At 73.8% G+C, this 57309-nt stretch carries 49 protein-coding genes, 1 tRNA gene and 1 pseudogene (1 of these 51 only partly in view); 28 read left to right on the top strand and 23 right to left on the bottom strand.

All coding sequences use genetic code 11. From position 1 onward, the window contains the following. From LE181_RS01225 to LE181_RS01240, 4 genes are all read right to left on the bottom strand, one after another. A partial coding sequence (locus tag LE181_RS01225; RefSeq protein WP_505016583.1) for an RCC1 domain-containing protein occupies nt 1-500 on the bottom strand: 500 nt, incomplete at its 3' end. Between the two features lie 96 nt (nt 501-596). Beyond that, the gene (locus LE181_RS01230; RefSeq protein WP_225659066.1) at nt 597-1199 is read right to left on the bottom strand and encodes a DedA family protein; all 603 of its coding nucleotides are present in this window, start codon (nt 1197-1199) and stop codon (nt 597-599) included. Nucleotides 1200-1237: 38 nt separating this feature from the next. Further along, nucleotides 1238-2002 carry an MBL fold metallo-hydrolase gene (locus tag LE181_RS01235; protein WP_225659067.1) on the bottom strand — a complete coding sequence of 255 codons (765 nt, stop codon included), beginning with the start codon at nt 2000-2002 and terminating at the stop codon, nt 1238-1240. 16 nt (nt 2003-2018) lie between these two features. Continuing rightward, a complete protein-coding gene (locus LE181_RS01240) occupies nt 2019-2543 on the bottom strand; it encodes a GNAT family N-acetyltransferase (RefSeq protein ID WP_225658989.1) in 525 nt (174 codons plus the stop codon). A 175-nt stretch (nt 2544-2718) separates the two neighbouring features. Between LE181_RS01240 and LE181_RS01245 the strand changes: the two genes are divergently transcribed. The 3 genes from LE181_RS01245 to LE181_RS01255 all read left to right on the top strand — a co-directional run bounded on the left by LE181_RS01245 (nt 2719) and on the right by LE181_RS01255 (nt 6640). Beyond that, the gene (locus tag LE181_RS01245; RefSeq protein WP_225658990.1) at nt 2719-2922 is read left to right on the top strand and encodes a hypothetical protein; all 204 of its coding nucleotides are present in this window, start codon (nt 2719-2721) and stop codon (nt 2920-2922) included. Between the two features lie 91 nt (nt 2923-3013). After that, complete coding sequence (locus LE181_RS01250; RefSeq protein WP_225658991.1) at nt 3014-5119, top strand: phage holin family protein; 2106 nt, start codon at nt 3014-3016, stop codon at nt 5117-5119. A gap of 120 nt (nt 5120-5239) precedes the next feature. Further along, entirely contained in the window at nt 5240-6640 is a 1401-nt protein-coding gene (locus LE181_RS01255) for an amino acid permease (RefSeq protein WP_225658992.1), read from the top strand. A gap of 102 nt (nt 6641-6742) precedes the next feature. Here the strand turns inward: LE181_RS01255 and LE181_RS01260 are convergent, their stop codons facing one another. Further along, complete coding sequence (locus LE181_RS01260) at nt 6743-7504, bottom strand: SDR family NAD(P)-dependent oxidoreductase (RefSeq protein ID WP_225658993.1); 762 nt, start codon at nt 7502-7504, stop codon at nt 6743-6745. Nucleotides 7505-7612: 108 nt separating this feature from the next. Beyond that, nucleotides 7613-8194 (bottom strand): TetR/AcrR family transcriptional regulator, encoded by a 582-nt coding sequence (locus LE181_RS01265; RefSeq protein ID WP_225658994.1) that lies wholly within the window; start codon nt 8192-8194, stop codon nt 7613-7615. Between the two features lie 203 nt (nt 8195-8397). Between LE181_RS01265 and LE181_RS01270 the strand changes: the two genes are divergently transcribed. Both LE181_RS01270 and crcB read left to right on the top strand, forming a co-directional pair. Beyond that, nucleotides 8398-8823 (top strand): fluoride efflux transporter FluC, encoded by a 426-nt coding sequence (locus tag LE181_RS01270; protein ID WP_225658995.1) that lies wholly within the window; start codon nt 8398-8400, stop codon nt 8821-8823. After that, a complete protein-coding gene (crcB, locus tag LE181_RS01275) occupies nt 8820-9194 on the top strand; it encodes a fluoride efflux transporter CrcB (RefSeq protein ID WP_225658996.1) in 375 nt (124 codons plus the stop codon). The genes LE181_RS01270 and crcB overlap by 4 nt, the downstream gene beginning before the upstream one ends. A 19-nt stretch (nt 9195-9213) precedes the next feature. Here the strand turns inward: crcB and LE181_RS01280 are convergent, their stop codons facing one another. Continuing rightward, nucleotides 9214-9954, bottom strand: coding sequence for a response regulator transcription factor (locus LE181_RS01280; RefSeq protein ID WP_225658997.1), 741 nt, complete (start codon nt 9952-9954; stop codon nt 9214-9216). 553 nt (nt 9955-10507) lie between these two features. On the opposite strand from LE181_RS01280, the gene LE181_RS01285 reads away from it, so the two are divergent. From LE181_RS01285 to LE181_RS01325, 9 genes and pseudogenes are all read left to right on the top strand, one after another. Further along, the gene (locus LE181_RS01285) at nt 10508-10957 is read left to right on the top strand and encodes an NUDIX hydrolase (protein WP_225658998.1); all 450 of its coding nucleotides are present in this window, start codon (nt 10508-10510) and stop codon (nt 10955-10957) included. Further along, nucleotides 10954-11715, top strand: a complete 762-nt coding sequence (locus LE181_RS01290) for a phosphoribosylaminoimidazolesuccinocarboxamide synthase (protein WP_190110678.1) — start codon at nt 10954-10956, stop codon at nt 11713-11715. The genes LE181_RS01285 and LE181_RS01290 overlap by 4 nt, the downstream gene beginning before the upstream one ends. Beyond that, nucleotides 11702-12418: an SDR family oxidoreductase gene (locus tag LE181_RS01295; protein WP_225658999.1), complete on the top strand. Its 717-nt coding sequence runs from the start codon at nt 11702-11704 to the stop codon at nt 12416-12418. Before LE181_RS01290 ends, LE181_RS01295 begins: the two co-directional genes overlap by 14 nt. 49 nt (nt 12419-12467) lie before the next feature. Continuing rightward, on the top strand, nt 12468-13709 hold the full coding sequence (locus tag LE181_RS01300; RefSeq protein WP_225659000.1) for a Rossmann-fold NAD(P)-binding domain-containing protein: 1242 nt from the start codon (nt 12468-12470) through the stop codon (nt 13707-13709). Next, complete coding sequence (locus LE181_RS01305) at nt 13706-14143, top strand: hypothetical protein (protein ID WP_225659001.1); 438 nt, start codon at nt 13706-13708, stop codon at nt 14141-14143. Before LE181_RS01300 ends, LE181_RS01305 begins: the two co-directional genes overlap by 4 nt. 2 nt (nt 14144-14145) lie before the next feature. After that, nucleotides 14146-15027: pseudogene (locus LE181_RS01310) on the top strand (MFS transporter); the annotation flags it as partial. A gap of 323 nt (nt 15028-15350) precedes the next feature. Continuing rightward, complete coding sequence (locus LE181_RS01315) at nt 15351-16148, top strand: Cof-type HAD-IIB family hydrolase (protein WP_225659002.1); 798 nt, start codon at nt 15351-15353, stop codon at nt 16146-16148. A 20-nt stretch (nt 16149-16168) separates the two neighbouring features. Continuing rightward, nucleotides 16169-17020 (top strand): leucine-rich repeat domain-containing protein, encoded by an 852-nt coding sequence (locus LE181_RS01320; protein ID WP_225659003.1) that lies wholly within the window; start codon nt 16169-16171, stop codon nt 17018-17020. Nucleotides 17021-17172: 152 nt separating this feature from the next. Continuing rightward, the gene (locus LE181_RS01325; RefSeq protein WP_225659004.1) at nt 17173-17544 is read left to right on the top strand and encodes a nuclear transport factor 2 family protein; all 372 of its coding nucleotides are present in this window, start codon (nt 17173-17175) and stop codon (nt 17542-17544) included. On the opposite strand, the gene LE181_RS01330 is transcribed toward LE181_RS01325, so the two are convergent. Together LE181_RS01330 and LE181_RS01335 are read right to left on the bottom strand one after the other, a co-directional pair. After that, a complete protein-coding gene (locus tag LE181_RS01330) occupies nt 17534-18349 on the bottom strand; it encodes a helix-turn-helix domain-containing protein (RefSeq protein WP_225659005.1) in 816 nt (271 codons plus the stop codon). The genes LE181_RS01325 and LE181_RS01330 overlap by 11 nt on opposite strands. Nucleotides 18350-18370: 21 nt before the next feature. Continuing rightward, nucleotides 18371-20146, bottom strand: coding sequence for a hydroxysqualene dehydroxylase (locus tag LE181_RS01335; protein ID WP_225659006.1), 1776 nt, complete (start codon nt 20144-20146; stop codon nt 18371-18373). Nucleotides 20147-20344: 198 nt separating this feature from the next. Between LE181_RS01335 and LE181_RS01340 the strand changes: the two genes are divergently transcribed. After that, nucleotides 20345-20650, top strand: a complete 306-nt coding sequence (locus LE181_RS01340) for a 4a-hydroxytetrahydrobiopterin dehydratase (protein WP_225659007.1) — start codon at nt 20345-20347, stop codon at nt 20648-20650. Nucleotides 20651-20713: 63 nt separating this feature from the next. Here LE181_RS01340 and LE181_RS01345 read toward each other — a convergent pair whose 3' ends face one another. The 3 genes from LE181_RS01345 to LE181_RS01355 form a co-directional block, all read right to left on the bottom strand. Further along, nucleotides 20714-21556 (bottom strand): aldo/keto reductase, encoded by an 843-nt coding sequence (locus LE181_RS01345; protein WP_225659008.1) that lies wholly within the window; start codon nt 21554-21556, stop codon nt 20714-20716. 128 nt (nt 21557-21684) lie between these two features. Then, on the bottom strand, nt 21685-23511 hold the full coding sequence (locus LE181_RS01350) for an AMP-dependent synthetase/ligase (RefSeq protein WP_225659009.1): 1827 nt from the start codon (nt 23509-23511) through the stop codon (nt 21685-21687). A gap of 179 nt (nt 23512-23690) precedes the next feature. Continuing rightward, nucleotides 23691-24626 carry a LysR family transcriptional regulator gene (locus LE181_RS01355; RefSeq protein ID WP_225659069.1) on the bottom strand — a complete coding sequence of 312 codons (936 nt, stop codon included), beginning with the start codon at nt 24624-24626 and terminating at the stop codon, nt 23691-23693. 100 nt (nt 24627-24726) lie between these two features. On the opposite strand from LE181_RS01355, the gene LE181_RS01360 reads away from it, so the two are divergent. Further along, nucleotides 24727-25779, top strand: coding sequence for a bile acid:sodium symporter family protein (locus LE181_RS01360; RefSeq protein WP_225659010.1), 1053 nt, complete (start codon nt 24727-24729; stop codon nt 25777-25779). 67 nt (nt 25780-25846) lie between these two features. On the opposite strand, the gene LE181_RS01365 is transcribed toward LE181_RS01360, so the two are convergent. Beyond that, complete coding sequence (locus LE181_RS01365) at nt 25847-27739, bottom strand: sialidase family protein (RefSeq protein ID WP_225659011.1); 1893 nt, start codon at nt 27737-27739, stop codon at nt 25847-25849. 293 nt (nt 27740-28032) lie between these two features. Then, a complete protein-coding gene (locus LE181_RS01370) occupies nt 28033-28965 on the bottom strand; it encodes a quinone oxidoreductase family protein (protein ID WP_225659012.1) in 933 nt (310 codons plus the stop codon). A 150-nt stretch (nt 28966-29115) separates the two neighbouring features. On the opposite strand from LE181_RS01370, the gene LE181_RS01375 reads away from it, so the two are divergent. Both LE181_RS01375 and LE181_RS01380 read left to right on the top strand, forming a co-directional pair. Beyond that, on the top strand, nt 29116-29586 hold the full coding sequence (locus LE181_RS01375; protein WP_225659013.1) for a MarR family winged helix-turn-helix transcriptional regulator: 471 nt from the start codon (nt 29116-29118) through the stop codon (nt 29584-29586). Between the two features lie 1457 nt (nt 29587-31043). After that, nucleotides 31044-33755, top strand: coding sequence for a GTPase-associated protein 1-related protein (locus tag LE181_RS01380; protein WP_225659014.1), 2712 nt, complete (start codon nt 31044-31046; stop codon nt 33753-33755). Nucleotides 33756-33773: 18 nt separating this feature from the next. Here LE181_RS01380 and fdhD read toward each other — a convergent pair whose 3' ends face one another. Continuing rightward, nucleotides 33774-34607 (bottom strand): formate dehydrogenase accessory sulfurtransferase FdhD, encoded by an 834-nt coding sequence (gene fdhD / locus LE181_RS01385; protein ID WP_225659015.1) that lies wholly within the window; start codon nt 34605-34607, stop codon nt 33774-33776. Nucleotides 34608-34854: 247 nt separating this feature from the next. On the opposite strand from fdhD, the gene LE181_RS01390 reads away from it, so the two are divergent. Then, a complete protein-coding gene (locus tag LE181_RS01390) occupies nt 34855-36441 on the top strand; it encodes an aldehyde dehydrogenase family protein (RefSeq protein WP_225659016.1) in 1587 nt (528 codons plus the stop codon). A gap of 3 nt (nt 36442-36444) precedes the next feature. Here the strand turns inward: LE181_RS01390 and LE181_RS01395 are convergent, their stop codons facing one another. Further along, complete coding sequence (locus tag LE181_RS01395; RefSeq protein ID WP_225659017.1) at nt 36445-37776, bottom strand: DUF2254 domain-containing protein; 1332 nt, start codon at nt 37774-37776, stop codon at nt 36445-36447. Between the two features lie 106 nt (nt 37777-37882). Here LE181_RS01395 and LE181_RS01400 point away from each other — a divergent pair. The 4 genes from LE181_RS01400 to LE181_RS01415 all read left to right on the top strand — a co-directional run bounded on the left by LE181_RS01400 (nt 37883) and on the right by LE181_RS01415 (nt 42300). Then, nucleotides 37883-37970, top strand: a tRNA-Leu gene (locus LE181_RS01400). A 469-nt stretch (nt 37971-38439) separates the two neighbouring features. After that, nucleotides 38440-38862 carry a hypothetical protein gene (locus tag LE181_RS01405; protein ID WP_225659018.1) on the top strand — a complete coding sequence of 141 codons (423 nt, stop codon included), beginning with the start codon at nt 38440-38442 and terminating at the stop codon, nt 38860-38862. Between the two features lie 171 nt (nt 38863-39033). Then, nucleotides 39034-40587 carry an FAD-dependent monooxygenase gene (locus tag LE181_RS01410; protein WP_225659019.1) on the top strand — a complete coding sequence of 518 codons (1554 nt, stop codon included), beginning with the start codon at nt 39034-39036 and terminating at the stop codon, nt 40585-40587. 120 nt (nt 40588-40707) lie between these two features. Further along, nucleotides 40708-42300 carry an FAD-dependent oxidoreductase gene (locus LE181_RS01415; protein WP_225659020.1) on the top strand — a complete coding sequence of 531 codons (1593 nt, stop codon included), beginning with the start codon at nt 40708-40710 and terminating at the stop codon, nt 42298-42300. A 6-nt stretch (nt 42301-42306) separates the two neighbouring features. Here the strand turns inward: LE181_RS01415 and LE181_RS01420 are convergent, their stop codons facing one another. Genes LE181_RS01420 through LE181_RS01440 form a run of 4 tightly spaced genes read right to left on the bottom strand, consistent with a single transcriptional unit; the run spans nt 42307 to nt 49986 of the window. Continuing rightward, entirely contained in the window at nt 42307-43551 is a 1245-nt protein-coding gene (locus LE181_RS01420) for a cytochrome P450 (RefSeq protein WP_263868296.1), read from the bottom strand. Next, complete coding sequence (locus LE181_RS01430; protein WP_225659021.1) at nt 43551-45176, bottom strand: FAD-dependent monooxygenase; 1626 nt, start codon at nt 45174-45176, stop codon at nt 43551-43553. Before LE181_RS01430 ends, LE181_RS01420 begins: the two co-directional genes overlap by 1 nt. Next, nucleotides 45173-48466, bottom strand: a complete 3294-nt coding sequence (locus LE181_RS01435) for a ferritin-like domain-containing protein (protein WP_225659022.1) — start codon at nt 48464-48466, stop codon at nt 45173-45175. The genes LE181_RS01430 and LE181_RS01435 overlap by 4 nt, the downstream gene beginning before the upstream one ends. Next, the gene (locus LE181_RS01440; protein WP_225659023.1) at nt 48466-49986 is read right to left on the bottom strand and encodes a flavin monoamine oxidase family protein; all 1521 of its coding nucleotides are present in this window, start codon (nt 49984-49986) and stop codon (nt 48466-48468) included. The genes LE181_RS01435 and LE181_RS01440 overlap by 1 nt, the downstream gene beginning before the upstream one ends. A 432-nt stretch (nt 49987-50418) precedes the next feature. Here LE181_RS01440 and LE181_RS01445 point away from each other — a divergent pair, with 432 nt between their 5' ends. The 3 genes from LE181_RS01445 to LE181_RS01455 all read left to right on the top strand — a co-directional run bounded on the left by LE181_RS01445 (nt 50419) and on the right by LE181_RS01455 (nt 53602). Beyond that, nucleotides 50419-51477: a DMT family transporter gene (locus LE181_RS01445; protein WP_225659024.1), complete on the top strand. Its 1059-nt coding sequence runs from the start codon at nt 50419-50421 to the stop codon at nt 51475-51477. 104 nt (nt 51478-51581) lie between these two features. Further along, complete coding sequence (locus tag LE181_RS01450) at nt 51582-52082, top strand: inorganic diphosphatase (RefSeq protein WP_225659025.1); 501 nt, start codon at nt 51582-51584, stop codon at nt 52080-52082. A gap of 35 nt (nt 52083-52117) precedes the next feature. Beyond that, on the top strand, nt 52118-53602 hold the full coding sequence (locus LE181_RS01455; protein ID WP_225659026.1) for a hypothetical protein: 1485 nt from the start codon (nt 52118-52120) through the stop codon (nt 53600-53602). Between the two features lie 16 nt (nt 53603-53618). Here the strand turns inward: LE181_RS01455 and ssgD are convergent, their stop codons facing one another. Further along, nucleotides 53619-54032, bottom strand: coding sequence for a spore wall synthesis regulator SsgD (gene ssgD, locus LE181_RS01460; RefSeq protein ID WP_190110714.1), 414 nt, complete (start codon nt 54030-54032; stop codon nt 53619-53621). A 228-nt stretch (nt 54033-54260) separates the two neighbouring features. Further along, on the bottom strand, nt 54261-55451 hold the full coding sequence (locus LE181_RS01465; protein ID WP_225659027.1) for a sensor histidine kinase: 1191 nt from the start codon (nt 55449-55451) through the stop codon (nt 54261-54263). A 141-nt stretch (nt 55452-55592) separates the two neighbouring features. Between LE181_RS01465 and LE181_RS01470 the strand changes: the two genes are divergently transcribed. After that, a complete protein-coding gene (locus LE181_RS01470; protein WP_225659028.1) occupies nt 55593-56720 on the top strand; it encodes a WD40/YVTN/BNR-like repeat-containing protein in 1128 nt (375 codons plus the stop codon). Here LE181_RS01470 and LE181_RS01475 read toward each other — a convergent pair. Continuing rightward, nucleotides 56709-57008 carry a YciI family protein gene (locus LE181_RS01475; protein ID WP_225659029.1) on the bottom strand — a complete coding sequence of 100 codons (300 nt, stop codon included), beginning with the start codon at nt 57006-57008 and terminating at the stop codon, nt 56709-56711. The genes LE181_RS01470 and LE181_RS01475 overlap by 12 nt on opposite strands. 84 nt (nt 57009-57092) lie before the next feature. Here LE181_RS01475 and LE181_RS01480 point away from each other — a divergent pair, with 84 nt between their 5' ends. Beyond that, nucleotides 57093-57309: the beginning of an endonuclease V gene (locus LE181_RS01480; protein ID WP_225659030.1), read on the top strand. The gene runs 476 nt beyond the window's last position; only the first 217 of its 693 coding nucleotides appear in the window; the start codon lies at nt 57093-57095; the stop codon falls past the right edge of the window.

A 57309-nucleotide genomic window follows, 5' to 3' on the forward strand; every position in this document is an offset into this window, starting at 1 on the left:
TCCCCGGCCGCGACGGCCGCCACCGGCTCGTCGCGGGACGCGGCCAGGATGCCCGACACCTGCCCGTCGCCGTCGTGGCCCGCGGCGAGCAGCCCGCCGACGTCCGTGACCGCCAGCGAGTGCACCGAACCGGCGGCCACGGCCGTGACGCGCCGGCCCTCGGCGGCCGCGCGCAGCCCCGACACCTGCTGGTTGTGGTCCTTGCCCGCCGTCAGCAGACGGCCGTCGTGCGCCACGGCCAGGCTGTGGAAGCCGCCGGCCGCCACGGCGGCCACCACCCTCGCGCCCGCGGCCGCGACGATGCCGGAGACCTGCTCGTCCTCGTCCAGTCCGGCCGCGAGCAGCCGCCCCTCGTCGCTCACGGCCAGGCTGTGGTAGCCGCCCGCCGCGATCCCCGCGATCCGTTTGCCCTCCGCCGCCCGCAGGATCCCCCGCACCTGCCCCTGGAGGCTCAGCCCCCCGGCGAGCAGCTGCCCGGCATGGCTCGGTACGACCGCCATGAACCCTCCTCCGGTTGCGGCCCGGTGAGGTACACGCTGGTCGCTTCCGCAGGCCGCGGCACCTGCGGCACGGCCGAACAGGTGAGCCCGGGGCCGTCAGCGCAGCCGCCGCCGCAGCGACGGCACCGCGCCCACGGCCAGCGTCAGGACCACGGCCGCCGCCACGCCCTCCCACGGCCGGGCGAACAGCGAACCGCCCAGCACCCCGATGACCTCGTAGGTGGCCGCCCACGCCAGGCATGCGGGCACGTCCCCGCGCGCGAAGCGGCGGGCCGGCACGCGCGCGAGCAGACAGGCCAGCATCACCGGGATGCGCCCGGCCGGCACCAGCCGGGACAGCACCAGCACCGTCACCCCGTGCTCGTCCAGCTTCGCCTGCGCCTGCGCCAGCCGCTCGGGCGCCGTCCGCTCGCGCAGCCGCCGCAGCCAGCGCGAGCCGTTGCGGGAGGCGACCCCGCGCTCGCCGAGCCCGTACAGGACCGTGTCGCCCAGGAAGGCGGCGCCGGCGGCGACCAGGAAGACCCCCAACAGCGGTAAGGGCGAGTCCTGGTGGAAGGCCACCACCGCCGCCGAACTCACCAGCGCCCCCGTCGGCACGACCGGCACCAGAGCCCCCAGCACCACCAGCAGGAACAGCGAGGGATAGCCGACCGCCTGCTGCGTCGGCTCCGCGGCTCCCGCCCGGCCCGCCAGCGCCACCGGACCGGCGAGCGCGGCCACGTCCCCGAGGGCGACCGTCACGGCAGCACCGACTCTCCGTGCGCCGGCCGGTGCACGGCCGCCCCGGGCGCGTACCGGGCCGCCAGCCGGGCGAACTCCTCGCCGGGCGCGTGGAATTCGTGCGGCCGCACCGCGTCCATGCCGATCGGCCAGTACGTGCCGTAGTGCACCGGCACCGCACTGCGCGCCCCCAGCCGGGCCAGCGCCCGCGCGGCCCGGGCCGCGTCCAGGTGACCGTGGCCCAGGAACGGCCCCCAGCCGCCGACCGGCAGCAGCGCCACGTCCACCGGGCCCACCTCGTCGGCCATCGACGCGAACAGGCCGGTGTCACCGGCGAAGTACGTCCTCGCCGTGCCCCGCACCACATAGCCCAGCGCGGGCGACCGGTGCGGCCCGCACGGCAGCCGCCGCCCGTCGTGCTCGGCGCGCACCGCCCGGATCCGGAGCTCCCCGACGGCCACCTCGTCCCCGGGCGCCGCCTCGGTGACCCGCAGCCGGTGCCCGGCCGCCAGCCTGCGCAGGCCCCGCACGGCGCCGGCCGCGCCGTACGGCACGACCAGCGCGGTGCCCGGGGCGAGCCGGGCCAGCGAGGGCAGGTGCAGGTGGTCGGCGTGCAGATGGGAGACCAGCACGACGTCCGCGACGGCCGCCTCGGGCGGCGGCAGGGCACCGCGGCGGCGGCGCAGATGCGCCAGCCGCGGCACGAAGAGGGGATCGGTCAGGACCCGGACGCCGGAGTCCACCACCGTCGCGGTGGCGTGCCCCCACCACGTGATCTCCACGCTCGCGTTCGTCACGTTACGAGCGTGCCTCCAGGACGTGCACGCACAAAGGCATCCCGAAGGCCGGGTGCGTCGTCTCGCGCTCGCGCCGCATGCCGAGCTTGCGCGCGACGGCCTCGGCCGCGGTGTTGCCGACGGCGTGCACGCTGACGACCCTGGCCAGCCCGCGGTCGCGCAGCGCGAAGTCCAGCACCGCCCGCGCCGCCTCGGTGGCCAGCCCCCGGCCCCAGTACGGGCGCCCCAGCCGCCAGCCGAGCTCCACGGCGGGCAGGATCTCGGGCAGGAACGCCGGCACGGACAGCCCCGCGAAACCGGCCAGGCGCCCCGTCCCACGGCACTCCACGGCGAACAGCCCCACCCCGTGCTCGTCCCACTCGCGCTCCCAGGCGGCGATGCGCTCCGCGGTCTGCCGCCGGTCGCGCACCGAACCGTCCCCGATCCACCGCATCACCTCGGGATCGGCGTTGATGGCCGCCATGGGGGCGACGTCGTCCTCGCGCCAGCGGCGCAGCGTCAGTCGGGGCGTGCGAAGGCAGGTCATGCCGCCATCCTTCCCAGCCGTCGCACCGAACCCACCCGGGGCGCCGGTTCCGGCCAGTACGGCCGGAACCCGCCCCGGGGGTCTAGGCTTTGCGGGGCCAACGGTCGTCGCGCGCAAGGGCTGGTCGGTCCCGGTGAGTGAACACAAGTCGTCGCACGGACCCGAGCCGCGGTCCATGACGTGCCCGTGGTGCCACGGTTCCGGATACACCCCGCGCGCGCTCGCCCACTGCGTGGGCCCCGACCCGTTCCGGGGGCTGGCCGAGACCGTCCACCGCGCCGGCCAGTGCCCGCACTGCCGGGGGAGCGGCACCTACGAATCCGCCCTCGACCCCACCCTGGACCGCACCCACGACGACGAGCCGCCGCCCGCGTCGTAGGTCCCGCCCGGCCGACGCGACCTGGCCGGATCCCGCCCTGCCGTGATCCGACGGGCCGGGCCGGGCGCACCGCCCGGCCTACGCTGCCCTCATGGGGCAGCTGCGCAGCGCCGTCCGCCGTGCGGGCGGGACGGTCCGGGAGAGGTGGCTGGGCGCGGTGCTGCCCTGGACCGTCTCCACCCTCACCCTGCTCCTCCTCTCCGGCCTGCTCCCCGACTTCCGGTTGCAGCCGGCCGGCGGTGACGGCGCCGCCCGCCTCCTGCTCGCCGCGGCGGCGGGGGCCGGGGCCTTCTCGTTGCTCACCGCCGTCGTCTGGCCGCTGCTCGTCCGCGCGTTCCTCCTCGTACCGGCCTGCGTCCTCGGGCTGCTGGTCTTCTTCCTCAACGGCTCGCTGCTGCTCGCGGCGCTGGCCCTGGTCCCCGTGGGCGGGGGCACCGCCGAACCGGAGACGGCGGTCGTGGTCGCCGCCGTGGTGTCCGCCGCCTCGTCCGCGGCCGGGGGGTTCGTCGCCGTGCGCGACGACGGCGCCTACCGCCGCCGGCTCGCCCGCCTCGCCGACCGCAAGCGGCGCCGGCGGGGGCAGGCCGCCGGCCGGCAGTCCACGCCCGGCACGGTCTTCCTGCAGCTCGACGGGGTCGGGCACGCGGTGCTGTGCGACGCGCTGCGCGAGCGGACCGGCGCCCGCGGCCGCCGCCGGCCACCCCTGATGCCGACCGTGGCCGCCTGGGCGGCCGGCAGCCACCGGCTCACCGCCTGGCGCACCGACTGGTCCAGCCAGACCGGCGCCAGCCAGCTCGGCATCCTCCACGGCTCGAACGAGGACGTGCCCGCCTTCCGCTGGTACGAGAAGGAGACCGGCGAGGTGATGGTCTGCAACCGCCCCGCCGGCGCCGCCGAGCTGCAGCGCCGTGCCGCCGCCCGCACCGGGGACGCGGGGCTGCTCGCCGCCGACGGCGCCAGCCGCGGCAACCTCTTCACCGGCGGTGCCGACCAGCTCGCCCTCGTCCTGTCGGTCGCCGCGCGGCGCGGCCGGCACAACCGCTCGCGCTCCGGCTACTTCGCCTACTTCTCCGACCCCGCCAACGCCACCCGCACCGCCGTCTCCTACGCGGCGGAGGTGGTGCGCGAGATCGGCCAGTCCGTGCGCGCCAGGCTCCGCCGGGAGAGCCCGCGCCTGGGCAGGGGCGGCCTCTACCCCTTCATCAGGGCCTTCGTGACGGTCGTCGAGCGCGACGTGGTCGTCGCCGCCGTCCTCGGCGACATCCTCTCCGGCCGCACCTGCGTCTACGCCGACCTCGTCGGCTACGACGAGGTCGCCCACCACTCCGGGCCGCGCGGCCGCGACACCCACCAGGTGCTGCGCGGACTCGACCGCGCCGTCGCCCTGATCGCCAAGGTCACCGAGCACGCCCCCCGCCCGTACCGGATCGTGCTGCTCTCCGACCACGGACAGAGCCCCGGCGAGACGTTCGCCGCCCGCTACGGGCTCACCCTCGACGAGCTCGTGCGCACCGCCCTGACCGGCCCGGCGCGCGGTGCGGAGCCGGTCGTGCTGGCCTCGGGCAACCTCGGCCTGGTGTCCTTCCCCCGGGTGCCGGGGCGGGCGAGCCGTGAGCGCATCGACCGCGACCACCCGCACCTGCTGCGCACGCTCGCCGACCACCCGGGCGTCGGCTTCGTGCTCGTACGGTCGGCGGAGCGCGGCCCGGTCGTCCTCGGGTCCGGCGGCCGCGAGCACTACCTGGACACCGGAGAGGGCGCGGAGCACAGCCCCCTGCGCGGCCTGGGGCCCGGCGCGGTGGCGGCCGTGCGCCGCACCGCCGGCTTCCCGCACGCGGCGGACGTCATGGTGAACTCCGCCTACGACCCCGCCACGGGCGAGGTGCACGCCTTCGAGGAGCAGATCGGCTCGCACGGCGGGCTGGGCGGCGAGCAGAGCCGGCCGTTCCTGCTGTGGCCCACGGAGCTGAGCGCACCGGTGGGGGACGGAGGGGAGCTGGTGGGGGCGGAGGCGGTGCACCGGGTGCTGCGGCGCTGGCTGGGCGAGGCGCGTGGGCGACCGCAAATACCGGCCGGGACGGTTGCGGGGGAGCGGATTCCGCATGAGGGCGTCCCGGTGGACGAATCACGGCCCGCGGCCCCTGCGGCCGCACCTTTTACGGTCGACAGCCCGGCCGTGCGGGACAAAAAATTCTAATTTTGCGCCTTGCGGCTCCGCGGTCAATATGTGCTGTCGCACATACCTGTGCTCTTGCACGGGTGTGCGGTGTCGCCCCAGAATCGGCGACCTGCCCGCAGCACGAGAGGCGCACCTCCCATGCACGACTCCGACGGCGCACCCGCACGCCGTTTCGGCCTCCCCACCGCCATCACCCTGGTCATGGGGAACATCATCGGCGGCGGCATCTTCATGCTGCCCGCCTCGGTCGCCCCCTACGGCACGGTCAGCCTGCTGGCGTTCGGGGTCCTGACGATCGGCGCGATCGCGCTGGCCCTCGTCTTCGGCCGCCTCGCCGGACGCTTCCCGCGTACCGGTGGTCCGTATGTCTATGCACGCGAGGCATTCGGTGACTTCGCCGGATTCCTGTCCGCGTGGTCCTACTGGACGATGACGTGGGTGAGCAACGCCGCCCTCGCCGTCGCCGGTGTGGGCTACCTCCACGTGCTCACCGGCGGCAAGGAGTCCAAGGGGCTGGACCTCGTCCTGGCCCTGGCCCTGCTGTGGCTGCCCGCGCTGGCGAACCTCGCCGGCACCCGCTGGGTGGGTGCGGTGCAGATGGTCTCCACGGTGCTGAAGTTCCTGCCCATGCTCTTCGTGGCGGTCGTCGGTCTCTTCTTCTTCGACCCGGACAACCTCGGTCCCTTCACCACCGGCGGCGGCAACTGGACCGGCGGTCTGACCGCCTCCGCCGCGATCCTGCTCTACAGCTACGTCGGTGTGGAGTCGGCCGCGATCAGCGCCGGCGAGGTCCGTGACCCCGAGCGCAACGTCAGCCGTGCGAGCGTCATCGGCACCATCGGCGCCGCCGTGGTCTACCTGCTCGGCACCGTCTCCGTCTTCGGCACGGTGGCCCACGACAAGCTGGTCGACTCCACCGCCCCCTTCTCCGACGCGGTCAACGCGATGTTCGGCGGCACCTGGGGCGGCACGCTGATCGCGCTGGCCGCCGTGATCTCTATTACCGGAGCGCTCAACGGCTGGACGCTCATGAGCGCCCAGATGCCCTACGCGGCCGCCAAGGACGGGCTGTTCCCCGCCATGTTCGCGGTCAAGCGGCGCGGCGTGCCGACGGCCGGTGTGATCGCCGCCGCCGTGCTCGCCTCGGTGCTGACGATCGTCAACTACACGGTCGGCGTGAGCGGGGTCTTCGAGATCCTGGTCCTGATCACCACGTTCTCCGCCACCGTCCCCTACCTGCTGGCCACCGCCGCACAGGTGTACTTCCTGCTCACGGGGGCGCGCGACAAGGTCCACCCCGGCCGCATGACGCGCGACATGATCCTCGCCCTCGGCGGCTTCGCCTTCTCCTTCTGGCTGGTGGCGGGCGCCGGGTACGCGGCGGTCTACCAGGGCGTCCTCTTCCTCTTCGCCGGCATCCTCGTCTACGTCTGGATGGCGGCCCGCCGGCCGGCCGCAGCGGAGCAGGCCGGGCAGGACGAGCCCGTCGCCCCGCAGGCCGCGAAGACGGAGGCCGCCGAGCCGGAGCTCGTGGGCTGACCGGTGGCCTGAAACAGTGCTGAACGTGGCCCGGCGGGCGTCCTCGGACGCCCGCCGGGCCACAGCCGTTCCGGGGGATCCCGGTCGCCTCCCGGGCGGTTCTCAGGCGGTGACGCCGCCGTCGAGGACGAGCTCGGTGCCCACCGCATAGCCGGCCTCGTCGGAGGCCAGGTAGAGCACCGCGGCCGCGATCTCCTCGGGGGTGCCCGCGCGCCCCGCCGGCACCTCGCGGCCCATCCGCTCCGCCTTGTCCGCGGCGGACTCGCCGGGCCGGGACGACATGGGGGTCTCGACGGCGCCGGGGCTGACGGCGTTGATCCGGACGCCGTCGCCGATGTGGTCCAGGGCCGCGCTGCGCGTCAGCACGGAGGCGGCGGCCTTGCTGGTGGCGTACGCGCCGAGGGTCGCCAGGCGCTTGTGGGCGCCGAGGTTGGACGAGACGTTCACGATGGCGCCGCCCCCGTTGCCGCGCATGTGGCCGATCTCGTACTTCATCGACAGCCACAGCCCGGTGAGGTTGGCGTTCATGACGGTGTGCCAGTCGTCCTCGGGGATGTCCGCGATCCTGGCGGGCGGCACGAACACGCCGACGTTGTTCACGGCCACGTCCAGGCCGCCGTAGCGCGCCACGACCCCCTCGACCAGGGCCCGCACCTCCTCGGGGCGGGTCACGTCGGCGGTCGCGGCGGTGGCCTCGCCCCCCGCGGCCGTGACGAGGGCGACGGTCTCCTCCAGCGGCCCGGGACGGCGGCCCGCCACCACGACGGAGGCGCCCTCGCGGGCGAAGGCGAGCGCGATGGCCCGGCCGATGCCGGTGCCGCCGCCCGTGACGAGAACGGTCCTGCCGGTGAAGCGTGCGGTCATGACGGTCACTCCTTATAAGAACGATCGGTCTTGAATCGGGGCGTGCTTGGTCCCTCCCCGGCCGGTGCCGGGAGAGAGGGCAGTCGTTGTGCGGTGCGGGTGGGCGGGTCAGTCCAGCAGCGCCAGGGCCTGGTCGGCGGCGTCCCGCAGCCGGGCGGGCGCGGAACCCGCCTTGCCGACCACCCGCAGGCCCTGCATCAGCACCAGCAGCATCCGCGCCAGGGCCACCGGATCGCGGTCCGCGGGCAGCTCGCCCTGCGCCCTGGCCCGCATGAGCGCCGAGGTCAGCACGGTCTCCACGCTGTGCCAGCTCTCCTCGACCCGGCGCATGGTCTCCGGGTCGTGCGGACCGAGCTCGACGGCGGTGTTCGTGACGAAGCAGCCGCGCCGCAGCTCGTCGCAGGCCGCTTCCTCGGCGAACCGGCGGATCAGCCCGCGGACCGCCGGCAGGACCGGGCCCGGCTGGGAGAGCTCCTCCACCAGGGCCGGGCCGTGCTGCTCGCCGTAGCGCTGCAGGGCCTTCAGGTAGAGCTCGCGCTTGCTGCCGAACGTCGCGTACAGGCTCGCCCGGGCGATGCCGAGGTGCGCCACGAGGTCCGCCATCGACGTCGCCTCGTAGCCGCGCCGCCAGAACAGCTCCAGGGCTGACTGCAGGGCGGCGTCCGGGTCGAATTCCTTGGTCCTGGCCACGTTCTGGATCTTAGGATTATCTGGAACGAACGGTCAAGAAAGCGGGGGTGCAGGGGGCTGGGGTACCGTAGGGGAGCGGTTCCCCCCGGGAACTGCGCGGCGGTGGGGCCCGCCGTCACCAACCGCGGCGATCGGCCGCCAACGGTCCCTACTTGCGACGAGGGGCGCCCGCGCGCCCGGCGAGTAGGAGAGGTGACAGAAAAGTGCCCCGGACCCCCAAGTCCCGGACGCCGGCGACCGTCTGCGCGGTCTCGCTCGGCGGCGGCCTCGGCGCCGCGGCCCGCTACGCGGCGGCCCGGCTCTGGCCGGTCGCGCCCGGCGGCTTCCCCTGGACCACCCTGACGGTCAACATCGTCGGCTGCCTGGCCATGGGTGCCCTGGCCACGGTCCTCACCGAGGTGTGGCCGGCCCGGCCGCTCGCCCGGCCCTTCCTCGCCACCGGCGTGCTCGGCGGCTTCACCACCTTCTCCACCTACGTCGTGGACTCCCAGGGCCTGCTGGGCGACGGCCGCGCCGCGGCCGGACTGGCCTGCACGGTCCTGACCCCCCTGACGGCCGTGGCCGCGGCCTGGTCCGGGGCCCGGGCCGTGCGGCTGCTGCTGCCCGGACGGGAGTGGGCGCGCGCATGACCTGGCTCCTGGTGATCACCGGCGGAATGATCGGCGCACCGCTGCGCTACCTCCTCGACCGGACCGTCCAGCGGCGGCACGAGGGCGTCTTCCCCTGGGGGACGTTCACGGTCAACGTGCTGGGCTGCCTGGTGCTCGGCCTGCTGACCGGCGTCACGAAGGGCACCGCCGCGCCCTCGCACCTCCAGCTCCTGCTCGGCACGGGCCTGACGGGCGCCCTGACCACGTACTCGACCTTCTCGTACGAGACGTTGCGGCTGGCCGAGAGCGGCGCCCGGCTGCTCGCCGCGGCCAACGTGGCGGCGAGCGTCGCGGCCGGCTTCGGAGCCGCCTACCTGGGAGCGGGGCTGGCCCAGGCGCTGCAGGGGTGAGGCGACGACGGCTGCAACGTCAGCCGATGGCCTTCGACGGCTGGTCCAGCCGCAGCTGGGCCGCCGCCAGGGCCACCTCCGTGCGGTTGGAGCAGTCGAACTTCAGCAGCAGGTTGGAGACGTGGCGCTTCACCCCGTGGATGGAGATCCCCAGCGCCCGCGCGATCTGCTGGTTGCTCTGGCCGCGCACCAGCAGCCGCAGCACCGACCGCTCCCGGTCCGTGACCCGGCTCAGCCCGCGCGCGGCACGGTGCCCGGCTGCCCCGTCCGGGTCGGCCGCACCGCGCGGGGCGGGCACGGGCCACACCAGCTGGGCGAACGTCTCCCACAGCGTGTTGAGCGTGATGTGCTGCTCCACCAGCCAGGCGTCCACGGCCTTGCCGTAGGCGAGGTGCCCCGGGAACGGCGACGAGGCGTCGGACAGGCTCAGCACCAGTTTGGTGCCGCTCGCGGAGACCAGCGCGTCCAGCGAGTGGGTGTACGCGGCCGACGGCAGCACGCACACGTCGAAGGGCTCCTCCTGGAGCAGCCGCTGGGCGGTGCCGGCGTCCTGGCACACCCGGTGCGCCCCGATGACCGGAACCCGGTCGAGGAGAGCCGGAAGCCCGTAGAAGGCGACCTCGTCGTGGGCCAGCCACAGCACGCGCAGCCGGGTGGCCGGATCCGCCGGTCCGGTGACGCCCGCCGGACGGCCGGGCGCGGCCGTGCCCGGCTCCCGTATCCCCACCGCTCCCACCCGCGCAGCCTGCTGATCCTCCATGTCCGGCCCCCCTGGTCGTGGTCATCCCAGCGCGTGATACCCGCGCTGAAGGTATGCAGCCGAGCAGGCCGTGAACAGCCGTTTTGAGCCAACGGAGGGCTTCTTGACGCGATCCGGTCTCCCGGGGGCCGGGTGGTGGACGCGCGCCACCGCGCTTCCGGCGCCCCCGTTTCGGTGCGTTACAGGGCCCCGGCCGCGCCCCCGCCACCGCGCTGCACGGCACTGATCGGCACCGGGCGACCGGCCCCTGACCAGAGCATTCCGGTAGAGGTGCTTCCATGCGCACTCGTCGGAGGTAGCCGAACGGCTACCTCCGACGAGCAGCACTTTGGGGCACTTGTCCGGGCGTCGGCTGCTGAGTTGAAATGCCAGAACGCATAGTTGTTCGACTGGCTATGGGGTCAGTTCGATGGATTTCGCCGGCGCACTGCCGAAGTGGGGGGAAGCGATGACTGTCCAGGCCGTTCCGGAATGACGGGCACCACGAGGTTCGCCCGGGACGAGCCGGCCGGAAAGCCGCGCTCCCTCCTCGCCGGCATCAACACCCGGCCACATGGCGCTTCCTGAGCGTCACGAGGCTCCGGCCGTGTGCGGGGCGCTCCCCTCGCGCACGTCCCGACCGGTCGTCCTCGCCGGCCGGTTCCGGCTGCCGGCCCGGCGCGGGGCCGAAGAGCAGACCGGATGCCGCGCCGGCGAGCTGCGCCCGGCGCTCGTCACCTCCCCGGCCCCGCAGCCCGGTTCCGGACGCACCCACCTCTCCACCGCCTCCACCGCCGAGGACGACCCCGCCGTGAGGACGGGCCCCGGCGGCGTCGCCGAGGAGGGCGAGGACGTCCGCCTCCCGGAACCGCCGCTGGAGGAGGCGCTCGCACAGGCGCCCCGGCAGCCCGCCGCGGACGCCACGACCCTCCTTCTCCTCCCGCACGCCCGCGACCGGGGCCTTTGCGATCCACCGGGGAGCCACCTCCCCGCCGTACCCGAAGAGAAAGGCCGTCCCTCATGACGGAGCATCACCTTCCGACGACCCGGGCCGAGGTCGTCGACCTGCCCGACGAGACGCTGCGGTCCCTGCGGGAGAGCCGCACGCCGGACATCGAGGGACGCAGCAAGCGCCTGTGGCTCCTGCCCGCCGGCCTGGTCATGGTGGAGCTCATCCCCAGCCTGCGCAGCTTCACCTTCGACCGGGACGAGCTGTTCGAGGACACCGGCCCGCTGCGCCTGGACTTCTACGAGCGCGCCGCGCCCCAGCTGGAGAAGGCCGGCATCCGCACCGCGTTCGTCCGCCGCCTCTCGCCCACCGCGTACCTGGCCGAGTACCACGAGGCGCCGCCGTTCGAGGTGATCGTCAAGAACCGCGCCATCGGGTCCACGCTGGTGAAGTACCCCGGACTGTTCGAGGAGAACGCGCCGCTGCCGCGGCCGGTGGTGAAGTTCGACTACCGCGTCGACCCCGAGGACCAGCCGATCGGCGAGGACTACCTGCGCGCGCTGGACGTGCCCGTCGAGGCGTACCGCGACCGCGCGCTGGCCGTGAACGCCTCCCTCATCTCCTGGCTCGCCCCGGTCGAGGTCTGGGACTTCTGCCTGATCTTCGGCCAGGACGCGTCGGGCGAGCCCGTGCTCATCTCCGAGGTCTCGCCCGACTGCATGAGGCTGCGCCACCCCGACGGCACCCCGCTCGACAAGGACCTCTTCCGGCGCGGTGCGTCGGAGAGCGACATCGTCACGCAGTGGAAGAGGCTCCTCGATGGCATCGCCTGACGGCGGCGGCCGCGCCCCGGTGGCGCTCGTGACGGGGGCCAACCGCGGCACCGGCCTGGCCATCGCCAGGGAGCTGCACGGCCGGGGCTACCGCGTGGCCGCCCTGAACCGCACGTCCTCCGGCGAGTCCTGGATGCACGAGTGGATCTGCGATCTGGCCGACCCGGCCGCGGTGGACGCCGCGCTGGAGGAGGTGCTGAGCGGGTTCGGCCGGCTCGACGCGTGCGTCACCAACGCCGTCGCCCGCGCCTTCGCCCCGATCGCCGAGCTGGACGTGGCCGACTGGAACGAGTCGGTGGCGGTCAACCTCACCTCCGTCTTCCGGGTCGTGCAGGCCACGCTGCCGTACCTGCGGCGCAGCGGCGGCAGTTACGTGATCATGGGCAGCCACGCGGGCACCCGCTTCTTCGAGGGCGGCGTCGCCTACAGCGCGACCAAGGCCGCGCTGAAGGCCCTCGTCGAGACGCTCCTGCTGGAGGAGCGGGTCCACGGCGTGCGGGCCACCCTCGTCAGCCCCGGTGCCATCGCCAACCTGGACGGCGACGACACCCCGTACAAGATGGCCACCGAGTCCGTCGCCCGCTGCGTGGGCGCCCTGGTGCAGGACCAGCCCGCCGACCTGGTCGTCGGCGACGTCGAGATCCGGCCCGCCCGCCTGCCCGACCCGCAGATATCGGGCATCGCCCGGCTGCAGCACGTGTAAGAGCTCCGGCGCCCTTCGCCGGAGCAGGTGCACAACCAAGGACACCACCGTGATCCAGAGTCCCACCGAGCACGCGGCTCTCTACGTCGGGCGCCCCGGCCACCCCGGGGACGCACCGATGGCCCGTCAGCCGTCCGCCCCGGCGGAGGGCACCGCCGGCGGCCCTGCCGCGCCCTTCCCGTCCGCCGCGCCCCCCAGGCTCCCGGTGCTGCGCGAAGTGGTCCGGCGCTGGCCCGTGCCGGAGACCCGGCTCGTGCTGGCGGGCGAACTGGGCGCCGGCACCGTGGAGTACCTGCGCGTCCTGTCGGGCGCCCTGGACGTCGCCGCGGTGGTGACCGGCCGGTGGGCGGGTGCCGCGGCCCGCTGGGAGGGTCTCGGCGACACGCCCGTGCTCGTCCCCGACCGCCCCGAGGACCTGGGGCGCACGGCCGCCGAGTACGCGGGCCGCGTGTCCCGGCGGACCCCGGCGGGCGTGGTCCTGCAGGCCCCGAGCGGCCTGTGGGACGCCGCGGACGAGGCGCTGCTCGACGGGCCCGCGGTGCGCGGGCTGGTCAAGAGCGCGGAGTGGAAGGAGACGGCGCCGCCGGGCGCCGCGAGCCCGCCCCGCCTGCCGGTCTTCACCACGGTGGGCAGTCCGCTGGAGCCCCTCCTGCAGGAACCGGCGGGCCAGGCACTCGCCCAGGGCCTGGAGGCGGCCCTGCGGCAGGGGCTGAGCCGGTCGGCCGGCGACGCCAACGTGGGCGTCCTGGCCTTCGGCACGGGCGACGCCGCCGTGGCCACCGCCCTGCGTGGCCTGGGGGCCCGGATCGGCGTGCACGACGCGGACCCCATCCGCCGGTGCGCTGCGGTCCTGGCCGGCCACCGGGCGATGGACCGTCAGGAACTGCTGCAGTGGGCCGACGTCCTCGTCGACCCGCACGGCGAGCTCCTGCGGGACGCCGACGCCCTGGCCCTGCTGCGGGACGGCGCGGTCGTCCTGACCGACGGGTCCCCGGCGGGCCCCTCGGCACCGGACCGCCTCGCGGCCGGTCTGGCGGTGGTGGAGCAGCAGGACGGCATCGCCGTGTGCCGCTTCAAGGACAACGGGCTCTACGTCGTGGCCGGCGCGGCACCGAGACATGTGGACGAGCAGATCGTCGGCCGGCTGCATGACCTCCTGTGCTGCGAGATGTACCTGTGCATCCGGGAGCTGGCCACCCGCCGGTACCGGCCCGGTGCGCATCGTCTGTCAGTGGAGCAATGCGAGGAGATCGCGTGGATGTGGTGTCGGACCTACGGACGGTCGCAATGAGCATGATCAAGCCCATCGAAGTGGACTGGCAGCAGGAGACCGGCCGGCTCCACATCCGCTACGAGCATCCCGACGGCCGACATACGCCTGCGCACACGCCCACGCCCGTGCACCGCGAGTCCGTACCGGCGCGCGCCGTGCTCGACCTCGACGAGGACGGGCGCGTCCTCGACGCCGACATCAAGGGCCTGACGCCCACCGTGGTCCGGCTGCTCGCGCCGTACTCCTCCTCCTCGGTGACGGAGAACTCCGGGCCCGGCATCTCGCTCGACGCCGACGCCGCCTGGCTCTGGCTGCACCTGCGGAAGGGCCCCCGCGACCGGCAGCTGCGCGGCGACGGGCACGTCCTCCTCGGCTTCCGTGACGGCCTCCTGGCCGAGGTCACGCTCACCCTGCACGACGCCGGGGGCCGCACCGCCGAAATGAGGCGCTGACCGTGCTCGCCCCGTACAAGGACTGCCTGAGCCGGCCCCACGTCACCTACCTCTTCGCCACCAACCTGCTGGCCCGGCTGCCCAACGGCATGGCACCGCTGGGCATCGCCCTCTTCCTGCGGTCGCACGGCATGGGGTTCGGGGTCGTCGGCGGCATCACGGCCCTCTACGGGCTGTCCACCGCCGTCGGCGGTCCGCTGCTCGGCCGGGCCGTCGACCGGCACGGCCAGCCCAGGGTGCTGTGGATCAGCGCCGTGGTCTCCGCCGCCGGCTTCCTGGCCCTGATCTGGGCCGGCGGCGACAACACGGGTGCGGCGGCGGCCGCCGCCGCCGTGGCGGGACTGGCCTCCCCTCCGCTGGAGCCGTGCCTGCGCACCCTGTGGCCCGACGTCCTCGACGACAAGCGCGCCGTCGCCACGGCCTACGCGCTCGACGCCTCGCTGCAGGAGGTCGTCTTCGCGACGGGCCCCGTATTCGTGGTGCTCATCGGATGGCTCGCGGGCCCCGGGGCCGCCCTCGCCGTCACCACCGCCGCCATGGTGGCCGGGACGCTGATGTACGTGAGCCCCGAGCCCGTCCGCCGGTGGCGCGGCGAGCCCCGCCGGGCCGACTGGGCCGGGCCCCTGCGCTCCGGCATGCTCCGTCGCCTGCTGGTGGCCCTGGCCTGCGTGGGTGTGGGGCTGGGCGGCCTCAACATCGTCACCGTCGCGTACCAGGAGCACACCGGCCAGGCCGGGCTCTCCGGCATCCTGCTCGGCGTCAACGCCGCCGGCGCCCTGATCGGCGGGCTGTTCTACGGGGCCCGGCAGTGGAAGGCCACGACCGTGCGTCAACTGCAGGTGCTCCTCGCCTGCATGGCGGGCTGCTACCTCCTGCTCGCGCTCGTGCCCCCGCCGGCCGTGGCCGTCGCGCTGGTCTTCCTCGCGGGCCTGTTCCTGCCCCCGGTCCTGACCTGCGGCTTCGCGATCATCGGGGACGTGGCCCCGCCGGGCACGGCGACCGAGGCGTTCGCCTGGATGGTCACCGCCATCCTCACCGGCAACGCCGCCGGCTCGTCCGCGGCGGGCGTCGCCGAACAGCACCTGGGCCTGTGGGCCTCCTTCCTCGTCCCCGGACTCGCGGCGCTCGTCGCCACCCTCGTCGCCCTCGTCCTCCTGCGCGCCGCCGCGCACCCCCCGGCCACCAGCTCCGTGAAGGCAACGCACCCGTGAAACCACTCCTGATCGTCTCCGACCTCGACGGCACCCTGCTCGACTCCCGGACCAGCGTCACCGACCGCACCCGTGAGGCCGTCCAGGCCGTCCGCAAGGCCGGGCACACCTTCGTCATCGCCACCGCGCGCCCGGTCCGGGACGTCCGGCCGATAGCCGAGGCCCTGGGGCACACCGGCATCGCCGTGTGCGGCAACGGCTCCCTCGCCTACGACTTCGGCCTCGACGAGGTCGTCGACCACCGGCCCATCGCCCAGGACGCGGCCCGCACCGCCCTCGCGGCGCTGCGCGGCGGCATGCCGGGCGTCCGGCTCGGCACCGAACGGTGGCCCGAGCTGCTCCTGGAGGACGACTTCGCCCTCGACCCCCTCTACAGCGCCGACGCCCGCCGCGTCCGCGCGCTGGAGGACGAGCTGGACGAACGGGGCTTCGGCAAGCTCATCGTCCAGGCCGACGGCACCGCCCTCGACTACCACCGCACGGTCGCGGACCTCCTGCCCGACGGATTCGAAGTCACCTTCTCCTCGGGCCAGTTCTGCGAGGTGACACGGGCCGGCGTGGACAAGGCCACCGGCCTCGCACGCCTGGCGGCCCGCCTCGGCCTGAGCAGTGCCGACACCATCGCCTTCGGCGACATGCCCAACGACCTCCCCATGCTCGCCTGGGCCGGCCGCTCGGTGGCCGTGGCCAACGCCCACGCCGAGGTCCTGGCCGCCGTGGACGAGGTGACCTTCTCCCACGACGAGGACGGGGTGGCCCGCTACCTCGAACGACTGGTGGGAACGGGCGGCTGACCGGCGCGGACGAGAACGTCGTGCAGTGGGATCTGGCGGGCCAGGGCCTCGACCGGGTGCCGGAGGAGGTGCGCGGCACGGACTGCCTGCAGAGCCTGAACCTGTACCGGAACAGGCTCACGTCCGTGCCGGCCTGGATCGGCGACCTGCCGCACCTGCGCGTCCTCAACCTGGCCGCGAACCGGATCACCTCGCTGCCCGAGGCGATCGGCGATCTCCAGCACCTGCACACGCTCGACCTGGGCCACAACGAGCTGACCGGACTCCCGGAATCCCTGGGCCGGCTCACGTCCCTGAACCGCTACCTGTACCTCAGCAACAACCGCCTCACCGCGGTGCCGGACACCCTGTGCCGGCTCACCGGGCTGACGTACCTCAACATCACGGACAACGAACTCACCGCCCTTCCCGAACGGCTGGGCGACCTCGCAGCCCTGCGCGAACTGCGCCTGTACCACAACAAGCTGGCGGCACTGCCCGAATCCTTCGGCCGACTGCGCGCTCTCCGCGAAGCGCACCTGATGGGCAACGACCTGACGCGCCTGCCGGATTCCCTCGGAAACCTCACCGCACTCCGGGAACTGCGGCTCATGGACAACGCTCTGGAAACCCTCCCGGAGTCCCTCGGCGACCTGCAGCGGCTCCGCCTCCTCGACCTGCGCAACAACCGGCTGACCGCCCTGCCCGCATCCCTCGGCGCCATGACCGGCCTGACCCACCTCGACCTGCGGAACAACCGCCTGACCGAGCTGCCCGCCACCCTGTCGCACCTGCCGGAGCTGGAAAAGCTCGATCTCCGCTGGAACCCCCTCGACGCCCTGCCCCACTGGACCGAGGACCTCGAACGACGCGGCTGCGCGGTGCTGAGCTGACCCGTACGTCTCCATTACTTCTGCGGTAATCGCCCCGCACCCGCCCCTCCCGGCATGGTGGTGACAAGCGGCCCCCCGGACCCGCGCACTCGGGTCCGAGGGGCTGTGGTCAGCGGCTTCGCCGTCGTCGTCAGCCCTTGAGGAGAGTCACCATGTCGCAGTACGAGATCGCCGTCACCCGTTACTTCGAGGCGTGGAACGCCGTGGATGCCGAGAGCCGGGCCAAGGCCGTGGCGCTGGCGTGGAGTGAGGACGGGACGTACACCGACCCGTTGGCCGATGTGCGGGGGCATGAGCAGGTCGCCGCCGTCATCGGGGCGGCGCGGGAGCAGTTCGCCGGGTTCGAGTTCCGGTGGAGCGGGGAGGTCGACGGGCACCACGACACCGCGCGCTTCTCGTGGGAGCTGGTGTCGGTGGCCGACGGGAGTGCCCCGGTGGCCGGGTTCGATGTGATCACGCTGGCCGAGGACGGCCGGATCCGTACCGTCCTCGGCTTTCTCGACCGGGTGCCGGCTACGGCGTGAACCCCGCGTGCAGGGCGGCGGCCGTCTCCGCGTCGGCGGGGAGGAACGTCTCCAGGGCCAGTTCGGAGACGGTCACGTCCATGGGGGTGTTGAACGTCGCGATGGTCGAGATGAACGACAGGGTGCGGCCCGCGTGTTCGATCACCATCGGCAGGGCGAAGGGCGGCACGTCCTCCTCACCCGCCGGCGGCGCGGCCGCCGGCGGCTTCGGCATCGGGTAGGCGCTGACCTCGTCGTACAGGGCGCGCAGCGCGGCGGAGCGGTGCAGGGCCAGCTGCCGTTGCATCTGATGCAGCAGGTGGCCGCGCCACTGTGGGTAGTTGAGGATGCGCGGAGCCAGGCCCTGCGGGTGCATGGTGATCCGCATGGCGTTCAGCGGGGGCGTGAGCAGCGGTTCGGCGACCCCGTCCAGGAGCATCGTGATGCCGCTGTTCGCCGCCACCACCCCGTACGTGCCGTCCACGACCAGCGCGGGGAACGGCTCGTAGCCCTTCAGCAGCCGCTCCAGGCCCTTCCGCAGCTCCTCCAGCGCCGGGTCCTCCAGCGTCCGTTCCGGATAACGCGGGGCGTAACCGGCGGCGACGAGCAGGGCGTTGCGCTCCCGTACGGGGACGTCGAGGTGGTCGGCGAGGCGCAGCACCATCTCCTCGCTCGGGCGGGAACGACCCGTTTCGACGAAGCTGATGTGCCGGGCGGAGGAGTCGGCGCGGAGCGCCAGTTCCAGCTGGCTGATCCGCCGCCGGTCCCGCCACTCGCGCAGCAGCGCGCCCACGCCCGTCCCACGTTCCACCACGGCAGTCGTCATGATCCGACCGTATCCGAGCGCCTATCCCAGGTCGAAGGCGTTCGGCAGCCCCAGCCGGTGCCTGAGTTCATCCCTCCGCTTGAACCCTTCGAGCTCCGGGGCGCGGTGGAGCGGGGTGATGGTGCACCGCTCGGCCGCGGAACCGGTCTCGTCCAGCAGGGCGTTGACGGCGGCGCGGGCCGAGGCGTTGGCGCCCTCCATCGTGGCCAGGTCGATGTCGACGGCCACGTAGTCGCCGGCCAGGAAGAGGTTGGGGACCGCCGTCCGGGCCTGAGGGCGGTTGTACCAGGTGCCGGTGGGGTGGATGAGCAACTGTTCGTCGTTGCTCGCCTGCCCGCCGCCCAGCTCGACGGCCGGGTCCAGGAACCACGAGTGCAGCTTCGCGTCGCTGAGGACCGTACGCCCGGTGTCGTTGAGCCCCGCCTTCATCTGCGCCCAGACCTCGTGTGCGACCTCCTCGCGGGTGCACTGCTTGGCGGTCTTGCCGTAGAGGATGCCGGGCCGGTCCCATTCGGAGACGTCCGCCGACAGGCAGTCGGCGACCGAGCCGTCGCCGTAGGCGGCCCGGAAGTTCCGCCCGGACCAGTACTGCGCCTGCCCGACCGAAGTGATCGACCACGGTGAGTCGATGTGATTGATGTGTCCGTGGATGATCGGTGTGGGCTCCGTCAGATAGAACTGGATGCCCGTCATCCAGTCCGTGTGCAGGGCGTCGCACCGCGCCAGCTGCGGGTCCGCCGCCCGGAGCTGCGCGTTCCAGGTCGTCCGTGCGTGTTCGACGGGCATGGCGGAGACGTAGTGGTCCGCGGTCACGGAACGGCGTGTGCCGCTCGCGTCCTGCACGACGGCCTCGGTGATGCGTCCCCCCTCGTAGCGCAGGTCCCGTACGCCCCAGCCGGTCCGGAACTCCACGCCGAGCGAGCGCAGGTGGGCGAGCCACGGGTCGATCCACGCCTCGCTGGTGGGTGCGTCGAGCACCCGGTCCGGCTCGCCGTCGGCGCCCCGTCCCAGCGCGTTGAGAAGGAACGCCTCCACGCACGTCGCGACCGTCTTGGTGCTGGCCACCTCCGCCTTCGTCGCGACGATGTTGCGGGTGATGCCGATGGCGAGCAGCTGCCGGTAGTCGGCCGACATCCGCGCCGCCCTCGTGAACTCGAACCACGGCACGCGCTCCCAGGTCTGCGTCCGCCGCTGCTCGCTGCTGGTGAACCACACCAGCAGCCGCCCCGCGAAGTAGGCGATCTCATGCGCCGGCAGCCGGGAGAACGTCTCGAAGAAGGCCGTCAGCGCGCGCAGCAGCGCATCCGGGGTGAGGACGGGCGGCGGCTTGCCGAGACCGGTGAACGGGATCCGGATGTCCTCGCGCCCGTGCGTGCGGGCCAGCATGACCTCCGTGGAGGGCACGAGGTTGTCGTGGCAGCCGTGGGCGTTGCCGGGGAAGGGGATCCGGCGCAGGGTGTCCGGCAGGTTCTGGTAGAAGCCGGGGAAGAAGCGGAAGCCGTGTTCGCCGGGGAGCGGCTTGCGACCGCCCTTCGCGCTGCCCGGTACGTCCATGCTGCGGGCCTTGCCGCCGAGCGCGGCCTTGCGTTCGTAGACCGTCACCCGGAAGCCGCGCTCGGCGAGTTCGTGGGCCGCCGTCAGGCCGGCGACCCCGCCGCCGAGCACGGCGACGGTCCGCGGTGGGGTGGCACGCCCGCGGGGCCGGGCGTGGGCCACGCCGGTCAGCGCGGCCGTCGCGGCGACGGCACCCGCGCCGCCCAGGAAGCCTCTGCGCGTACCACCCGTGGGTCTCACCATGACCACAGCCCCCTACCGCCGGTAACATGTCATGTACGGCGCAGGAGCATAAGAGGGTCACCCTCGCCCCGGAAGGCCGGTGCCGACGCGTCGGTGCCGCCGGGCACACATTGGCGCGAATCCGCTGCCGCCTCGTGGGAGGGTGGCTCCATCGATCGTGACGAGACGATGAGGCGATGAGATGAGAGGGGATGCGTGATGGCAGTCGAACCGCTCTCGCAGAAGGACGTGGAGGAGCGCCTCCAGGAGCTGCCCGGCTGGTCCGCGGACGGCGACCGGATCACGCGGACGTACTCCTTCGACGGGCACTTCCAGGCGGCCGCGATGGTGATCCACATCGCCCAGATCCAGGAGGAGCTGAACCACCACTCGGATCTGACCCTGGGTTACAACACCGTGGCGCTCGCCGTGAACACCCACAGCGTCGGCGGCAAGGTGACCGGCCTGGACGTCGAGCTGGCGCGGCGCGTCGAGGCGGTCGCGCCGGGGCACGGGGCGCGCTGACGCCGGCGCCGCCGGCCCCGGGGTGCGTCAGGGCCGGCGCGCCCCGGGGCCGGTGGAGGGCTCTCAGCTGTAGTCGAACTCGGCCGGGTCCGGGCCCAGCCGGGTGCCGTTGTCGAGCCCGTTGATCGCCGCGAGGTCGTCGTCGTCCAGTACGAAGCCGAAGACGTCGAAGTTCTCGCGGATGCGGGAGGGCGTCGCCGACTTCGGGATGGCCACGTTGCCCAGCTGGATGTGCCACCGCAGGACGACCTGCGCCGGCGACTTGCCGTGCTTGGCGGCGATGCGGGCGAGCGTCGGGTCCTGCAGCAGGCCCCGGCCCTGGCCCAGCGGGGACCACGCCTCGGTGACGATGCCGTGCCGGGCGTGCAGGGCGCGCAGTTCGGCCTGCGCGAAGTTGGGGTGCAGCTCGACCTGGTTGACCGCCGGTACGACCGGGGTCTCGGCCATGACCCGCTCCAGCTCGGCGGGCTGGAAGTTCGAGACGCCGACGGCCTTCGCCCGGCCGCTGTCGGCGATCTCCGCGAAGGTGCGGACGATGGTCAGGTAGTCGTCGCGCATGGCCCGGGGCCAGTGGATGAGGTAGAGGTCGACGTAGTCCAGGCCGAGCCTGGCCAGCGAGGCGTCGAACTCGCGCAGCACGCTCTCGCGCGTCCACGTCTCGGCGGCGCTGTTCCACAGCTTGGTGGTGACGAACAGCTCCTCGCGGGGGATGCCCGAGGCGGCGAGGGCCTTGCCCGTGCCCGTCTCGTTGTCGTAGATCGCGGCCGTGTCGATGCTGCGGTATCCCGCTTCGAGCGCGGCGCCGACGACGGTGGTGGCCTCGTCGTCCGGGACCTGCCACACGCCGAAGCCGAGCTGCGGCATCCGGAGGCCGTTGTTGAGGGTGAGGGTGGGGACCTGGCTCACGGGTGATCGATCCTTACGTCCGTCGGTCGGTCAGCGGTTGCCCCAAGGTCAACCAGCGCATTCCGGATTGCATTCCCGGTACACGCATTTTTTCGGGGTGGCGATCGGAAGACCCGCCCGACCTGCACCTACTTGGCGTACAGGGCATCGACCTCGGTGGCGTAGGTCTTCTCGATCGCCTTCCGCTTGAGCTTGAGCGTAGGGGTCAGGAGCCCCTGCTCCTCGGTGAACCGCCCGGCGAGGATGCGGAACGTACGGATCGACTCGGCCTGGGACACGAGGGTGTTGGCCGCCACCACGGCGCGTCTGATCTCGGCCTCCAGCTCCGGATCGCGCACCAGCTCGGCCGGCGGCGGTACGGGGCGCTCGCGCAGGGCCAGCCAGTGGGCCACCGCCTCCTGGTCGAGGGTCACGAGCGCGGCGACGTACGGCCGGTCGTTGCCGACCACGATGCACTGGGCGACGAGCGGATGGCTGCGCACCCGCTCCTCCAGGGGCTGCGGCGGGACGCTCTTGCCGCCGGAGGTCACCAGGATCTCCTTCTTCCGCCCGGTGATCGTCAGATAGCCGTCCTCGTCCAGCTCGCCCACGTCGCCGGTGGCGAGCCAGCCACCCCGCAGCACGGCGTCCGTGGCCCGCCGGTCGCCCAGGTAGCCGGCGAAGACCTGGCCCCCGGCCACCCATATCTCGCCGTCGTCGGCGATGTGCACGCTCGTGCCGGGAACGGGCCGGCCCACCGTGCCGAAGCGGGTGCGCTCGGGCGGATTGGCCGTGGCGGCACCGGTGGTCTCCGTCAGCCCGTACCCCTCGAAGATGGTGACGCCCGCGCCCGCGAAGAACAGCCCCAGCTGCCGCTCCATCGCCGAGCCGCCCGACATCGCGTGCCGCACCCGGCCGCCGAGCGCCTCACGGATCCGCGCGTAGACGAGCTTGTCGAAGACCTGGTGCTGGACGCGCAGCGCGGTGCCGGGGCCGGGACCCGTGCCGAAGGCCCGGTCCTCCAGCGCCTGCGCGTAGCGCACCGCCACCTCCACCGCCTTCTCGAACGGGCGGCCCTTGCCCTCCCGCTCGGCGGAACGGCGGGCCGAGGCGAACAGCCCCTCGAAGACGTACGGGACGGCGAGGACGAACGTCGGCCGGAACGCCAGCAGGTCGGGCAGGAGTGCGGCGGCGGAGAGCTGCGGCTGGTGGCCCAGTTTGACCCGGCCGCGCACCGCCGCGACCTGCACCATGCGGCCGAAGACGTGGGCCAGGGGGAGGAAGAGCAGAGTGGACGCCTCGTCGCCGGGGCGGGAGCGGAAGACCTGTTCGTAGCGGCGGAGGACGTTGTCGGCCTCGGCCATGAAGTTGGCGTGGGTGAGCACACAGCCGCGGGGGCGGCCGGTGGTGCCCGAGGTGTAGATGACGGTGGCCGGTGACCGGGGGGTGAGTGCCCGGCGGTGGCGGTGCACGACCTCGTCCGCGACGCGCTTCCCGGCCTCGGTGAGTTCGGCGAGGGCGCCGGCGTCCAGCTGCCAGAGGCGGGCCAGGCGCGGCAGCCGGTCGATGACCGAACCGATGGTCATCGCGTGGTCCTCGTGCTCGACGACGCAGGCCGAGACGTCCGCGTCGTGCAGCATGCGGAAGACCTGCTCGGTGGAGGACGTCGGGTACAGGGGCACGGGCTGGGCGCCTATGCACCACAGCGCGAAGTCGAACAGCGTCCACTCGTAGCGTGTGCGGGACATGATGGCGACCCGGTCGCCGAACCGGACGCCCTGCGCGATCAGGCCCTTGGCCAGGGCGAGGACCTCGTCCCGGAACGTGCCCGCGGTCACGTCGTGCCACCGGCCGTCGTCCGTCCGGCGGCCGAGCGCGACTCTGTCGGGGGCGTCGGCGGCATGGTCGAACACCACGTCCGCCAGTCCTCCGACGGGGGCCGCCGTCACCAGGGAAGGGACGGTGAACTCGCGCAACCTCTCGCTCCTCGCGACGCTCCGCACAGCGCCGTGACCGTACCCGATCCCGTCCCGGCGCGAACCCCTTCGACCAAGCCCGTCTCGTCTGATGGACGGGTACGGACCGGATCTGCACGGAATCTCTCCGATACCTCTCCGAGGCGTTCACAAACGGGTCGTCGGGCGTCGACGGGGCGTCAGCCGGGCGTGGTGCCCGGGGCGGAGGGGTGCAGCCGGTCACCCGCGGCGAGGATCGCGTCGGCGAGCGCCTCGGCACCGCCGCCGGGCGCGCCGGACCGGCCGGGCGCGCCGGAGGGACCGGCCGCCTCCGTCCCGGCGCCGTGCAGCAGGACGACGTCGACCTCACCGAGGTCGGGGAGCCCGGCGCGGGCCGGGAGCCGGACGAGCCCCGGCGGGATCATGCCCTCCGCGTGCGCCATCACACCCAGACCGGCGCCGGCCGCGGCCACCAGGCCGCTGAGGCTGCCGCTGGTGCACGTCACCCGCCAGGGCCTGCCGTGCCGCTCCAGCACCTCCAGGGCGCGGGCCCGGGTGACCGCCGGCGGCGGGAAGACGACGAGCGGCACCGGTCGGTGCGCGTCCAGCCGCGTCCGCTCGCTGCCGGTCCATACCAGCCGGTCGCGCCAGACGAGCCGGCCCCCACGGGCGTCCCCGGGACCCCGGCCGGGGTGCCGCTTGACGAGCACGAGATCCAGGCGCCCGGCCGCCAGCTGCTCCTGGAGCGGACCGGAGAGGTCGACGGTCAACTCCAGGTCCACCTCGGGGTGATCGCGCCGGAAGGCCGCCAGGATCTCGGGGAGCCGGGTGAGGACGAAGTCCTCGGACGCCCCGAAGCGCAGCCGGCCGCGCAGCCGCGTGCCCGCGAACCAGTGCGCCGCCCGCTCGTTGGCCTCCAGGATCGTCCGGGCGAAGCCGAGCATCGCCTCACCGTCCTCGGTGAGCGTCACGCCGTGCGTGTCGCGGGCGAACAGCTGCCGTCCCGCCGCCTCCTCCAGCCGCCGCACCTGCTGACTGACCGTCGACTGCCGCAGGCCCAGGCGCTGGGCCGCCTGGGTGAAGCTCAGGGTCTGCGAGACGGTCAGGAATGTCCGCAACTGCGTCGGGTCGAACATCTCGGGCACGCACGCAGCCTAGTGGTCATCACTATTCGTGATGACAGTCAGAGCGGTGAACGGGGTTCCCGATGGGGCGGGCCGGCGACAGGCTGGAGACATGGATCGTCCGCCCCTCCTCCGCCGCGCCGCCGCCCGGCTCCCCCTCGACCCCTACATAGCCGCGCTCCTCGCCACCGTGCTGCTGGCAACGCTCCTGCCCGCGCACGGCCGGGGCGCCACCGCCGCGGAGCACGCCTCCACGGGCGCGATCGCACTGCTGTTCTTCCTCTACGGGGCCCGGCTCCCCACCCGCGAGGCCCTCGACGGGCTGCGGCACTGGCGACTGCACCTGACGGTCCTCCTCTGCACGTTCGCCGTCTTCCCGCTGCTCGGCCTCGCCGCCCGCCCCCTCGTCCCGTACGTCCTGACGCCCGAGCTCTACACCGGGCTGCTGTTCCTGTGCCTCGTGCCCTCCACCGTCCAGTCGTCGATCGCCTACACCTCGATCGCGCGCGGCAACGTGGCGGCCGCCATCTGCGCGGGCTCCCTCTCCAGCCTCGTCGGCATTCTCCTCACCCCCCTGCTCGCGGCCGTGCTGCTGGGCGGCAGCACCGGAGGCATCGGGCCCGGCCCGCTGCTGTCGGTGGCGCTGCGCCTGCTGGTGCCGTTCCTGGCCGGACAACTGCTGCGCCGCTGGATCGGCGGCTTCCTCCTGCGGCACGGCCGGGTGCTGGGCTACGCCGACCGCGGCTCGATCCTGGTCGTGGTCTACGGGGCGTTCAGCGCGGGCGTCGTCGGTGGCGTCTGGCACGAGGTGACCCCCGGCCGGCTGCTCGCCCTGCTGGCGGTGGAGGCCGCCCTGCTCGCGACGATGCTCACGCTGACGAGCCGCGGCACGCGCCGCCTGGGCTTCGACCGCGAGGACCGGATCGCCATCACCTTCGCCGGATCGAAGAAGAGCCTCTCCGGCGGCCTGCCCATGGCCACCGTCCTCTTCGGTGCGCACGCGGGCCTGGCCGCCCTGCCCCTGATGCTCTTCCACCAACTGCAGCTGATGGCCGGCGCCGTCCTGGCCAAGCACTACGGCCAAACGGCCCACGTCCCGGGCGTTCGACACCAGCCCACAGGCAGCCCGGGCGAACGACGGGTCGAGCTCGGTGACCGGCCGTAGCGCCCCCCCCGGGCCATGGGGCCGGCGCCGGTGAACGGCAGTCGGTGGCGGGCGGCAGCCCCGGGGCTCAGCCGTGGCGGTCCAGCGGCAGCCAGAGCACCAGGCGTTCGCGGCCGGCCGGTGGCGCGTTCGACGCCCGTAGCGCATTCAGCTCGCCGTCCGTCAGCGCCCGGCCGTACACCCGGACCTCGTCCAGATCCCCCGCCAGGAAGGCGCGCCCGTCCGGCTTCTGGGCGAGGTGCACCCCGAACGTCGAGTTCCGGCTCACCGTCCCCGGTACGTCGCGGACGGTGGTGGAGACGCCGTCCACCGTCAGCGTCAGCCGTCCACCCGTGCGGCGCAGGGCCAGGTGGTGCCATCGACCGTCGTGGTACGCACCCGCCGACCGGACCGTGGCCGTCCGTGACGGCCCCGGCCCCTCGGCCAGCGCCGTCACCTGACCGGTGACCCGCCCCGCCCGCGGCTCCCCGCGCAGCGCGACCTGCGGGGCTCCGCCGACCCCTCCCATCCACAGGAACGGCTGCTCCCCACCGGCGGCGGCGCCCCCGTAGCGGAACCACAGCGCCGCCGTGAAGTCCCGCGCCCCCAACGGCAGCGAGGCCCGGTACGGCAGCCGCACGGCGTCGTCCGCACCGTCGAAGCGGAGGCCACCGCCGAACCGCCCGCCGACCAGCCGCGCACCGCCCAGTACATGCGCCCCCCGGCTGCCCGGCACCCGGTCCGGAGTCGTCGGATCAGGCCCCCGGCGGGGACCCAGCCACTCCTCGGTGAACCGGGCGAAGCGCATCTCCTGCCGGGCGTCGGACGTACCGGCCTCGTACAGCAGCCCGGCCGCGCCCCGCCCGACGACCGCCATGTCGGAGTAACCGGACCAGTCGCCCGTGACCCGCCTGCCCCGCTCGGCGCTCTGCCAGCTGCGCCCTTCGTCGTAGGAGGAACGGATCGTCAGCGTCCGGCGCCGGTCGGGGTCCGCGGGCGCCGAGAACAGCCACCGCCCGGGCCGCAACGCCACCACCGCACCCTGCACCATCGGACTGTAGAGGCCGGGCAGCGCCCGGAAGGGCGCCGTGAAGCCCGCACCGCCATCCCGGCTGACGGCGTCGTCGCGGTTGCCGAGGTCCGTGCCGTCCTGCTCGCGCCCGTTGACGTAGACCGTGCCGTCGGCGCGCTCGGCCAGGGTCAGCTCGGAGGGCTTCTGCCGGTAGGTGCGGCCGGCTCCGATCCGGTACGTGTCCACCGCGCCCAGCCTCCAGTGCGCCCCGCCGTCGTCGCTCAGGGCGAGCGCCGCATGGTTGGCGGTGGTGCGGGCACCGTCGTGGCTCTCGGCGTTGAGGCCGACGACCAGACGGCCGCGGTGCGGCCCCCGGGCGAGCTGGATCCCGTGCCCCGGACCGGTCGCGTACCAGGAGTTCCAGCCGGGCGGCCGGAGCGCCGCCGTCAGGTCCCGCGGGGACGACCAGCTGCGGCCGTCGTCGTCGCTGTACTGCATATGGGGGGTGCGGTCGCAGGGCACGTCGCAGTTCCCGGCGTCATTGCGGCCCTCGTTGTAGGTGGAGGCCAGCACGATCCGGCCGGTGCGGCGGTCCACGACGGGCGCGGGGTTGCCGTGGGTGTCGCCGTGGCCCGGATCGACGACCCGAAGCGGCTCCCAGCTGCGGCCGCCGTCGGTGGAGCGTTTGAGCACGATGTCGATGTCGGTGGCATCACCGCAGTTGTCCTTTCTCCCCTCGGCGAAGGCGAGGAGGGTGCCGTGGGTGGTGGTGACCAGGGCCGGGATGCGATAGCAGGCGTAGTCGTGTCCCGGTTCCCGGCCCGCCTTGAACAGAACCTGCTCCTCGAACCCGCCCCCTGCCCCCGCCCTGCCGGGCGGGGCTCCGGCCCCCGCTCCGCGGCCCGGGGCATCCGCGGCCCAGGCGACGGGCCCCGGGAGCGGCGCCGGCAGCGCCACGGGGAACGCCATCGGGAGCGACATAGGGAGCGACACGGGGAGTAGCGCGAGCAGTGCGAGCAGCGTGGCGAGAAGCGGCGACGTCCAGCGCGTCGGTGTCCGGTGCGCCGGCGCGGGGGAGTGGCAGGAGTCGGATGGCCGGTCACCGGTGGAGGAGTACGAACCGGTGGAAGGGCGAGAACCGGTGGAAGGATGCGCCGCCATGGGCAGGCCCTTTCGCGTCAGGGCCCTCGAAGGCCCCACGTGTCCGGTGCGCCACCGTACGGGGCGGGCCTTCACCTCTCAAGGACCGTGGGCCCGAGCGTTCACATGGGTCGCAGGATCACCTTGCCCTCGTTGGCGCGGGCCTCGATGATCTCGTGTGCCTTCGCTGCGTCCTCCAGCGGCAGTTCGGCGTGCACCCGCGGCCGCACCTTCCCCGCCTCGAACAGCGCCCACAGCTCCTGCCGCCACTGCTCCATCAGCTGGGGCCGCCCGCGGGCTATCAGCGCCATCTGGAAGCCGATGGCGGCTTTCGCGCCCACCAGCAGGTCGTACGCCTCGATGGTCCCGCCCCCGGAGCTGTAGGCCACCAGCCGCCCTCCCGGCGCGAGCGCGGCGAGGGCGGGGGAGAGCAGCTCGCCGCCGACGGCGTCGAGCACGATGTCCACCGGCTCTCCCCAGGACGCGTCCCCGTACGTCACGACCTCGTCCGCTCCGAGCGACCGGACGAACCCGGCCTTGGCCTTCGAGCCGACCGCCGCCACCACCCGGCTCGCACCCCGTGCCTTGGCCAGCTGAACGGCCAGGTGACCGGACCCGCCGGCCGCAGCCGTGACGAGTACGGACTCGCCCTCGGCCGGTCGTGCAGCCTCGTACGCCCCGAGGGCGACGAGGCCGCACCGCACCAGCGCCACCGCATCCACGGAGCTCGCACCGGAGGGGACCGGCGATGCCATGACGGTGTCGAGGAGGGCGTAGTCCGCGTATGCGTCGCCGAAGCACAGCCCGGTGACCCGCTCGCCGACCGCGAAGCCGGTCACGTCCGGTCCGACCGCGACGATCTCCCCCGCCACCTCGCCACCGACGCCGGCGGGCAGGGGCAGCCCGCCCGCGCGGATCTTGCGGACGACCGGCAACGTGACACCGATCGCCTCCGTCCGCACCAGAAGTTGGCCCGGCCCCGGGCTGGGCACGTCGGTCTCCTCGACACGCAGGACCTCGGGGCCGCCGTACTCGAAATACCGAACGCGACGCATGCGCACACACCTCCACCTGGGACAACGGACATCACCACAACGTCCGGGGCGTGCCGCTGCCGCGAAATTCATTGGCAGCCCCAACGTTGGTGATGCCTACGGTACCCGACTTCGTTGGGAAGTCCAATGGTTTCTGGGTACGCTCCTTGCATGACGCGAAACGCCCCCGCCGCCGCCCCTGCCGCCGACGAGCCCGCGCTCGCCCACGTTCGCACCCTCCCCAGCTGGCTGCTCAACCGCGCCTCGGCGCGCGGCCGCCGCCTCGTGACCGAGGCGCTCGCGCGGGACGGCATGCGCATGCCGCATCACGCGGTGCTCTCCGCCGTCGCCGACCTCGGGCCCGTCGCCCAGGCCGAGCTCGGCCGCACCACCGGTTTCGACCCCAAGGACATGGTCGGCATCCTCAACGACCTGCAGGCCCAGGAGCTCATCACCCGCGCCCCCGACCCCGCGGACCGGCGCAAGAACGCCATCAACCTCACCCCCGCGGGCCGCCGCCGCCTCGCGCGCCTCGCGAAGCTGGGCGACGAGGCGAACGAGACGCTCCTCGCCGCGCTCTCGCCCGCCGAGCGTGAACTCTTCCTCGCCCTCCTCACCCGCGTGGTCGAGGACGACGACTGAACTTCCGCCGAAAGCCCGGGCGGCGACGCGCCGGATCTGGTGGGATGTCACCCGCAAGTGGGGCCAAGGTGGGGAAACGGGGGCGTGGCGGCCGTCCGTCGGGCCCCAATGGCCGTACACAGGGCAAGAGTGCGAAAAGAGACACGGACGAACCGCCCCCGGCGGCGAGTCGCCGCGGCGAGTCGTGGCAGTGGTCGAGCAAGGTAAGGCGAGTCGAGCAAGGCGGATGGCCGACCAGGCCGGAAGCCCGTTCCTGCCGGGAGCCGGTTCCTGCCGGGAGCCGGGCCTGCGGGTGCGGCGGCCCGGCGCCGGGCCGCCGGCCCCGGCAGCCGGGCAGGCGAGTCGGCCGGGCAGGCCGGGCCCCGGTAGGTCGGGCAGGCGTGGCCGGCCCGGCGGGTCGGGCGGCAGGTCGGGTCGGCAGCCACGCCGACTCAGGGCAGGAACGCCGGTCGGGGTGACCAGGCCGGCAGCGAGGGCCGGGCGGGCCGACCCGGGCCACCCCCCGGGTGGGTCAGCCCGCGCCCGGTGCAGGCAGCCAGGTCGGGCCGACCCGGGCCGGGCAGGCCAAGCCAGGCCGGCTCGACCCGGGCCAGGCGGGTGGGGCCGGGCTGGTCGGGCCAGCCAGGTCGGCAGGCGCAGCCGGCCCGGTGGCCCGAGCCGGGTCAGGCCGACCCGGGCTGGGCAGGCCGGCCTGATCAGGCACGCAAGGCTGCCCCCGGCCGGGCAGCCACGGCAGGCAGCCCGGCCCCGGACCGGGCAACGTAGGCAAGGCAGGCAAGGCGCGCAGGGCAGGCAAGGCCAGGCGGTAGGCAAGGCAGGCAGGGTGCAACACAGGTAAGGCACGCTGGCGAGGCGGGCAGGGTCAGGCGGGCAGGCACGGTAGGCAAGGCAGGCAGGGTGCAACACAGGTAAGGCACGCTGGCGAGGCGGGCAGGGTCAGGCGGGCAGGCACGGTAGGCAAGGCAGGCAGGGTGCAACACAGGTAAGGCACGCTGGCGAGGCGGGCAGGGTCAGGCGGGCAGGCACGGTAGGCAAGGCAGGCAGGGTGCAACACAGGTAAGGCAGGCAAGCAAGGCAGCCCAAGGTAGGCAGGCAAGGCGCGCAAGGCGGGCAGGGCCAGGCAGGCAAGGTCCGCCGCGCCAGCAAGGCCCGCAAGGTCCGCCAGGCAGGCACGGTAGGCAAGGCCAGCAAGGCGCAACACAAGCAAGGCCAGCAAGGCGCAACACAAGCAAGGCGGGGTAAGACAGGCAAGTCGCAAGGCCATCAGGCAAGGTGAGCAGAGCAGCACAGGCTGCACAGCCGACAAAGGCAGGACAGCCAGTACAGCCAGCCCAACCGGCAACGGCAGCACAGCCGGCAACGGCAGCACGGCCGGCAAAGGCAGCACGGCCGGCAAAGGCAGCAACAAACGCAAGGCGAGCAGAGCAGCAGAAGAACAAGGCGAGACGGGGTGTCGCGTGAACCTGCAGCAGCTGCACTACACCTCCACCGCCATCACGGGTCCGGACAGCTCGGGCTTCCGTTTCACCGCCGCGAGCCCCGAACTGCCCATCACCCTGCTGGGGGAGGCGGAGCAGGTGATCGGCTACGAGCCGCCCTCCGACGCCCCCGACTGCCCGTCGACGGAGGAACTCGCCGGGTTCCCGGTCGCGTTCAGTCACAACCGGCTCTCCGACGGCAGCCGCCTGCTGTGCCGCACCATCCGCACCGGCCCCGGCCGTGGCGGCCGCCACGGGAACTTCCACGCCCACGCCGTACGGCTGCCCGAGGGCGGCGGGCTGCCCGGCGGTCTGCTGCCCATCGAGGCGTGGGAGTCGCCCTCCTGGGCCGACCGGACACCCGACGGCGGCTCTCCGCAGCCGCTCGCCGCGCTCACGCCGGCCCGCCGCATCGACAAGAAGGGTCTGCTCGACTTCGTCCACGCCCGCGTCGACCGCCTCGAAGCCTTCCTCGCGGACGTACGGACCCTGTTCCGCACCCCCGACGCCCCCCAGCTGCTCGTCATCGAGCGGGACAGCGCCCACATCGCGTACTGGGTCGCCATCGCCAGCGCGGTCATGCCGCGCGAGCTCGCCGACCGGCTGACGTTCACCACCTACACCCGCCGCCCCATGCTCGCCCGGCAGCAGATCGTCGGCGTCCTCCCCGACGCCGACTTCGACTACGCCTCCGCCGCCGCCCAGCACCGCTACCGCATCCACGACTGCACCGGCGGAACGTCCAGCCCCGCCCGCGCCGAACGGGACCCGTGGGCCGCCGTCGCCGCCCGCATCTGGCTCGCCGGGCACCCCGTGCTGTTCGCCGAGGCCACCCGCCGCCACGGCCCCGTCCTGGGCCGCGACGCGGACGAGGAAGCCGATCACCTCGCCGCGCTCGCTGCCCGCGAAGGAATCCCCCTCGACTCGAACGGACGTACGGCGGCCGGTCGCTGGGTCCGTGACCACGCGACGCGCGACACCCTCGACACCCCGGCCCGCAGCCGGTTGCTCGCGACCCTGGCCGCCGGCGGCACCGACCGTACCCCCGAGGAGTGGACGGTCCTCGCCGCACTCGCCCAGCAGCTCGGCGCGCCCACGTCCCGGACGGCCGTGGCCCCCCTCAAGCGCGACCTGCAACGGGAGCTGGAACGCGCCGCCGAGGCCCCCTCGACCCCGCTGGTGCGGTTCCTCACCCTCCTTCGCCTCGCCGAGGCCCTCCGGGTCGACCGCAGCGGCGTCATGCCCGTCCTCACCGCCCGCCTGACCGCCGCCCTCCTGGACGACGCGTCCCCGGACCGCAAGGTCGTACGGGCGGCCCTCGACGCGCATCCGGCGCTGCGGACCTCGGTGCTCGACGCGCTCGACCGCACCGCCGCCACGGACGACCCCCGCCCCATCGCCCGCCTCCTCGCCGCCGAGCTCCCCGGCGCCGACCTCACCGGCCGCCCGCACCTGCGGGTCGCCGCCGCCATGGCCGCCGACTCCGTGCCGTTCGTCGACTACAGCTACGGCCGGGGCTACGACTACGGCTACGACTACGGCCCGGGCGACGACGCGGACGCCGACTTCGACGATGCACCCGACGAGGACGAGGACGAGGAGGGGTACGGCGACGGCGGCCGGGACGGCAGCCGGGAGCTCAGCCCGGACGGCGGCCGGACCGACGGCCGGGACGCGGACACCGGACGCCACGCCACCGGCCATGTCGACTCGGGCGGCCACCACTCGGGCGGCCCCGAGACGGGTCGCCACCCCACCGGCCGCCACTCCACCGGCCGTCACGACACCCCCCGCAGCGGCTCGACCGGGCACCCCGACGCCCCCGAGCCCCCCGACCGTCCCGACCGCCTGTACGCGCTCATCAGGGCGGCCGACCCCGAGCACCAGGACGCCCCGTCCGTCCTGCGCACGGCGTACCGCCTCGTCTGGGGCGAGGAGCCGCTCCTTTCCACCGAGGCCGTGGCCCTGCTGGCCGCCATCCCGGCGGGTTCGCACCACGCGGCGGGCCTCGCCCAGCCGTTCGTGCACGCCGCCCTGGAGAGTGCGCACGACGACCCCGTGGCCCCCGGCCTCGCGAAGTCCCTGCTGAAGAGCGCCCTGGTCAGCGGGGGCGAGCTGACGCCCCGGCAGCGGGCCGCGCTGCTCCTCCTCGAACTGGCCGGCGACCTGGAGAGCGATGAGGCCCTGCCCGGCTACACGGCCCGCATCGTCGGCCTGCGCCGCCAGGCCGCCCCGCTGGAACCCGGCATCGAGCGGCGGCTGAGCGTCTCCCTCGCCCAGCGGCTGCTGTGCCTGGACCCGCCTCCCGCCCCCGGAGAGCTGCCGGACCTCATCCACTCGGACGACCGGTTCCTTCTGCACACGTACGCCCGGGAGGCGCGCGGCGACGCGGTGGCCGGGCAGGTGCGCCGCATGCCGACGTACGCCGCCGTCTGCTTCGTCGCCTGGCACACCGCCCCCGACGTGAGCGAGCTGTGGGACGAGATCCGCACCGACCTCCTGGCGTCGGTGCTGCGACCGCAGGTGCGCCGCATGTCCACCGAGGACATCGAGGAGATCCGCCGTTGCCTGCGACAGGTCGGCGGCCCGTGGGCGGAGATGTTCCACGAGTGGGACAGGTTCGGCGTGCTCGGCAGACTCAGCGGCCGCTGGCGCGGCCGGCCCGGAGGCTGCAAGCACGGCCGGTCGTAGCACCGCCCCGCGGAGGGCTCAGCCGGTGACGACGCGTTCCTCTCCCGCGTAGACGTTCATCGACGTCCCCCGCAGGAAGCCGATCAGCGTCATCCCCGTCTCCGCGGCCAGGTCGACGGCCAGCGACGACGGTGCCGAGACGGCGGCCAGCACGGGGATGCCCGCCATGACGGCCTTCTGCGCCAGCTCGAACGACGCCCGCCCGGACACCAGCAGCACGGCTCCCGCAAGCGGCAGCAGTCCCTGCTGCAGGGCGCGGCCCACGAGCTTGTCGACGGCGTTGTGCCGGCCCACGTCCTCGCGGACGTCCAGCAGCTCGCCGTCCGGGGAGAACAGCGCCGCCGCGTGCAGGCCGCCGGTGCGGTCGAAGACGCGCTGCGCCTCGCGCAGCCTGCCGGGCAGTGCGGCGAGGAGCTCCGGCGTGAGGCGCACCGGTGACGGGCCGTCGTCGACGGGCCACCGGGCTGTGGTCCGCACGGCGTCCAGGCTCGCCTTGCCGCACAGGCCGCAGGAGGAGGTGGTGTAGACGTTGCGTTCGAGGGTGATGTCGGGGACGGGGACGCCGGGCGCGAGGCGCACGTCGACGACGTTGTACGTGTTCGAACCGTCGTCGGTGGCGCCGGCGCAGTAGACGATGTTCGCCAGCTCCTCGCGGCCGCCGAGCACGCCCTCGCTGACGAGGAAGCCGGCCGCCAGCGCGAAGTCGTCGCCCGGGGTGCGCATGGTGATGGCCAGCGGCTTGCCGTTCAGCCGGATCTCCAGCGGCTCCTCGGCCACGAGCGTGTCGGGGCGGGAGGAGACGGCCCCGTCCCGGATGCGGACGACGCGGCGGCGTTCGGTGACCCGTCCCATGTTCGATCAGTCCTGTGGTCGGTGGCCGGCGGTGGACGGTTCATTGTGGCGGGTGCCCGCCGGGCGCTGTGGCGGCGGGCCGGGGCAGGCCAGCCCGGCCCCTCGTCGGCCCGCCCCCCCGCAGCCCGCCACGTGACGTGGACCTCATCCCGGACACGCGCCTCACCTTCCGTACGCGTGGTGGCTACCGTTCGGTAGGAAGCGCCAATTCCCCGCCCCGACCGTGCACCGAGAGCGGAGATCATCAATGGCACCCACCTCGACTTCCCCCGCCGCCCCCACCCTCGTCCTCAAACCGGGCACCGAGTGGGCCACGGCCTGGCAGCGCTGCCGGGCCGCCGCCCCCGAGGCGTTCCGGGAGGAGCGCGTCCTCAATCTCTGGGGCGGCGCCTGGCAGGCCGACGGCAGCCCGCTCCCCGCCACCACCCCCGTCGACGGCACTCCCATCCCGGGTCCGCCCCGCCTTGATCCGGCCACGGCCCGCCGGGCCGTACGCGCCGCACTGGACCAGCACCGCGCATGGGGCCGGCTGCCGCTCGGCGAGCGCAAGGCCCGCGTCGGGGCCGCGCTCGACGCACTGGCCGAGCACCGCGAGCTCCTCTCCCTCCTCCTCGTCTGGGAGATCGGCAAGCCCTGGCGGCTGGCCCGGGCGGACGTGGACCGCGCGATCGACGGCGTGCGGTGGTACGTGGCGGAGATCGACCGGATGGTCGAGGGCCGGGGCCCGCTGCCCGGGCCCGTCAGCAACATCGCCAGCTGGAACTACCCCATGAGCGTGCTCGTCCACGCCATGCTCGTCCAGGCGCTGGCCGGCAACGCGGTGATCGCGAAGACACCCACGGACGGCGGCCTCTCCTGCCTGACCCTGGCCTGCGCCCTCGCCACCCGCGAAGGACTGCCGCTCACGCTCGTCAGCGGCAGCGGCGGCGAGCTGTCGGAGGCGCTCGTACGGGCCCCGGAGATCGGCTGCGTGTCGTTCGTCGGCGGCCGCGACACCGGCGCGCGGGTCGCCACGGCGGTCGCGGATCTGGGCAAGCGCCACATCCTGGAGCAGGAGGGCCTCAACACCTGGGGCATCTGGAACTTCACGGGCTGGGACGACTTCGCCCCGCAGGTCCGCAAGACGTTCGACTACGCGAAGCAACGCTGCACCGCGTACCCGCGGTTCGTCGTCCAGCGGGCGGCGTTCGCCGACTTCCTCGCGCACTACCTTCCCGCCGTGCGCGAGGTGACCCTGGGCCACCCGCTGGCCGTACCCGACCCGTCCGCGCCCCTGCCCGAACTGGACTTCGGCCCGCTGATCAACGCGGCGAAGGCCAAGGAGCTCAACGACCAGGTGGCGGAGGCCGTGGACCGCGGTGCGATCCCCCTCCACCGCGGCGACCTCGCCGCCGGCCGCTTCCTGCTGGGCCAGGACACGGGCGCCTACGTCCCGCCCGTCACCCTCCTCAACCCGCCGCCGGCCTCGCCGCTGCACCACGCGGAGCCGTTCGGCCCGGTCGACACGATCGTGCTGGTCGACACCGAGTCCGAGCTGCTCGCCGCGATGAACGCCAGCAACGGGGCCCTCGTCGCCACCCTCTCGTGCGACGACGCGGCCACGTACGAGCGACTGGCACCGCAGATCCGCGCGTTCAAGGTCGGCCACGGCACGCCGCGCTCACGCGGCGACCGCGACGAGCTCTTCGGTGGCTTCGGCGCCTCATGGCGGGGGGCCTTCGTGGGAGGCGAGCTGTTGGTGAGGGCGGTGACGCAAGGTGCGTCGGGGACGCCGGGTACTTCGGAGGAGGAACGTGTGCCGGGGAACTTCCCCGACTACCACCTGATGCCCTAGCCGTCACCCGATGCCCTGACGGTCCGGCTCCAGGGCGAAGTCCCGGTCGGCCGCCTCGTGCGCCGTGCGCTCCACGGCCTGTTCCAGGAGCGTGCGGTGGCGTTCCAGCGGTGCCCGCCGCCCGGCCGGGGTCAGCCGTTCAAGGTCCTCCAGGGCGGCCATCAGCCGCCGCGTGACCTGGGGGCTGTCCACGGCGCAGCCCCGGATCTCGGCGAAGCCGAGATCGACGAGGTCGGCCCACTCCGGCAGGTCCTGCACCAGCCGGACCGCGCCCTTGCGGTCGCAGTGGTGCAGGGCCCCGAGCGGCCGCCCGGCGACGGCCGCCAGGAACTGCACGATCCGGTCCAGGCACTGCACGGCGGTCGTCGGGTCGTTGACCGCGGGGGAGAGGGCGCGCTGGGCGATGTCCGACAGCTGCCGCAACCCGAACCCCAGGTCCTGGTGGAACGTCCGCTCGACCCCGACCGAGACGGTGTACCGCAGGGCCCGGTGCGGCGGTGCGGCGGTACCGCCGTGCACGGCCAGCACCGGGGTGCCGGGGACGATGAAGTCCCCGATGCGGGGGATGAGCCGCAGGACGACGTCCTGGCGCTGTGCGGCGCGCACGAGCCGCGCGATGTGGACGTCGCGCAGCACCCCGGCCCGCCCACGGTGCGGAACCTCGGCCCCCACCGCCGGGAGCTCCGGCGGCCCGGCGGCGGCGACCCCGTAGCGGTCCAGTACGCGGAAGGACTCGCGGGTGATCCGGTCGATGACGTGACTGACCCGCATCAGCCGCAGGGTCGAGTTCACGTAGGCGACGAACAGCCCGAGGCTCAGCAGCACCATCAGCACGCACATCACGCTGGACACCACCGGCACGGTGGAGACGGTCCGCGGGTCGTCGTTCCCCTCGTAGGAGGACTGCACCAGCAGCGCGAACAGGAAGGTCGCCAGGAAGACGGCGAAGGTGCACTTCGTGATCCGGCTGCGCACGTACAGGCGCACGACGCGCGGGGACATCTGTCCGCCGGCCATCTGCAGGGCGACCAGGGAGATGGAGAAGACCACCCCGATGAAGGTCAGCATCGCCGACCCGACCGTCGTGATGATCGTCTTCGTGTCGTCGGCGATGGCGATGAGCGACTCGATCTCGCCGTAGTCCCCGGCCTCCCGCAGCTCCCGCACCAGGAGGTTGTCGAGCTCCAGCACCCCGAGCGCCAGCAGCGCCGCCCCGACCAGCCCCGCCGTCGGCGTGAACCAGAACGTGTCCCGCAGGTGCTCCCGCAGGGGCGAGAGGGGCCGCGGCCGGCGCCGGACCGCGCCTGCCGCGGGGGAGTGTCCCTCAATGCCCATAAATGGACCTTATGCCCCGCGTGAATACCCTGGTGAGAGGCACTCCGAAACCTTGATAGAGTTATCCATGTCGCCGCGGGGAACACCTCGCCGAGACACACACCTAGTCCGGGTGGCGGAATGGCAGACGCGCTAGCTTGAGGTGCTAGTGCCCTTTATCGGGCGTGGGGGTTCAAGTCCCCCCTCGGACACCAGCAGAGACCCCAGTTCACCTGGGGTTTTTCTGTTTTCCCGGGCTGGATCAGGGGTCGGTGCGACCGGGCCGGACGGGGACCTTGCTCAAGCCGGTCTCACGGCGCCCTCCGGGCGGCGACCGGCGCCGGCGTCGGGACGGTCCACGCACACGCGTCCCCGCGCCGACCGCCGCTGGTGCCTGCCGGGTCTGCAGTCGGCGCAGCGCAAAGATCCATGGACCGAAAACGGGTTCGAGGGTTCGATGTGTGAGGCGATGGATGCGATACCAAGTTTTTGGGCCTCGCGTTTTCCGCAACGCAATAGCGGGCACACCGCACATCAGGTCGGGCCGTGCGGGCTGACTGACTGGGGGGTGTCATGAGTGGTGACAATGGAGGAAATCCCGGAACTCCGGGTCCCCCTCCTGCGCCGGACCCCGGAACAGCCCCTGAGGTGCCCTGGTACCGCAAACCGCCCATCGTTCTGGCGGTGCTGGCGCTCGTGATTCCCATCGTGGGCTATGCAGTGCCGGAGTGGCTCAAGAGCCGCTACACGGAGGAGGCGGATGCGGTGTGCGGCCGGTTCGTCCCGCCCCTCCAGGCCCTGGGTCCGGAGCCCAGGCAGGCTCCCGAAGCCCACAAGGAATGGATGAGGCGGCGGAGCATTGTCGTCCTCGACGCCCTGGAGGCGTGGCGGCAGGTGGACGTCCCCCCGTTTGTGGACGGCGAAATCAAGGAGACCTACCACACCGCTCACTCGGCAGGGCAGCATTTGCGAATAGCGGTCGAATTGGCAGGCGAGGGAAGAATAGACGAGGCCAACAAGTCCCTGGATAAATTCGAAGGCGACCAGAGTGAGGCCGTGAAAAAAGCTCGGTCTCTCGGACTTGATATATGCCCCCTCGGCTTTTAGGGAAGATGCCCGGCGGCCCGGCACGCAGGGGCCGGCCGCCGGCCGCTCGAAGGGGTGCCCCCGCCCCTCCCGCCCGTGGCCAACACCGCACCATTGAGCCGCGACTCCCCTTCCCACACGATGAGGGGCAGACAGCGGCGTCGGCCGCTGGGGGGCAGGGGGGAGACGACCGTGCATGACTACCGCGACGTCGTGGTCATAGGGGCCGGGCCCACCGGGCTGGCCGTGGCGGTGGGGTTACGGCAGTACGGGGTGGACGTCTGCGTCGTCGAGAAGGCCGGGAGGGGGAAGCGGGAGGCGCGGGCCGGGATCATCTGGCAGCGGGCACTGGAGGTGCTGGGGGACCTCGGGTGCGTCGAGGACGTGGTCCGGGAAGGACTGCGGCTGCGGCACGTGGAGATGTACGCCGGGGGGCGGCAGGTCGGGGAGATGACGTTCGCGTGCGGAGGGACCGCCCATCCGCATCCCCTGTCGATCGAACAGGACGCCGTCGAGCGGCTGCTCGGCGAGCGGCTCGCGGCGGTGGGCGGCGAAGTGGAGTGGTCCACCGAGGCCGTGGCCGTGCGCACGGGGCAGGACGGTGCCGAAGTCGACGTGCGCGGGCCGGACGGCCGGGTGCGGACCGTGCGGTGCGCCTGGGTCGTGGGGTGCGAGGGGGCGCACAGTGTGGTGCGCAAGGGGCTCGGCGTTCCGTTCGAGGGCGCACGGCGGCCGAATCTCCAGTGCGTGCAGCTCAACGCCGTTCCCGAGTGGAAGTACCCCTACGCCGACGACCGCACCCGGTTCTTCCTCGAACGCGGCGCCTCCCTCGGTGTGTCCCCCCGGCCCGGCGGCGGCAACCGGTTCTTCTGCTTCCTCACCGACCCGGACCCCTCCGTCGAGCGGCCGCCCGGGCTCGACGAGATGCGGACCCTGATCGCCCGCACCGCGCACGACCCCGGCGTGCGGCTGGCCCCCACCGAGCCGCCCTGGGCCAACCGGGCCCGCTTCCACGACCGCGTGGCCGGGTCGCTGCGTGAGGGGCGGGCCCTGCTCGCCGGGGACAGCGCGCACCTGTGGGCCCCCATCGGCGGGCACGGCCTCAACACCGGGCTGCGCGGCGCGCACAATCTTGCCTGGAAGCTCGCGGCCGCCCTCCACGGCTGGGCGGCCGACCCGTGCGCCCTCCTCGACACCTACGCCACCGAGCAGCGGCTCACCGCGCAGAAGGTCATGCGGGCGATGCGCCACAACGTCCTGGAGCTGCCGCCGGGCCGCCCCGCCCTCCTCGGGCTCCGCCTGGCCGGCCCGTACCTGACCCGCAGTCAGTGGTTCGGCGACCGCATACGGGCGATGCTCAGCGACCTCACGATGCACCACCGCGAGAGCGCCCTGTCCGAGGGGCGGGCCGGCGACCGGCTGCCCGACCTGACCGTCACGGTGGACGGGCGCCGCCGCCGGCTGCACGAGCTGCTCGCCTACGGCCGTTGGACCCTGCTCGTCGCTCCCGGCGCGGCCCGGCGCGGCGTGGACGTCACCCGGCTGCAGGCCGTGACCGACGCGTACGCCATGCCCGTCGAGCTCTTCTCGCCGCGCCTGGATCCCGGCGGCCCCGCGGGGGACGTGCCGCGCCTGCCGGGCGCGGCGTTGGTGCTGGTGCGGCCCGACCGCCACATCGGGCTGGCCTGCGACGGCGTCAGCGAGCTGGAAACGTACATTCGGCGCTGGTTCGTACGAAAAGGCTAATGTCATGGAATAGGCGCCATTGATCCCCCACCCCCTCATCGCCGACCATGAAGGCGGACGGACGACGGATGCAGGGGAGGGTGGCGCAGCCACCCGAGGTTCAGCACGGGGGAGACGACGATGAGTGACTTCTGCCGGGACGTCGTGGTCATCGGGGCCGGGCCCACCGGGCTCGCCCTGGCCATCGCGCTGCGCCGGTACGGGCTGGACGTGGTCGTGCTGGAGAAGGAGCCCAGCAGCAAACGGGAGGTGCGCGCCAGCGTCATCTGGCAGCGGGCCCTGGAGATCCTCCGCGACCTCGGCTGCGCGGACCGCTTCCTGGAGCAGGGGCTGAGCCTGCGTCAGGCCGAGGTCTACGTCAAGGGGCGGCGCGTCGGCGCCCACGCCACGGGCGTGACCGGCACGGCCTTCCCCCAGCCGCTGGCCATCGAGCAGATCGCCATCGAGCGGCTGCTCGTCGAGCGGCTGGGGGAGCTGGGCACCGACGTGCGCTGGGACGTGGAGGCGGTGGCCCTGCGCCTGGGGGTGGACGGCGCCGAGGTCGACGTGCGCGGCCCCGACGACCGGATGCAGACGATCGGCTGCCGCTGGGTCGTCGGCTGCGAAGGCGCGCACAGCCTCGTGCGCAAGACGATGAACGTCCCCTTCGAGGGCGAACGCCGCATCGACCTGCAGGCCGTGCAGATCAACGCCAAGGCCGACTGGAAGTTCCCCTGCGCCGACGACACCACCTACTTCTTCCTGGAGCGCCGCGTCTGCCTCATCGCCTCGCCCCGTCCCGGCGGCGGCTACCGCTTCTTCAGCTTCCTCGACGACCCCGACCCCCAGCGCGTGACGCCCCCCGACGTCGACGAGATGCGCGACCTCGTCGCCCGGGCCACCCACGACCCCGGCACCCGCCTCGTGCCCACCGTCCCGCCCTGGTACAACCGGGCCCGCTTCCACGACCGCATCGCCGCCTCGCTGCGCGTGGGACCGGCCATGCTCGCCGGGGACAGCGGCCACATGTGGGCGCCGATCGGCGGCCGCGGCCTCAACACCGGCCTGCGAGGGGCGCACAACCTCGGCTGGAAGCTCGCCGCCGTGCACCACGGCTGGGCCGCCGACACCCTGCTCGACACCTACTCCGGCGAACAGCGCCACACCGCGCAGGAAGTGATGCGCCAGATGCGGCGCAACGTCATGGAGCTGCCGCCCTCCGCGCTCACCCTGGCCGGCATGCGCGTCCTCGGCCCGGCGCTGCTCTCCAGCGACCGGATCCACCGCCGCGGGCGGGTGATCCTCAGTGAGCTCGGCCGGCACCACCGCACCAGCGAGCTGTCCACCGACGAGCCCGGGCGCAAGGCCGCCGGCGGACGGCGGGCCCTACGGGCCGGCGACCGGCTGCCCGACGTGCCGGTCACCCACGGCGGGCGCGAGCGCCGGCTGCACGACCTCCTCTCCTACGACCGCTGGACCCTGCTGGAGGTCCCCGGCCGGCAGCCGTCGGCCGACGCCACCGAGGAACTGCGCCGCATCGTCGGGCGCTTCCCCGTCCCGGCCGAGGTGCACCGCGTCGAGCCGGCCCAGGCCGGCACCCGCGGCGCCGGCCGCCTGCCGCGCGGCACCCTGCTCCTGGTCCGGCCCGACGGTCACGTCGGGCTGCGCGTCAAAGCCGCCGACCGCCCGTCGCTGGACGCCTACCTGGACCGCTGGTTCGTCCGCAAGAGCTAGCCGACGCTACGGGGCCTGCGGCCCGGCTGCCGTTCCCGTGCGCACCACCATCCGGGCCGGGCCGTGGAAGACCAGATCGTCGGCGTAGCGCACCGGTTCGTCCGCCAGGGCGAGCCGGGGCAGGCCGCGCAGCAGCTCGCCCAGCCCGATCTCCGCCTCCGCGCGGGCCAGCGGCGCCCCGACGCAGTAGTGGATGCCCATCCCGAAGCCGGTGTTCCGGCGCGCGTCGCGGTGGACGTCCAGACGGTCGGGGGCCTCGAAGTGCGCGGGGTCGCGGTTGGCCGAGCCGAGGACGAGCGTGACCTTGTCGCCCCGCGGTATGCGCCGCCCCGCGATCTCGTCGTCCTCCCGTGCCCACCGGTTGATCATCTGCACCGGCGAGTCGTAGCGCACCAGCTCCTCCACCGCTCCCCGCAGCAACTCCGGCCGCTTCCGCACGAGATCGAGCTGGTCGGGGTGGGCGAACAGGGCCAGCAGCCCCTTGGCCACCAGGTTGGTGGTCGTCTCGTGGCCCGCCGTCAGGAGGTGGATGCAGGTGCCGACCAGCACGTCGTCCCCCAGCGGCAGCCGCTCTTCCGCGTCCAGCATCGCCGCGATCAGATCCGTCGCGTTCGGGCTGCGCCCCGCCCGGCGGCGGGCCAGCTCGGCACGGAAGTACGCCTCCAGCTCCCGGGCCGCCGCATCCGCCAGGCGGTACGCGTCGGCCCGCCGCGCCACCCGCGAGCTGGTGGCCTGCTGCAGGTCCACCGCCTGCGCTCGGAACCACGGACGGTCCTCGCGCGGCACGCCCAGCAGCTCGCTGATGACCAGGATGGGGAAGGGCGCGGCGAACCGGTCGACCAGGTCGGCGGTGGGCGTGGCGGCCAGCTCCGCCGTCAGCTCGGCCGCCAGCTGCCGGATCCGGGGGCGCAGGCCGTCCACGATGCGCGGCGTGAATGCCTTGGCCACCAGCGCGCGCACCCGGGTGTGCTCCGGCGGGTCCATGAACACCATCCAGTTGGCGGTGGTCCGCCGCAGGTGCGGGCACTCCTGCGGCAGCCGGGCGGGCAGCGCCCCGCGCCCGTAGGCCCGGCTGGTCAGGACCCGCGCCACGTCGTCGTGACGGAAGAGGTACCACGCGTCCTCGGCCCGGTGGACGGGGTCGGCCTCGCGGTAGCGCCGGTAGAGGGGGTACGGGTCGGGCAGCGGCACGTCCGCCGTCCGGAAGGGCGGCAGCCCCTTCAGGGCCTGCCCGCTCGGCTGTCCGCTCATCACGCCCCCCGTATCCCGTCGACCCATGCGCCCGGCTCCGCTGGCACGTCCGTACCGCACCAGGCCACGTGCCCGTCCGGCCGGACGAGCACGTACGGACTGCCGTACAGCTCCGCCACCGTCCGGTGCTCCTCCCATCGCGCCGTCTCCAGCGGCACGCCCCGCCGTGCGAACGCCTCCCGCACGGCCTTCTCCGCCACGTCGGCGCCCGGGGTGCCGTCCGGACCGCCGCAGCAGACCAGCACGAAGCCCCGGCCGAAGGAGTCGAGCGTCGACACCCCCGGCGCCAGCCAGGTGTGCGGGGCGCGCCCCCCGGGGACGGCCCTCGTCCGCCAGGTGCCCTCCCCGGCGCCCGCGGGCTCGTGCCCGCCGTCGATCAGCGGGGACGCGTAGCGGTAGCCGAAGTGCACGTCCGGTGCCTCGAATTCGCGGCCCACGCCGCCCTGCTCCATGCCGGCCGCCAGCTCCGCCCGGGCCTTGGCCCCCTCCGGCGTGTCGAGGAGGATCTCCTCGGGAAGCTCCCGGCTCATCGTCCGCATCAGATTGACGTTGGCCTCCTCCAGACTGCGCTCCGCCACCGGGCGGCGCTCGGTCTCGTAGGCGTCGAGCAGCCCCGGGCCCGCCCAGCCGGCCAGCTCGGCGGCGAGCTTCCAGCCGAGGTCGGCCGCGTCGGCGATGCCGGTGTTCATGCCGAACCCGCCGGACGGCGACAGGGTGTGCGCGGCGTCCCCCGCGAGCAGCACCCGGCCGTCGCGGAAGCGCTCGGCGACGCGGTGGGTGAGGTACCAGACGTTCTCGGAGAGGATCTCCACGGGGGTGTCGTACGCGATGGCCGTCCGCACCATCGTCAGGGCGTCCGGACCGGCGGCGTCCCCCTCCCGCACCGCCACCGTCAGCCGGTACAGCCCCTGTCCGTCCATCGACCGCAGCGGGAAGCGCAGGGCCGGCGGCCGGGTGAGGAAGTGCACCAGCGCGTTGCGCGGGCCCAGCTGCCCGTGCAGCCGGGGCGCGCGGAAGAGGATGTTGCGGAAGACGCGCGTGGCGTGGCGGCGCGGTGCCTCGATGCCGGCCGCCTTGCGCACGGGCGAGGCGGCACCGTCACAGGCGACCAGGTAGCGCGCCCGGACCGTCAGGCCCGCCCCGCCGTCGGCCAGGTCGGTGACCCGGGCCGTCACCCCGTCCCGGTCCTGGGTGAAGCCGTCCAGCCGGCACCGCAGGTGCAGCGGGCCGTCCGGGTGGACGCCCACCTCGCGGGCCAGCAGGGGAGCCAGCCAGTGCTGCGGGCACGGATGCTCCGGTTCCGGGGTGTAGGGGAGTTCCGGCCTGCCCTCGGTCGTGCCGAAGTCCAGGCGGAGTATCTCGTGGCCGCCCACCGCCGTGACCCACGCGATGTCCAGTGGATGGTCGCCGGGCCAGCCCGCCGAACGGATCCGGCCGGCGACGCCCCAGCGGCGGAAGAGCTCCATCGAACGGGGCCCGACCGTGCCGACCTTGGGGTGCCCGATGGTGCCGTCCGAGGCTTCCACTTCCATGAAGCGGACGCCCCGGTGCTTCAGGTCGAGCGCCAGGGCCATGCCGACCGGCCCGGCTCCCACGATCAGCACGTCCGTGTCGTAGTTCCTCATGCCAGTTCACCACCCCGCCGGAAGAAGTCGGCGTAGAAGGCCATCATGTCGGCGACCTGCCCCGGCACCGGTCCGCACTTGTCCGCCGCGGCCGCCACGTGGTCGAAGCGCAGCGCGAGCGAGCGCCGCGCCACGTCCGGACGGGGCGTGAACGCGGGCACGGTGTCCAGTTCGAAGGTGGGGCCGGCCGTGCGGCCGCGCCGCCCCGACTCCATGGTCACCAGCAGCTCCGCCAGCGGGCGCATCATGCCGGTCATCACGTCGATCGAGGCGTTCATCAGCTTGGAGCGGCGCAGGCTGCCGTCCGGGCTCTCCCCGAAGTGCTGCACCATCAACTGCAACATCAGGTGGTACGAGCGGTTGAACAGTCGTCCCACGGCCCGGGCCTCGGGATCGGTGACGGGGTCCTTGGCCCCGTCACCGGCCCCCAGCGTCGGGTTGCGCAGCACCGGGTAGGCGGGGCTCCACGGCACCAGCCGGCCGTGCGGCCCGGCGACCCGCTCGGTGGTCAGCACCTCGCCGATCCGCAGGAAGCTGTGGAAGTGGGAGGTGTCCGAGGGCGCCTCCGAGCCCAGCACGCCGCCTTCGCCCTGCTCGCTGATGAAGTCCACGGCGAACAGCGCGCTGGAGAGGTCGTCGACCTCCAGCTGGTAGTCGGGGTGGACGTTGTTGACCGACTCGCGCATGAACACGTGGTGTTCCCCGCCGCCGCGGCCCTTCTCCACGAGGAACAGGTCGGGGACGCGCTGCAGCCCTTCGCGGATGCCGGCGTAGAGCTCGCTGACCGAGCCCCAGGTGAAGCCGAGCGGACGGACCGCGTCCAGCCGGGGGCCGTCCTCCCGCCGGATCTCGGGCGTCAGGCCCGCCGGCTGTTCGATGGCGATGTAGCGCTGCACGCTGCCGACGCTCAGCCCCTCCAGCGCGAAGTCCAGCGGCACCGGCAGCTCGGCGTTGAGCGTCGCGAAGTCGATCGCCGGCACGTGGAACGGCTCGCCCGTCGCCATGAGGATGTTGTTGACCAGCAGGAAGTGGATCATCTCCTCGCGGGCGACGTTCAGCAGGATGCCGCGGATCCCGTCGTCCAGCGTGGCACCGCCCTGCCCGCACGCGATCTCCAGCTGCTCCGCCGTCCACTGCCCCCGGCGGACGTACTCCCGCCCCGCGCCGTGGGTGGGCACCGAGAACGCCGCGTACAAGTACTGGAGCATCACGGCCAGTTCCAGTGTGGCGGCCTGCCTCAGGACGGTGCACAGCTCGCCCCGCGTGCCGATCACCGGCCCCCCGCCGAGCACGGCGGGGGCGGTCAGGGGCGGGCGCACCCGCGCCTGCTGGTTGCGCAGGTACGCCAGCAGCAGGCGCGCCTTGGGGTCGGAGAGGTCGCGCGTGGGCGGCATGTAGTACGTCCTGGCCTTGTTGGCCGGGTCGCACATCTGCCACATCAGCTCCGCGTACGTCTCGACCTTGCAGCGGTCGGCGAGGCTGAAGACGTCGGACTTCATGAAGGTGGAGACGTGCTCGTAGGAGGCGAAGATCTCCCGGTGCAGCAGGTCGAAGTCCACGCTCTCGCGGGGGACGCGGTCCAGGTGCCAGTCGTCGGGCAGCACCCGTACGGCCAGTGAGCCGGCGCCCGCCCAGAAGCCGAGCGCGTCCTCGTCGTCGTAGGCCGCCCAGGCCGAGCCCGGCCCGTCGGCGACGGGCGGGCCGGCCGGGCCGGGGGAGAGCAGGACGCGGCAGGTGCCCGCGCGTTCGCCGCGCAGCGTGAGCAGGCCGCGCCCGTGGTCGTCGGTCTCCACGACGCAGTCCTCGGCGTACGCCTCGTCCCCGCCGCGCAGGCCCAGCACGACCGCGTCCCCGCAGCGGGCGTCCGCGCCGCCGGCCACGGGGTCGGCGGGCAGGGCGCGCGGATTGTGGAACTGCCGTACGTGCACGGGCCCGGCGCTCGCCGGGCGGCCGCGCACGAAGGAGCGCAGCGGCACCTCCACGGCGTGGTCGAGGCCCCGTGCGCGCTCGCGGTGGTGCAGCACCACGAGGGCGTCGTCGCTCTGGACGACCACCTCCTGTTCGGTGAGCAGGGTCGTCCGCGTCCCGTCGGGGCCCGCCCCGGTCAGGCACAGGGCCTCGTCCGCGGCCGTCTCCCAGCCCGCCTCGGCGGCCACGGTGACCAGGCCCGAGGTGAGGGCGTCGGCGGCGGCGCCGTACGCGGCGGCCGGCACCCGGGCCACGAGCCGGCCGGAGCCGGCCGTCCGCAGCTCCAGGTCGCCGGCGTCCAGTGGTGGCCCGAGCCGGTGCAGGGGGCCGGGCCCGGCCTCCCGCGCCCGGTGGGTGAGCGGCACCGCGGAGATCATGTCGAGGCCGGCCCGGCCGTCCGCCACCTGCACCGTGAGGTGGTGGAGCGGGCCGCCCGCCCCCGCGAGGGGGGCGAGCAGCCGGCCAGCCGGGTAGGTGCGCAGCTCGTGCGCGTACCAGGGTGCGATGGTTCCCCGGACCCGCCAGTGGCTCGGCGCGTCCGGGGCGAGGGGCGAGGCCATGTCGTCCAGCGCGAACCGGACGACGATGCCGTCCGCGCCGCCCTCCACCGCCGCGCGCAACGCCTCGACGGCGGGGGAGAGGCGGGCGTCCGGCAGCCACGCCGGACCGCCCCCGGGATCGCCGGGGGCGTCCTGTGCCGTGACCACGAACTGGTGCACCGCGCAGTAGCGCAACTGCGGTGCCAGGACGTGGTCGCCGACGTCGAGGATGCGCCCGAAGTCGACCCAGCGCGGCGGCTGGAAGCCGTCGACCGGGCCCGTGAGCATGTAGCCGTCGTCGTGCGAGCGGCCCAGCCGGCCGAAGCCGAACCGGCCGATCATCAGGGCCATGGTCCACCGGGAGGCCGGGTCGAGGTCCCAGACCCGGGCCCGGTTGACGGTGGTGCGCAGGTAGTCGTTGTAGTGGCCCCAGACGTCGACGCTGCGGCCGACGACCGGGTCGGTGGTGTCCGGCGTGCCGGCGTGGACCTCCGCCGACACGATCCGGGCGTCCAGCAGGAAGTGGCCGTTGCCGTCGAAGTTCCAGCCCTTGGCGGCGCTGAACTCCCCGTCCGGGCACGGCCGCCCCGAGGCGTCGAAGTGCGGGCCGCGGCGCTGGAGGTAGTCGTGGTACTCGGCGGCGGGCCGGTCGACGGGGAACGGGCCGTCGTCGGTGAGGGCCCGGCCCGTGGCCAGGTCGAGCAGCCCGTTGCGCGGGCCGGTCGGCAGCTTGGTCGTGGCGGTTCCGGCGAAGTGCAGCCTCGGCAGGTCGAAGACGCTCATCACAGGGCTCCCGCCGGGTCGGGCCGGCCCGCGCGGCGGTGGGCCGGCTCGTAGCGCTCGACGTCCTCGACGGCCGCCAGCGCGGACTCGATGGCCCCCTCGATCCAGGCGGGCGCCATCGAGCAGTGCTCGCCGGCGAAGAACAGCCGGCCCGCGGGACGGGCGGACCGGGCGCGCTCCACCTCGCACTCGGCGGCGTTCTTCCCCCAGCGGGTGGTGCAGCCGCCGCCGGTCCAGGGGTGGTGGTCGCCCCAGGCCACGCTGACCACGTCCAGCACCATGCCGGGTGACATGAGTTCGGGGTGGACGGCGCTGAGCTCCTCCAGGACGATGCGGTGGCGGCGGCGGGCCGACATCCGGCCCAGCCGCGCCGCCTCGTCGCCGATGGTGTAGCTGGCCAGCAGGGCGGCGCCCCGGCCCGGGGCGCCGTCGGCGGGCGGGTAGTAGGTCTGGCGGATGCGGCCGCCCGTGAAGGAGGCGCCGCCGCGGATGCCGCCCTCCCGCCAGAACGCCTCCCGGCAGTGGACGGCCACCTTGGTGGCCGGGCAGTAGACGACGTCCCGCAGGACCGCCAGCTTGTCCTCGTCCACGCCGGTCAGGCGCATGCGGCGGACGAGCGGGAAGGGAACGGTGCACACGACGAAGTCCGAGCGCTTGACGACCGTTCGGCCGCCCGCCCGGACGTGGACCAGGACGTGGTCACCGCGCACGTCGATGCCGGTGACGCGGTGGCCGAGGGCCACCGGGGTGTGCAGCAGGCCGGCCAGCCGGTGCGTGAGCTGGTCCATGCCGCCGTCCAGACGCAGCAGGTCGGGGCTGGTCTCGGCGAGGATGTCGTCGAGGAAGCTGTTGAGCCTGCTGCTGCAGCCCGCCCGGAGGCCCGGGTGGGCGGAGAAGAGCGAGTGCAGGTCCACCCGGTCGCGCGCCGCTCCGCGCAGATGCTCCGTCAGGTCGACGCGCGCCACCATGTCGAGCAGCTGGCGGCGCAGGTCCTCGCGGAGCGCCTCGCGCAGGTCCGGCGGCGCAATGGCGTCGACAATGGCCGTGAGCCAGGCCCCGAAGACGACGGTGCCGTGGTCGTGGCGGTGCCCGGGCAGGTGTCGTTCCAGGTCACGCCGGAAGTTCTCGCGGAGCGGGCCGGCCGCGTCCCGGATGCGAATGAAGCCCTCGGTGGTGTGGAGGAATGCGTTCTCCTCCGACATCAGCGTGCTGAAGGCGCGGAGTTTGTTCCCCAGCCCCATCCGCCGAATGTATTCGAGGGTGTGACGGTGGTGGGTCGGAATGCGCATGGCGCCGAGTTCGACGGACGGTGCGCCGGGGTTGTTTCCGAACCGGTGGGTGTGGATGCGCCCCCCGATGCGCGTGTTGCCCTCCAGGACCTCGACGCGGTAGCCGAGCCGCTCCAGCTCGTACGCCGTGACCAGGCCGGAAATTCCGGCCCCTATGACGGTGACCTGCCGACTGCCCTGTTCGAACCTATCGAGTGCGTGCACATGCCAGACCCGCGAGTTGCCGGACATTGAAGCTTCCCCCCGTAAACGTGCATGTATTCCCCGTTTGAGCCTACATAGAGTTTTCATATACGCAGGCCCTCCACAATGGTATTTCAGGACACCCTCAATCCGGCATCCCTTTTCTTGGGGGTGTCGACAAATGCGTAGACGGCATACGCATAAAGGTAGACGGCATACGCATAAAGCGGTCCGGGATCATCCGGATGGGCCGTAGAAAAATGCATCCGGGAAAGGCCGGGCTGCGCGGCGGATGCCACCCTGTCACGGGAAGTCCTCCGTGCTGCCTACTCCGTACTCCATCGGTAGTACGGAAAAGCCCGTACCCAGGGACGACGACGGAGAGGGCCGTGACAGGCATGGTTGGGGCATGGAGAACGAGGGGACCCGTCACAGACCCGAGCCGGACCGCGGCGGCGGAGGCGACCGCAGAGGCCGGTCGTGAGCGCGCTCGTCGCATCCGTGCTGCTGTGCCTGGTGTCCGCAGTCTGCTACGCGGGCGCCGCGATCGTGCAGGAGCGCATTGCCGCAACGAGCGGAGAAGGGGCGTACGCCCCCTTGCGCCGGGCGGGCTGGTGGGCGGCGGTCGCGCTGACCGGCCTGGGTGCCGGACTGCACGTCGTGGCGCTGGCGTACGGGCCGCTGAGCCTCGTTCAGCCGCTGGGTGCGCTGACCATCGTCTTCGCGCTGCCCATGGCGGCGTGGTGCGTGCACCGCCCCGTCGGCGCGGCCGGCTGGCGCGGCGCGTTCCTCGCCACGGCGGGCCTGGCGGGGCTGCTGAGCCTGACGGGGTCGCCGGGCGGGGGATCCCTGGACGGCACCGAACGTCCGTTGATCGCGGCGGCGGTGCTGGGCGCCGTCGCCCTGCTGGCCGTCGCCGCCCGCTGGGTGCGCCGGCCGGTCGTGCGGGGCGTGGTGCTGGCCACGGCGGCCGGTGCCGCCTTCGGGATGGGCTCGGTCTTCACCAAGGCCGTGGCCGACGACTGGACCGCGCACGACGCGGGTCTCGTCTCCCTGCTGCCGAGCCTCGGCGTCATCGCGCTGCTGGCCTCGGCCGGCATGCTGCTGTCGCAGGCGTCCTACCGGGGCGCGGGCCTGGCCGCCCCGCTGGCGACGCTGACGGTGGTCAACCCCGTGGTGGCCGCGGTCGTCGGTGTCGTGGCGCTGGGGGAGGCGTTCCGCTACGGCCTGGCCGGCGGCCTGCTGGCGGGCGCCGCGGGGGCGGTGGCGGCGGCCGGAGTGGTGGTCCTGACGCTGCAGAACGCCGCCAGGCAGCAGGCCGCCGGACAGCGCGCCGTCGGTCAGGGCACGGCCGGGCAGGGCACGGCCGGGCAGAACACGGCCGGGACCGCAGACGAGCGCGCCGATGTGATGAACGCCCCTGGTGCCGATGCGGTATGCGCCCCCGCAGCCGATGACGCAGCGACGCCTCTGGTGCCCGGCACACGGCGGCCCGGCCCGTGTCTGGTTTCCACCCGTTCGGGCCCGAAGTCCCGCTGAACGCGGGCCTCCGGCGGCCGGTCGCGCCCGCCCGACGCGCCATGGCGCCCGCGGGGCGGGACGCGTCACCATGGTGATCCGGCCAACCCCCCGGAGGAGCCACCGTGGACTTCGATGTCGTCGTGGAGATCCCGCAAGGCAGCCGCAACAAGTACGAGATGGACCACGAGACGGGGCGCATCCGCCTCGACCGGATGCTGTTCACCTCCACCCGCTACCCCGCCGACTACGGCTACATCGACGGCACGCTCGGCGCCGACGGCGACCCTCTCGACGCGCTCGTGCTGGCCGGCGACCCCACCTTCCCCGGCATCGTGATCCGCTGCCGCGCGATCGGCATGTTCCGGATGTGCGACGAACAGGGGGAGGACGACAAGGTGTTGTGCGTGCCCTCCGGCGACCCCCGGCACGAACACGTGCGCGACCTCAGGCACGTGCCCGAGTTCGACCGGCTGGAGATCCAGCACTTCTTCGAGGTCTACAAGGCGCTCGAACCCGGCAAGTCCGTCGCCTCCGCCTGCTGGGCCGGCCGGGACGCCGCCGTGACCGAGATCGTCGCCTCCCGCGTGCGCGCCGGACGGGCGGGCCAGGACGCGTCCTGGTGACGCGGTGGCGGGCCGCCGTGCGGTAGGACGGGGGCATGGCAACGACCCGGTCCCCTGCGCCCGCCGCCACCGGCGCCCTGCCCGCAGCACGCCGCGCCGCGCCCCTCGCGGCCGTCGCCGTCGCCTTCGCGAGCGTGCAACTGTGCTACGCCGTCGTCGGCATGGACCTCGGCTGGGACGAGACCGTCTACCTCTCCCAGGTCGATCCCCGCCACCCCGCCGCCTACTTCAGCGCGCCCCGCTCGCGCGGCATCACCTTCCTCGTCGCCCCCGTCGTCGCGGTCACCTCCTCGACCACCGTCCTGCGCGTGACGCTGGCGCTGCTCTCCTCGGCCGCCCTGTACGCCGCCTTCGCGGTCTGGAGGCCGCTGCTCGGCCGGGGCCGGACCGCCCTCGCGGCACTGCTCTTCGCCGGCCTGTGGATCACCGTGCTGAGCGGCCCCGAGGTCATGCCCAACCTCTGGGTGGCACTCGCCTCCGCCGCCGCCGTGGGCTGGTTCCTGCGGGCCCGTACCGACGGCCCCGGCCGCCGCAGGGTCCTCATGGCCCTCACCGCCGCGCTCGGCGCCGTCGGCCTGCTGCGCGCCCCCGACGCCGCCTGGCTCGCCCTGCCCCTGCTGGCCGCCTGTGCGACCGCGCGGCCCTGGCGGCGGCCCGGCACCGCCGCCGCGGTCCTCGGCGGGCTCGCGCTGGGCTGCGCGCAGTGGGTGGCCGAGGCGTACGTGCGCTTCGGCGGTGTCGGCCGGCGGCTGTCCGTCTCCAGCGGCACGGAGGGCGGCATGGGCGCGCACCCCGGCGCCGGGCTGCGCGCCGCCTACCGGGCCCTCAACGGACCCCAGCTCTGCCGCCCTTGTCACATCGCGGGCCCCTCCCTCACCCACTCCCTGTGGTGGCTGCTGCTGCCCGCGCTCGCCACGGCGGCCTGTGTCCTCGCCGTCGCCGGCCGCCGCCGCGCCGGTCCCGCGGCCGTCACCCTGCTGCCCGTGGCCTGCGCACTCGTCCTCGCCGCGCCCTACCTGCTGCTGCTCGACTACGCCGCGCCGCGCTTCCTGCTGCCCGCCTACGCCCTGCTCGCCCTCCCGGTGGCGGCCGCGGTGGCCGGGGCGGTCCGGGCCGTGCGGAGCGCCCGCACCCGGCTCGCCGTGACCGCCCTGCTGACCGCCGTCCTGGGTGCGCACCTCACCGTGCAGGGCGAGGAATTGCGGGCGAACACCGCCGACGCCCGTGACACGGCCGTGCGTTACCGACGCGCGGCCGGGGAACTGGGCCGCCTCGGCCTGACGGCCCCCTGCCTCGTCACCGGCCCGCGTGCGCAGCCCGTCGCCTACGAGGCGGGCTGCGCCTCCGCCCAGATCGCGGGCAACAACCGCTCGCACACTGCTGCCGACATCGTCCGCAGGGCCTCCCGTATCCCGACGGCACTTCTGTTCGACACCAAGGACCCGTACCTGCCGTCCTATGCGCGCGCGTGGCGTCCCCGCGCCCTGCCGGGCACCGACTGGATCGCCTACCTCCCCTGAGGCCGCGGCTCCGGCCTCACGCCTGCCGCAGCAGCGCGGCCAGGTCGCTGTCGACGTCGAGCTGGCCGCCCTCGCCGCCCGCCGGGACCAGGGCGTACGAGCGCGCCAGGAACGAGCGCAGCTCCGGGGTGTCGATCTGCACCATGGCGACCCCCTCCCGGGCGTGGAACTCCAGCACCGTGCGGTGCGGCCCGCACGGCCAGACCCGCACGTCTCCGCCGCCCGCGGAACGCAGCAGTCCGCGGGCCAGCAGGTCGCGTGCGAAGGCCCATTCGACCTCGGCGCCGTCGAGCGAGGCCGCCGGCGGGAAGGCGATGCGGACGGCGAACGGGTCGGTCCGCTCGTAGCGCAGGTGCGCGGGGACCGCCCGGGACGGCGGAGCCGACGCGATGATCCGTGCCTGGACAGGCTGTTCGATGACAGTGGACAACGCCAGCTCCCTTGCGATTGTTTTCCGGGTGGTGCGCTTCCGTACCGCGTGCGGCGTGTGCTGCTACGACTTCGACCGCTGCTACTTCTACGACGGGTGAGACGGTCGATCGATCGCGGTAGTGCACATGAATCCAGCGTGAGCTGCGTCACTGCCCTTGAGAAAGAAGACATTTGCCTTCGAGCTCTATGAACTCGAAGGAATATGGCCAAGTATGGGCGGAACCGCTCAGCGAGCGACCGGCAGGACCGCCAGCACCTCCCAACCGCCCCCATCGGCCGGGCCGGCCGTCAGGGAACCGCCGATGGCCTCCGTGCGCTCGCCGAGGCCGACGAGCCCCAGCCCGCCGCCGTCCGCGGGGGAGCGCGGACCGGGCGGACGCGCACGATCGCCGTCGTTGTGCACGGACACGAAGAGCCTTTCCCCGGAACGCCGCAGAGTCACCTCCACGGCCGTGGCGGCGCGGCCGTGCCGGGCCACGTTGGCCAGCCCTTCGCCGACGATGCGGTGCACGGAGGCCGCCAGCTCCGGGGCGAGCCCCGCGCCGAAGCCGGGGTGGACGTCCAGCGTGACGCGCGTATCCGGGTGGGCGGCGCGGAAGTCGTCGACCAGGCCGGCCGTACGCTCCGGCCCGGGCAGCGGGCCGCGGTGCGCCCGGTCCTGCCGCAGCACCTTCAGCAGCCGCCGGGCGGAGGTCATCGCCGCGTCGCCCGCCTCCTCGATGTCGCGCAGCGACGCCGCCACGCGCTCGTCCCGCGCCAGCGAGCCGGTGGCCTTGGCCAGCAGGGTCATCGCGGCCAGGTGGTGGGCGACGAAGTCGTGGAGCTCGCCCGCCAGCTCCCGCCGTTCGGCGTCGCGGGCCGCGGCCACCGCCCGGGCGCGCTCCACGTCGCGGTGGCGCAGGCACAGGCCCAGCGCCGCCACCGCCGTGACGGCGAGCGCATAGGCGACCACCGTGGTGCTCAGCGCCTCCGCGTCCCGCGCGGGCGCGGCCGCCACGCCCACGGCCAGCGCGGCGCCCAGCGGCACCGCCGCCCGCACGGGCACGCGCCAGGCGACGAAGCCCAGCAGCACCAGCAGGGCGGCGCTCTCGGTGAGCCCCCGGGCGGGCACGTGCCGCCCGGCCGCCAGCAGACAGCCGGTCGCCGACCAGGACACCGCCACCGCTGCCGCCGCCCGCGTGGTCAGCCGGCCCCACGGCAGGACGCAGGCCGCCACCAGCAGCCCGGCCACCCACACCACCAACGGCGCGTCATTCCCGTCCGGGGGATCCGGGTAGCCCTCCGTGCGGCTCAGCACCCGGCCCTCGGCCACCCACAGTGCGGCCAGCGCCGCCAGCAGCCAGCCGCGGCCGCGCACCGGCCGGCACCGTCCGGTGAAGGGCGACGACGGCAGGGACGGCAGGGGGAGCTGGGTCATCCCACCACGCTAGGCGGCTGCACCCCGGTCCCGGATCGCCCATCCAGCCACGGGCCCCCGGCCAAAAGGATGAATGTTTGACGTTCTATGTCCGTAGACGTCCCGGCCCGGCCTCCGCTAGCTTCCGCGCTCATGGACCGCATGGGGAACACGAGAGTCAGGGTGGCGCGACGCGGGCGCGGGGCGGGCGGGACGCTGCGCCTGCTGCTCGCCGGGGCGTGCACGGCCGTCCTCGCGCTGGCCGGGACGGCACCGGCGCACGCCGGGCCGCGGCCCGCGCCCGAGGGCCCGTCCTGGGAGGAGAAGAAGAGCGGCAGCGACGCCCGCTTCCGGGGGCTCGCCGCCGTGAGCCGCACCACCGCGTGGGTGGCGGGCACGAAGGGCACCGTCCTGCTCACCCGGGACGGCGGCCGCGACTGGCGAAACGTCTCGCCGCCCGGCGCGGCGGGGCTGGAGTTCCGCGACGTGGCCGCGTTCGACGCGCGGCACGCGGTCGTCCTGGCCATCGGCGAGGGCGAGGCGTCGCGGATCCTGCGCACGGACGACGGCGGGACCACCTGGACGGAAGCGTTCCGGAACACCGACCCGAGGGCCTTCTACGACTGCGTGACCTTCTTCGACCGCCGCCACGGCATAGCCGTCGGTGACCCCGTCGACGGCAGGTTCCGCGTCCTCGCCACCCGGGACGGCGGCCGCAGCTGGCGGCCGACGTCGCCCGACGGCATGCCCGCCGCCCTGCCGGGAGAGGCGGCGTTCGCCGCGAGCGGCCAGTGCGCGGTGAGCGCCGGCCCCCGGGACGCCTGGATCGCCACCGGCGGCGGGCCCGTCGCCCGGGTCCTGCACTCCGCCGACCGGGGCCGCACCTGGACCGCCGCCGAGGCGCCGCTGCCGGCCGGCGACGCCGCCCGCGGCGTCTTCGGGCTCGCCTTCCGCGACCGCGGCCACGGCCTGGCCGTCGGCGGCGACTACCGCGCCGGAGCCTCCTCGCCGCGCGCCGCCGCCCGCACCGCCGACGGCGGGGCCACCTGGAACGCAGCCGGCCGCCCGCCCGCCGCCTACCGCTCGGGCGTCGCCTGGCTGCCCCACAGCCGCACCACGGCCCTCGCCGTCGGCCCCACCGGCAGTGAGATCACCACCGACGGCGGCCTCGGCTGGCGCGCGTTCGACACCGGTTCGTACGACACGGTCGACTGCGCCCCCGACCGCGGCTGCTGGGCGGCGGGGGAGAAGGGGCGCGTCGCCCGGCTGGCGCCGGGCTCAGGACGGTAGCTCCTGGCGGTACTGCTCCAGCGCCGGTGCGGTCTTCGTCGCGACGAACTCGGTGACCGTGTACTCGCACACCCCGGCCACGGTGAACGGGTCGCTGCGCGTGATCTCCTCGATCTTCGCCCGGTCCTCGCCGAGCGCGATGATGATCCCGCCGTCGCGGGGCACCTTGCGGCCGGACGCGATGAAGACGCCCGAGGCCATGTGCGCGTCCAGCCAGGCCACGTGCTCGTCGAGCGCGGCGTCGATCCGCTCGATGGGGGCGATGTAGGTGAGCTCCAGTACGAACATGATCGACAGGCTACGCCGCCGGCCGGCGGGCCGGGGTGCCCGCCGACCGGCGCGCCGCGCCCGCCCCGTAGCGTGGGGGCCACCATGACTGACGCACATTTCGACCTGCCGGCCGGCTGGCCCACCACGGAGGCGGAAGCGACCGCCGTCCAGGACGAGTTGCGGGGGCGGGTGATCCTCGACGAGCCCGGGCCGGTGCCCGGCGAGCCCCTGTTCGTGGCCGGGGTGGACGTCGCCTACGACGACGGGCGCGACGTCGTCGCGGCCGCCGCCGTCGTGCTCGACGCGCTCACCCTCGACG

It is taken from the genome of Streptomyces sichuanensis (assembly GCF_020328095.1).
In the GTDB taxonomy this organism is placed as follows: domain Bacteria; phylum Actinomycetota; class Actinomycetes; order Streptomycetales; family Streptomycetaceae; genus Streptomyces; species Streptomyces cinnamoneus.

Coding starts and splice junctions, on each gene's coding strand:
- LE181_RS01340 (WP_225659007.1), top strand. CDS start 20,345: ATGGCAGTCGAACCGCTCTCGCAGAAGGACGTGGAGGAGCGCCTCCAG.
- LE181_RS01295 (WP_225658999.1), top strand. CDS start 11,702: ATGGCATCGCCTGACGGCGGCGGCCGCGCCCCGGTGGCGCTCGTGACG.
- LE181_RS01255 (WP_225658992.1), top strand. CDS start 5,240: ATGCACGACTCCGACGGCGCACCCGCACGCCGTTTCGGCCTCCCCACC.
- LE181_RS01365 (WP_225659011.1), bottom strand. CDS start 27,739: ATGGCGTTCCCCGTGGCGCTGCCGGCGCCGCTCCCGGGGCCCGTCGCC.
- LE181_RS01360 (WP_225659010.1), top strand. CDS start 24,727: ATGGATCGTCCGCCCCTCCTCCGCCGCGCCGCCGCCCGGCTCCCCCTC.
- LE181_RS01455 (WP_225659026.1), top strand. CDS start 52,118: ATGGCAACGACCCGGTCCCCTGCGCCCGCCGCCACCGGCGCCCTGCCC.
- LE181_RS01375 (WP_225659013.1), top strand. CDS start 29,116: ATGACGCGAAACGCCCCCGCCGCCGCCCCTGCCGCCGACGAGCCCGCG.
- LE181_RS01415 (WP_225659020.1), top strand. CDS start 40,708: ATGAGTGACTTCTGCCGGGACGTCGTGGTCATCGGGGCCGGGCCCACC.
- LE181_RS01465 (WP_225659027.1), bottom strand. CDS start 55,451: ATGACCCAGCTCCCCCTGCCGTCCCTGCCGTCGTCGCCCTTCACCGGA.
- LE181_RS01435 (WP_225659022.1), bottom strand. CDS start 48,466: ATGAGCGTCTTCGACCTGCCGAGGCTGCACTTCGCCGGAACCGCCACG.
- LE181_RS01475 (WP_225659029.1), bottom strand. CDS start 57,008: ATGTTCGTACTGGAGCTCACCTACATCGCCCCCATCGAGCGGATCGAC.
- LE181_RS01305 (WP_225659001.1), top strand. CDS start 13,706: ATGAGCATGATCAAGCCCATCGAAGTGGACTGGCAGCAGGAGACCGGC.
- fdhD (WP_225659015.1), bottom strand. CDS start 34,607: ATGGGACGGGTCACCGAACGCCGCCGCGTCGTCCGCATCCGGGACGGG.
- LE181_RS01290 (WP_190110678.1), top strand. CDS start 10,954: ATGACGGAGCATCACCTTCCGACGACCCGGGCCGAGGTCGTCGACCTG.
- LE181_RS01285 (WP_225658998.1), top strand. CDS start 10,508: ATGGCGCTTCCTGAGCGTCACGAGGCTCCGGCCGTGTGCGGGGCGCTC.
- LE181_RS01355 (WP_225659069.1), bottom strand. CDS start 24,626: ATGTTCGACCCGACGCAGTTGCGGACATTCCTGACCGTCTCGCAGACC.
- LE181_RS01330 (WP_225659005.1), bottom strand. CDS start 18,349: ATGACGACTGCCGTGGTGGAACGTGGGACGGGCGTGGGCGCGCTGCTG.
- LE181_RS01470 (WP_225659028.1), top strand. CDS start 55,593: ATGGGGAACACGAGAGTCAGGGTGGCGCGACGCGGGCGCGGGGCGGGC.
- LE181_RS01370 (WP_225659012.1), bottom strand. CDS start 28,965: ATGCGTCGCGTTCGGTATTTCGAGTACGGCGGCCCCGAGGTCCTGCGT.
- LE181_RS01250 (WP_225658991.1), top strand. CDS start 3,014: ATGGGGCAGCTGCGCAGCGCCGTCCGCCGTGCGGGCGGGACGGTCCGG.
- crcB (WP_225658996.1), top strand. CDS start 8,820: ATGACCTGGCTCCTGGTGATCACCGGCGGAATGATCGGCGCACCGCTG.
- LE181_RS01335 (WP_225659006.1), bottom strand. CDS start 20,146: ATGGTGAGACCCACGGGTGGTACGCGCAGAGGCTTCCTGGGCGGCGCG.
- LE181_RS01260 (WP_225658993.1), bottom strand. CDS start 7,504: ATGACCGCACGCTTCACCGGCAGGACCGTTCTCGTCACGGGCGGCGGC.
- LE181_RS01325 (WP_225659004.1), top strand. CDS start 17,173: ATGTCGCAGTACGAGATCGCCGTCACCCGTTACTTCGAGGCGTGGAAC.
- LE181_RS01390 (WP_225659016.1), top strand. CDS start 34,855: ATGGCACCCACCTCGACTTCCCCCGCCGCCCCCACCCTCGTCCTCAAA.
- LE181_RS01280 (WP_225658997.1), bottom strand. CDS start 9,954: ATGGAGGATCAGCAGGCTGCGCGGGTGGGAGCGGTGGGGATACGGGAG.
- LE181_RS01245 (WP_225658990.1), top strand. CDS start 2,719: ATGACGTGCCCGTGGTGCCACGGTTCCGGATACACCCCGCGCGCGCTC.
- LE181_RS01420 (WP_263868296.1), bottom strand. CDS start 43,551: ATGAGCGGACAGCCGAGCGGGCAGGCCCTGAAGGGGCTGCCGCCCTTC.
- LE181_RS01395 (WP_225659017.1), bottom strand. CDS start 37,776: ATGGGCATTGAGGGACACTCCCCCGCGGCAGGCGCGGTCCGGCGCCGG.
- LE181_RS01440 (WP_225659023.1), bottom strand. CDS start 49,986: ATGTCCGGCAACTCGCGGGTCTGGCATGTGCACGCACTCGATAGGTTC.
- LE181_RS01240 (WP_225658989.1), bottom strand. CDS start 2,543: ATGACCTGCCTTCGCACGCCCCGACTGACGCTGCGCCGCTGGCGCGAG.
- LE181_RS01430 (WP_225659021.1), bottom strand. CDS start 45,176: ATGAGGAACTACGACACGGACGTGCTGATCGTGGGAGCCGGGCCGGTC.